Raw genomic sequence first — 55,965 nt, forward strand, 5'->3', positions numbered from 1 at the left:
GCACCTGGCGGCCGCCGTCGGGACACCGGTGGTGAGCCTTTTCTCCCCCGTCGTGTCGGAACGGTGCTGGCGTCCGTTCGGCGTGCCGACCGTCGTGTTCGGGCGAACGGATGTCGCGTGCGCGGGCACTCGAGCACGGACATGTCCGGTACCCGGACATCCGTGCCTCGCGGACGTGCTCCCGTCCTCGGTCGCGGCGGCGGTGCTGGCGCTCCGGCCTGCAGCGCCGGGCGCAGCATCCGACTCCTCGGCCCCGGTCGAGCGATCGGCGGAAGCGGTGCCGGCATGAGGATCCTGCTCTGGCACGTGCATGGCGGCTGGACCGACGCGTTCGTCCGTGGTCGGCACGACTACGTGCTGCCCGTCGACGAGCGCCGCGGTCCTTGGGGGCTCGGCCTCGCAGGTCGTCCGTGGCCGCATGCGGTGGAGGTTCCATTCTCCGACCTCCGCTACGAGGACATCGACCTCGTGCTGCTGCAGCGCACGGAGGATCTCGTGCTCGCAGAGGCGCTGCTCGGACGGGTCCCCGGCGTCGACGTGCCCGCGGTGTTCGTCGAGCACAACACGCCGAAGCCGTACGCGGCCACGACGCGGCATCCGCTCGCCGACCGTGACGACCTGCTCATCGTCCATGTCACCCACTTCAACCAGTTGATGTGGGACGTCGGCAGTACGAGGTCGACCGTCATCGAACACGGCCTGCCGGATCCGGGCCTACGGTATCGGGGCGACCTCGAGCGCATGGCGGTGGTGGTCAACGAACCCGTCCGCCGCGGCCGGATCACCGGCACGGACCTGCTTCCCCACTTCACCCGTGCGGGCCGCCTCGACCTGTTCGGCATGGGCGTCGACGCCGTCCCGTCAGCGCTCGGTGTCGACCCCGTCCTGATCCGTCCCTGCGGAGAGCTGCCGACGCCCCAGCTGCATGACGCCCTCGCGCATCGGCGCCTCTACCTCCACACGACCCGATGGACCTCCCTCGGCCTGTCCCTCATCGAGGCGATGCTCCTCGGGATGCCGGTCGTCGTGCTGCAGTCCACCGACGCCGCCAGAGCGGTGCCTCCCGGCGCCGGATTCGTCTCGGCCGACCTCGGCGAACTCGTGTCCGCCGCGCGGTGGCTGCTCGAGGATCCCGAGCAAGCTGCGGTCGTGGGCCGAACCGCCCGTGAGACCGCGCTCGAACGGTACCGGCTGTCGCGATTCCTGGCGGACTGGGATGCCCTCATCGGGGACGAGGTCGGTCGACCCGTGGGCCGCGGACGCGCCGTCGCGTTCGATGCGGCCGGGTTCGGGTCGACCGAATGGAAGGAGACATGATGCGCATCGCGATGATCTCGGAGCACGCCAGCCCTCTCGCGACCTTGGGCGGCGTGGATGCCGGCGGCCAGAACGTGCACGTCGCCGCGCTGTCCACCGCCCTCGCCCGCCGCGGGCACCAGGTTCGGGTGTACACGCGCCGCGACGACGCCACGCTGCCCCGCACGGTCACCTTCGCCCCGGGCGTCGACGTGGTGCACGTCGCAGCGGGAGCGCCAGAGCACATCCCCAAGGACGCGCTGCTCCCCCACATGGCGGCGCTCGCTGCCGGCATCGCCGAGGACTGGCGGGTCTGGCGGCCGGATGTCGCGCACGGGCACTTCTGGATGTCGGGGCTCGCGACCCTCGACGCGGCCGCAGCGATACCTGAGCCACCGGCGGTCCTGCAGACCTTCCATGCACTCGGCGTTGTCAAGCGACGCCACCAGGGTCCGGCCGACACCAGTCCTCGGGAACGCGAGTGGCTGGAGCCGGATGTCGGGCGTCGCGCCGACCGAGTCGTCGCGACCTGCTCCGACGAGGCGTTCGAGCTCAAGAAACTCGGCGTGCAGCAGGATCGCATCTCGGTGATCCCGTGCGGCGTCGATCTCGACCATTTCCGGCCGGAGGGTGATGGTGAGGCGAAACGGCGCCCGTACCGCGTGCTCATCGTCGGTCGTCTCGTGCCGCGGAAGGGCGTCGGCACGGTGATCGAGGCGATCTCGCAGCTCGCAGCCGACGGCATCGACGCCGAGCTCGTCATCGTCGGCGGCGGGGCTCCTGCCGGCGGGGGCGACCCGGAACTCACCCGGCTCGCGGAACTCGCCGACCGGTTCGGTGTGACGGATCGGGTCGAGCTCCGGGGTCAGGTCCCGCAGTCCGACCTGCCGCCCGTCTACCGGTCGGCGGATGTCGTGGTGTGCGCGCCCTGGTACGAGCCATTCGGTATCGTGCCGCTCGAGGCGATGGCGAGCGGCCGGGCCGTGGTGGCGTCGTCGGTCGGAGGGCTCATCGACACCGTGGTGCACGCCCGGACGGGACTCCACGTACCGCCACGTGACCCCACGGCCGTCGCGGGTGCCATCCGCGAACTGCTCGAAGACCCTGCGAGAGCCGACCGGCTCGGCTCAGCGGGTCGCCGCCGCGTCGAGTCGCGCTACTCCTGGGACCGTGTCGCGGCAGATACCGAACGCGCGTACCGCACGGCGCTTCGGCGGCCGCGGCTCGCGGCCGCGGGAGGCTCGGCAGCCCGGGGAGTGGGGCGATGAACGCCATCGGCATCTCCGGCGCGGCCTCGAGCGCCCGACTGGCCGGTGCCTCCCGTGCGGTCGCGACCGAGGCGTCACCCGTCGCGGCGCATCTCTCGGAGGCGGTCGCCGCGGTCGCCGCGCTGGCGGACGAGGCCGAGCACATCACGCGCTGGGGACGAGAGCTCGCAGGCCGACTCGCTGGCGGCGGCAGGCTGCTCGTCGCCGGCAACGGCGGATCCGCCGCGGAGGCCCAGCACCTCGCTGCCGAGCTCACGGGTCGCTTCCGCGAGGACCGGCCCCCGTTCTCGGCGATCGCCTTGAACACCGACACCTCGGCCATCACCGCGATCGGCAACGATTACGGGTTCTCCGAGGTCTTCGCACGTCAGGTCAGGGCGCACGGCCGCCGTGGTGACATCCTCCTGCTGCTCTCGACGAGTGGTGCCAGTGCGAACCTGCTGCGCGCCGCCGCTGCCGCCGCCGAACTCGACATGGTGCGGTGGAGCATGACGGGGTCCGCGCCCAATCCGCTGCGCGCTGCGTGCGACGACGGCATCTCCCTTTGCGGGCCGAGCGCCAACGTCCAGGAAGCCGAACTCGTGGCAGTGCACGCGTTGTGCGTGGCCTTCGAAGAGGCGTTGGAGGGGTCCCCGTGAACCCGCGCATCCTCGTGCTCGGCGACGTCCTGCTCGACGTCGACCTGGCCGGCGGCGCGAGCCGGCTCTCACCCGACGGGCCGGTGCCGGTTGTCGACGTCACCGAGCGAGTGGAGCGTGCGGGCGGCGCCGGGCTGGTCGCGACGTTCCTCGCCGCGGATGGCGCCGAGGTCACGCTCGCCACCGCGATCGCGGAAGACGCCCGTGGTCAGCGGATCCGAACGCTCCTGCATGGCGTGCGGCTCGCGGCAGCGGAGCTCGCGGCCCCCACGCCGACGAAGACCCGCGTGCACGCCGGGGCTCATCCGGTGGCCCGCATCGACGAGGGATGCGGGGCGCCCGGACGCATCCGGCGGATGAGCGTGGTCATCGAGGAGATCCGCACGGCGGACCTCGTCGTGGCCGCCGACTACGGCCGTGGACTCCTCGCCGGCGAGCAGGTGCGAACCGCACTCGCCCGGCGCGCCGAGGACATCCCCATCGTGTGGGATCCCCACCCGCGCGGAACCAGTCCGGTACCGGGGTGCCGTCTCGTCACCCCGAATCGCGCGGAGGCGGCCGGGATCGAGGGCATCGCCGTCGACGACGCCCGGCACGCGCTCGACGTGGCGGCGGACCTGAGGGTGCGATGGAACGCGCGCTGCGTCGCAGTGACCCTCGACGCGGACGGCGCCGCGGTCGCCCTCGACGACGGCAGCCACTCGTTGCTGCCCACGCGTCGCGTGCAGGTCACGGACTCCTGTGGGGCGGGCGATCGGCTCGCCTCCGCGGCGGCCCTGCAGCTCGCATCGGGCGCGCCCGTGCTCGACGCCGTGCGGTCCGGAGTGGCCCTTGCGACGGACTTCCTCGAAGCCGGTGGTGTCGCCGCGCTACCCAGGCACCGTGCCGGGCCGTTTGAACGCCGGCCTCCCCTCGCCGCGGTCGGCTGAACCCGCACCGCTCTCGAATCGAACACATCGCATCCGCGACGAAAGGAGCATCCATGTCCGACACCATGGTGAACGAGCAGACCCGCCGTTCGACGCGCCGGGCGGTCCGTGAGGACCGCAACCCGGGGCGCACGATCATCACCGGTGGAGCGGCGGGCCTCGGCGCGGCGATCGCCGACGCCGTGGCCTCAGCAGGCGGCATCCCGATCGTCTTCGATCTGGCCGAGTCGGCAGATCACGAGTCGCACGCGGTCGACGTGTCGGCGACACGTGAGCTCGAGGCTGTGGTCACCGAGGTCGCGGCCCTGCACGGCGGCCTCGACTCGGTGGTGACCGCGGCCGGAATCGACCGGTGCGGGCCGCTGGACGCGGTCGCCCCGAGCGAGTGGGAGCGAGTGATCGCGGTCAACCTGCTCGGCACGGCCGCGACCGTGCGCGCCGCATTGCCCCACTTGATGGAGTCGCGCGGCAGGGTGGTCACGGTCACCTCGACGCTCGCCCTGCGCGGCGCGGCCGACGCCACCGCCTACTGCGCCTCGAAGTTCGGCGTGCTCGGATTCACCCGCGCGCTCGCGGCGGAGACGGCCGGACGGGTGGGAGTCAGCGCGCTCATCCCCGGTGGCATGCGGACCGGGTTCTTCGACGACCGCGCCGAGCAGTACCGTCCGGGACCCGACGCCGACCTGAACGATCCGGCCGACGTGGCCGACGCGGTGGTGTTCGCGCTCACCCGGCCCGTCGGATTCGAGGTCCGCGAGCTGCTGGTGTGCCCGGCCGGCGAGACGTCGTGGCCATGAGCAGGCGGGCGTCGGCGAGTACGGCATCGGCCTCGACGTCGGCGACGAATGAGACGTCGTGCTCGCAGCGCTCGGCCGTCCATCCCACCTGCGTGATGTCCACCGCGCACACGGGGCAGTGCGTCGTGAAGGACAGGTGCACTCGATGACGTCCGCGGCCGAACGGCGCGGCGTTCACGACGTTGCCGAACCAGAACACGCCGACGGTGGGTGCCCCGACCGCTTGAGCCAGGTGGCGGGGGCCGCTGTCGTCCGCCACGACGAGATCGGCCCGTTCGAGCACTGCCGCCGTCTCACCCAGCTGCAGTCGGCCTGCCAGCCGCAGGATGCCGCGGCCAGCGGCTCCCGACTGCTGCACGATGTCGGCCTCGATGGCACGATCCGACTCGTCACCGACGATCGCGACCCGCGCGCCGTCGTCGAGGAGCCCTCGGACCACGTGCGCGAAGCGGTCGGACGGCCATCGACGCCGCGGATCCGTCGCGCCGGGGTGGACGACGACGAGGGGCTGCTCCCCGGTCGGGAGGAGCTCGGCGGCGCGTGCACGCTCACCGGGCAGCACCGCGAACGTGGGCTCGAGCTCGACGGGCGGCGCCCCGGCGAGCCCCGCCAGCTCGAGGCCGCGGACGACCTCGTGCTGGTAGTACGCGTACGGCAGGGTCCGCTCCAACGGTGGAGCGTCCTCCGTCGCCGACCCCACCGTGTGCCGGGCGCCGAGCGCGAGCACGAACGGGTTCGAGTTGCGGCCGCCACCGTGGAGCTGCACGGCGAGATCGAACCGCAGGCCGCGCATCCGCTCGAGGAACGCCTCCTCGTCCTCCCCCATCGTTCCCGCAGCGTCACGAATGCCGGGCGCGTGCGGCAGGACCTCGACGCGGTCCACCGGCCCCGGACGCCCGCTGAGCAGTCGGGCGTGCAGCGGCGTGCCAAGCAGCACGATCTCGGCGTCGGGGTACGCCGCCTCGAGGGCGGTCAGCGCCGGCATCGCGAACAGCAGGTCACCGATCCCGCCGCCGCGCAGCACGGCGATCCGCCGCACATCGTCGAACCGGTCCTCGAGCGGTGCCACGCCCTGCATTCGTCCTCCTGCCGTGTCGGTCGGAAAGCTGCCAGTCACCTTCCCCGGATCGGGCGTGCTGAAACCCGGCGCATGCGTGTTGCCGGCGATGGGTAGGGAGTCGCACATGGAGACGACCGCAGCCGCCGCAGAGCAGATTCGTCATCGCCGCCCACGCGTCGTCGTCGTCGGCGATGCGCTCCTCGATCGCTGGTGGAACGGCCGAAGCCGGCGCCTCAGCCGCGAAGCGCCCGCACCGGTCGTCGAGCTCGCCGACGTGCTCGAGGCACCCGGCGGCGCAGCGAACACGGCGGCGAATGTCGCCGCGCTCGGCGCGCGCTGCGAGCTGGTGGCGGGCATCGGGCGGGATGCGGCGGGTGAGGCCCTCATCGCAGCGCTGGATCGTGTCGGCGCATCGACCCGGTACGTGCGCCGTGACCCCGGACGCCGGACGGTCACCAAGACGCGGATCGTCGCCGACGACCAGGTTCTCGCACGCGTCGACGACGCCCGGCCGGTCGACCATCCGGGCCCGAGCCGTGACCCCGGCGAGCTCGCCGACCACCTCACCGCGGCGCTCCGGGGCGCGGACGCACTCATCGTGAGCGACTACGGATCGAGCACCCTCCCCGATGTGGTGCACGAAGCGCTCGAGAGGGTGGCGCATCCGCCGGTGGTTCTCGTCGATGCGCACGACCTCGCCCGCTGGCACCGACTCCACCCTGACGTGGTCGTGCCGAACGCCGACGAGGCGGGCCGACTGCTGGGAACGAGCCTGGGCGAATCGCGGGACCGGCGCCGGACTGCGACCCGCGCGTCGTCCGAGCTGCTCGATCGCTCCGGCGCGCGTGCGGTCATCGTCACACTCGACCGCGACGGAGCGGTGCTGCTGCGACGAGGCGCCGAGCCGGTCGTCACGTCGGCGCACCCGGTCTCCGAGCGATTCGCCGCAGGCGCCGGCGACACCTTCGCGGCCGCGATCGCCACGGCCCTGGCCTCGGATGTGCCGCTACCCATGGCGATGCGGCTCGCCCAGGGCGCCGCCGATGTCGCGCTCGCCCACGAGGGGACGACGGTGTGCACCGGAGACGAGCTGATGCGCCGCCTGGCGCACCCGCCCGCCGCGCTCCTGGATGCCGCGACGGTGCACGAGCAGATCGACCGTCATCGTGCGGACGGGCAGCGAGTCGTGTTCACGAACGGATGTTTCGACGTGCTGCACGTGGGCCACACGACGTACCTCAAGCAGGCCCGCGAGCTCGGCGATGTGCTGGTGGTCGGGGTGAACAGCGACGACTCCGTCCGGCGGTTGAAGGGGCCGGCGCGACCGGTCAATTCCGCAGAAGACCGTGCCGGGCTCCTCGCGGCGCTCGAGTGGGTGGACTACGTCACCGTCTTCGACGAGGACACCCCGATCGCGCTGATCGAGCGCCTGCGCCCCGACGTCTACGTCAAGGGCGGCGACTACAGCCCCGAGATGCTCGCCGAGACGCCGGTCGTCGAGGCGTACGGGGGCGAGGTCCGGTTGGTCGACTATGTGCCCGATCACTCCACGACGGCGCTCGTCGAGCGGATCAGGTCGACGACGCAGCCGGCCGAGGAACTGCGATGACGCGTTCCGCTCGGCGCTGGTCGGGTGAGTGGGGGCGGGTCCTCCCACCGGAGGAGGACGTCGAGGTCGACGTCCTGATCCCGACGGTGGGTCGCATCCCGGAACTGGCTGCAACCCTCGCGGGGCTCGCTGCCCAGGACGCGCCGCGGTTCGGCGTGATCATCGGCGATCAGTCCTCGGATGCCGCGACCGCGCGCCATCCGGTCATCGCCTCCCTGCTCCGGGTCCTCGAGGCGGAGGGGCATCCCGTGTCCGTGCTCCCCCACACCGAGCGCCGCGGACTGGCGGAGCATCGCCAGTTCCTCCTGGACCGGGCGTCGGCGCCGGCGGTGCTGTTCCTCGACGACGACGTCTGGCTCGAGCCGGGTGCCCTGGAGCGCATGCACGATGCGCTCCGGGAACTCGGGTGCGGGTTCGTGGGGCAGGCCGTCCAGGGACTGTCGTACCTGCCCGACCGTCGCGACCACGAGGCGCGCAGCTTCGAGCTCTGGGACGGGCCGGTGAACCCCGAGCGCATCCGCCCCGACTCGCCCGAGTTCGAGCGGTGGCGGTTGCACAACGCGGCGAACCTCGCGCACGTCGCGAGCCGCCTCGAGGTGCCCGACGGCGGTTGGCGCGCGTACCGCATCGCATGGGTCGGCGCGTGCGTCCTGTTCGACCGGCGAGCGCTCGTCGAGTGCGGCGGGTTCGGCTTCTGGCGTGATCTGCCGACGGACCACGCCGGCGAGGACGTCGTGGCGCAGTGGCGGGTGATGGAGCGCTACGGGGGCGCGGGGCTCGTCCCGAGCGGCGCCGTGCACCTGGAGTCGCCGACCACCGTGACCGACCGGCGCACGGAGGCGTCACGGGCGCTGCGCGTGTGACTGCTCCCGAACGACGAAACACCCCGGCCGCAGCCGGGGTGTTGTCGTGGTGGGCGATACTGGGTTCGAACCAGTGACCTCTTCCGTGTCAGGGAAGCGCGCTACCGCTGCGCCAATCGCCCAAGTCCGAGATGCTCTCGGCTTGAGAGGTGGATACGGGATTCGAACCCGTGTATACGGCTTTGCAGGCCGCTGCCTCGCCTCTCGGCCAATCCACCGTGTCTGGGTTCACCACCATGAGAACAGGAATCGGGCTCACGCCCGATCCTGATCAGAGCGGATGACGAGACTCGAACTCGCGACCCTCACCTTGGCAAGGTGATGCGCTACCAACTGCGCCACATCCGCGTTGCCCGCATTTCTGCGTGCAGAGAGACTCTAACGGATACCCCGATCGATTCACAAACCGAACGGACGCGTGACACGATCGCTCGCCGATGTGCAAACGCACGGCGCGGTCGGCTAGTATCGAGTCCGCGGTCGGAGCGATTCGGCCCATCCTTCGGGCGATTGGCGCAGCTGGTAGCGCGCTTCCTTCACACGGAAGAGGTCGTCGGTTCGAGCCCGGCATCGCCCACGAACGCCCCCACTCCACTGGGGGCGTTCGTCGTTCACCGGCGCACGCCGTTGTGGCATCCACAGCGCCCGCCTACCCTGACGCCCGTACCCGCACGAGTGTCGAGGAGGCAGCCAGCACCGGCGAGGTGTCGTTCATCGAGTTCGGCGGTCGGGACGCAACGGCGGCCCGCCGCTTCTACGGAGAGCTGTTCGGGTGGACGTTCGATGTCGGACCCGGCGGCGATGGGTGCGATCGACGGCGTCGGCGTACCGGCGGGTGTCCACGGCGGCGACGAGGGAGCGGCGCCCTCCGTGTTCTTCCGGGTGGACGACCTCGATGCCGCAGTGGTCGCCCTTCGGGCTGCATCGACCGCCACACCGCTGAACGCGATCGGCGAGCCGCTCCTGAGATCAGCGCCAGCCGTACCGGTCACGGAGTGCGCCGGTGATGCGCGCGTACCGGGCGGCGTCGAGCGACGCGGCTTCCCGTCGCATTCCGCCGCTGCGCACTCGGAACACGCGGTCGATTCGCGCCCAGCTGGGACGACCGGAGGCATCCCAGGCGCCGTGGCCCAATGCCACGTAGTCGCGATCGCCGTCGTGCGGCCTGCTCGTCAGCTGGACCGCGAGGAAGTCACCGTCTCGGGACGCCGCGACGATCGCCACGGGACGATCCTTGCCTCGTCCGTCCCGCTCCTCGTACGGCACCCAGGTCCACACGATCTCACCGGGGTCGGGATCGCCGTCTCGCGACGGGGCGTACGCCAGGCGCACGCGCTGGAGTCGTGAGGGATCCACCTCGATGGTCGCGTCGGGCCCTGCCTGCCCGGGCGACAGGAGCCCCGTGCCGGTCGACGTCCCCGTCGATGTCGCCGACGCGGCATCGGACCCGGGCTGTGAACGTGCGGCCGATCTGCGACTGCCCGACAGCGAGCGGATGACACGACCGAGGGCGGTGAGGAAGCGACTGGTGTCCGACACACCCGCACACTATCCCACCGCCCTCTCCGCGCTCCGAGGCGGACGGACCGGTCACACGCTCTCGAGCTGATAGCCCTCGTGCCCGTGCACCACCGTGTCGATGCCGGCGATCTCGTCCTCGTTCTTCACGCGGAATCCGATCGACTTCTCGATCGCGAAGCCGAGGATCCAGGCGACGACGAACGAGAAGGCCATGACCGCGACCGCTGCGATGGCCTGCACCGCGAGCTGTCCGAGGCCGCCACCCGTGAACAGGCCGGTGTCGATCGCGAAGAAGCCGAGGTACAGCGTGCCGATGAGGCCGCCGACGAGGTGGATGCCCACCACGTCGAGCGAGTCGTCGAAGCCGAACTTGAACTTCAGCTCGATCGCGAAGGCGCACAGGGCTCCCGCGACGACACCCAGCAGGAGCGCCCAACCGGGCTCGAGGTTGGCGCACGCCGGCGTGATCGCCACCAGGCCGGCGACCGCGCCGGAGGCGGCACCGACCGCGGTCGGCTTGCCGTCCTTGAACTTCTCGACGACGAGCCATCCGAGGATCGCTGCGGCGGTCGCGCCGAGGGTGTTGATGACGATGAGGCCCGAGTTGGCGAGACCGTTCAGCCATTCGGCCCCGGCGTTGAACCCGAACCAGCCGAACCACAGCACCGCGGCGCCGAGGAGCGTCAGGGGCACGTTGTGCGGCTTGTCCATGCCCTTCTGGAATCCGACGCGCTTGCCGAGGACGAGCGCCAACGCGAGTGCCGCCGCACCGGCGTTGATGTGCACCGCCGTACCGCCCGCATAGTCGATGACCGCGGGCAATCCGAGCGACTCCCCGAGGTTCAGGATCCACCCGCCACCCCAGACCCAGGCCGCAACCGGGAAGTAGACCACCGTCGCCCAGATCCCGGCGAAGATCATCCACGAACCGAACTTCGCTCGGTCGGCGATCGCACCCGAGATCAGTGCGACCGTGATGATCGCGAAGGTCGCGCCGAACGCGACGCCGATGAGGTCGGTGTTCGCCGACTCACCCGTCGCGAGCCCGCCGAGTGCGAAGTCCGAGAAGGGGTTGCCCGCGAAATCCCACACGCTTCCGACGGCGCTCATGTTGAAGCCGTAGAGCACCCAGAGCACGCTCACGAGCCCAAGTGCCCCGAAGCTCATCATCATCATGCTGACGACGCTCTTGGCCTTGACGAGACCTCCGTAGAAGAAGGCGACGCCCGGTGTCATGAACAGCACGAGTGCGGTGGCCGTGATCGCCCACGCGATGCTTCCGGTATCCATCTGAAATCCTCACACCTCTTGAACCTGCAGGGGACGTACCGCGAGGCGATCGAGCCAGCGTCGGCCCCGGGTACGGGTTCAGGATGGTGCGGGCACGTTTCGGCGGAGCTCCCGCAATCGTTTCGTGTCCGTTACGAACACGGGCCGCAGGTAACGAGCATGTTTCGGATGCCGCGCAGTGATCAGTCGTGCGGTGGGAGCTCACCGGTCGTCAAGGCGATCATGCGGCTCATCGACCGCAGGTACTTCTTGCGGTAACCGCCCGCCATCATGTCGTCGGCGAAGGACTGGTCGAGCGGAAGCCCGCTCGCGATGATCGGGATCTCGGCGTCGTAGACCCGGTCGATGAACGCGACGAGGCGCAGCGCGGCGTTCTGGTCGTCGAGCTCTCCGACGCCGGCGAGTGCGATGAAGTCGATGCCCTCGATGAGCTTGATGTACTTCGACGGATGCACCGTCGCGAGGTGCGCGATGAGCTCGTCGAACGTATCGAGGGAGACGCGATGACCGCGCTCGGCGAGCGCCGTCGCGGCGCGCTCGACATCGGCGTCGTCGGGGAGCGTCTCGGCGTGTCCCTCGGTGTCGCGTCGCCGGTAGTCGAGCCCGTCGATCCGCAGCGTCTCGAAGTTCGATGCCAGGCCGTGGATCTCGCGGAGGAAGTCGGCGGCAGCGAACCGCCCCTCGCCGAGCGCGTTCGGCGGCGTGTTCGAGGTGGCCGCCACGCGGGTTCCGCCGGCCATGAGTTCGCTGAGGAATCGCGTCATGAGCATCGTGTCGCCCGGATCGTCGAGCTCGAACTCGTCGATGCAGATCAGCCGGGCCCCGGAGAGGAGCTTCACGGCATTCGCGTAGCCGAGCGCGCCGACGAGGGCGGTGTACTCGATGAAGGTGCCGAAGTACTTCGGCCCGTGGGCGACGTGCCAGAGTGCGGCGAGCAGGTGGGTCTTGCCCACGCCGAACCCGCCGTCGAGGTAGACGCCCGGAAGCTCGATGCGTGCCGGACGCTTGCGCGAGAAGAATCCGCCGGGCCGCTGCGCCGCGCGCCACGCGCCGGCGAACGTCTTGAGTCGGTCGAGGGCCGCCTGCTGCGAGGGATACTCGGGATCGGGCCGGTACGACTCGAACGACGCGTGCTCGAACTGCGGCGGCGGCACGAGCTCGGAGGCGATCTCCTCACCGGTGATCGACGGATTCCGCTCGACGAGTCGAAGGAGGGCATGAGTCGATACCGTGGTCATGCTGGAGAGGCTCCCGTGTTGCAACGGATGTCGGACATGCTGACTTCCACCTGCACGCCGCGTAGATTCGTTGGTGGACTGCTCACCAGCCTAGTCCGCTCCCCGCCCAGCCGTCCGACCGGACGATCCCAGGAGGTCTGCCGATGCCCGCCGAGTTCGATCCTGCTGCCAAGTTCGCCGAGTACGCGCATCCCGAGCGCCTCGTCTCAACCGATTGGCTCGCGGAGCACCTCGGAGAGCCGGGCCTCGTCGTCGTGGAATCCGACGAGGACGTGCTGCTCTACGAGACCGGACACATCCCGGGCGCCGTGAAGATCGACTGGCACACGGAGCTCAACGACCCGGTCGTCCGCGACTACGTGAACGGCGAGCAGTTCGCGGCACTCGTCGGCTCGAAGGGAATCGCGCGCGACACCACGGTCGTCATCTACGGCGACAAGAACAACTGGTGGGCTGCGTACGCCCTGTGGGTGTTCACCCTGTTCGGGCATGAAGACGTGCGGCTCCTCGACGGCGGACGCGACCTGTGGATCGCCGAGGGGCGCCCCATCACGACCGAGCCACCGCAGGTCACGCCGGTCGAGTACCCGGTCGTCGAGCGCGACGATTCGGTGGTCCGGGCCTTCAAGGAGGACGTGCTCGAGCACCTCGGCAAGCCGCTCATCGACGTCCGCTCCCCCGAGGAGTACACCGGTGAGCGCACGAGCGCCCCCGCGTACCCCGAGGAGGGCGCGCTCCGGGCGGGGCACATTCCCACCGCGGCATCCGTGCCCTGGGCCCGTGCGGCGGCCGGCGACGGCACGTTCAAGACCCGCGCCGAGCTCGACTCCATCTACCGCGACGAGGTCGGGCTGTCCGACGGCGACGAGGTCATCGCGTACTGCCGCATCGGTGAGCGCTCGAGCCACACGTGGTTCGTGCTGCAGTACCTGCTCGGGTTCGAGAACGTGCGGAACTACGACGGCTCCTGGACCGAGTGGGGTAGCGCAGTACGCGTGCCCATCGTCACCGGTGCCGACCGCGGAGAGCCGCCCGCCGGCTGATTTCCGGGGCGATCGGCGGGCCGGTGGGCCCGGAGTGGGACAATGGTCGTGATGGATGCCACGACACTTCCCGCCGCGCTCGCCGAGACGCGCGACGATTTCCTCGCACTCGATGTGCGCGACCGCCTGCAGCTGCTGCTCGAGTTCGCCAACGAGCTGCCCGATCTCCCCGAGCGCTACGCCGACCACCCCGAGCTGCTGGAGCGGGTCGTGGAGTGCCAGTCGCCCGTGTACATGTTCGTCGAGGTCGTCGACGGCCTCGTGCACCTGCACGCGACCGCGCCCGCCGAGTCGCCGACCACCCGGGGCTTCGCTTCGATCCTCGCCCAGGGCGTCGAGGGCCTCACCGTCGACGAGGTGCTCGACATCCCCGACGACTACCCCCAGTCACTCGGACTCAACGAGGCCGTCTCGCCGCTGCGTGTTCGCGGCATGACCGGCATGCTCGCGCGGGCGAAGCGGCAGCTCCGCGACCACGTCGCCGCCTGATCGGCGATCAGCCCGCGATCTCGGCCTCCTCGTCGAGTCGTGGCACGTCCTCCATGCTGCGCTCGAGCCATCCTCGAACAAGCTCCGTCCACCGTTCGGGGTCGTGGTTCCACAGCTTCGTGTGGCGGGCGCCCTCGAAGACCTCGAACTGGATGAGGTCGGGCCGTGCCGCCGCGAATCGCCTCGACCCGTCGATGGGCACGAACCCGTCGTCGACGCTGTGCATGATGAGGATCGGCACCGAGAACTCGTCGGCCCGGGCGACCGGATCGAGCTCCTCCACGGAGATCGGCGCCGCGACGCCCGTGAGCCCGCCGCTCCACGGGCCGCCGAGCAGCCGCGCGACCACGTCGCCCAGTCGTTCGGGCAGGTTCAGCAGCGCGCCCTGGAACCGGAGGATGTCCGTCCAGTCGATGGCCGGCGAGTCGAGGATCACACCGACGAGTCGCTCGCGCACCGTTTCCGATCGCAGGACCGCCTGCAGCGCGATCGCGCCGCCCATCGACCACCCCATGAGCATGATCCGCTCGGCGCCGTGCTCTTCCGCGTAGCGGACGGCCGCGACGACGTCGGCCCATTCGGTGCCGCCGAGTCCGTATCGGCGATCTTCGCTCTCGGGTGCCTCGCCGTCGTTGCGGTACGAGATCAGCAGCGTGTTCCAGCCCGCCGCTCGCGCCGGTTCGACCGCCCGCAGCCCTTCCTGCCGCTTGGCACCACGGCCGTGCACCTGGATGACCCAGTCGGTCGACGCCTCGGCAGCCGGCACGAACCACGCGGGTGCCGGGCCGAGCGGCGTCTCGACGAGCACGTTCTCGTAGGGGTGGCCGAGCTCCCACGGTCCGAGGTGGTACCAGCCGCTCATCCGGCCGCGCTCAGCGCGCTCGAGCCGGCCGAAGTCGACGACGTCCAGGCGCCGGCGTACCACCCGGCCGTCGTCCGCGATCACGTCGCCGAGCCGCGCGTGGCCCGAGTCCCGCTCGAACCAGAACCCGTAGCGTCCCCGCATCCGGGTCTCGTCGGATGCCGCGAGCACGACCTCCTCGCTGGCCAGGTCGACGGAGACGACCCGCTCGTCCTCGGGGCGCGTGATCGGCGGGGTCACCACGCGTCGGGCCATCGTGACCGTGATCACCGCGGCAGTCGCTCCGACGGCGGCAGCGAGCAATCCGACCGCCGCGGCGGCGATCCCGATCGGGCCTGCGCCTCTGCGACTTCCCATTCGTATGCCCCTCCTCGCGAAGCGTTCCTCCGTGTGGGGTGCGGCGCGGCGTGCCGCCGACATCCGCTCCATCCGAGACTCTAGTCTGCACACGTGCCCGACTCAGCGATGCTTCAGCCACCCGAGTTCGCGGCCGCACTCGATGCGCTGCGTGCGGCCTCGCCGCGATCGGAGTTGCGCATCACCGAGATCCCCGCACCCGGGTCGCTGGCCCCGTTCGCGGCCGCGCTCGCAGCCGACGTGGCGCCCGGGCGGCACGGCGAGGACTCCGAGCTCGGAACCGGGCGCTTCGTGCTGCTCTACGACCCCGATGAGCCCGAGGCGTGGGGCGGGCGGTTCCGAATCGTCTGCTTCGCCCAGGCGCCGCTCGAGACGGACATCGGGCTCGACCCGTTCCTCGCGGATGTCGCATGGTCGTGGCTCGTCGATGCGCTCGACGCGCGGGGTGCCCGATACATCGCGGCATCCGGGACCGCGACCAAGATCCTCTCCACCGGCTTCGGAGAATTGGCGAGGCAGGGTGACGGCGCGCAGATCGAGGTCCGAGCCTCTTGGACGCCGCTCGATGCCGATGTCGGGCCGCATGTGGAAGGCTGGGGCGAGTTGTTGTGCATGCTCGCAGGGCTGCCACCCCGTTCCGAGGGGGTGACGGCGCTGCCCCGACGGAGGAAGAACCGTGGATGAGTTCCGGGTGATCGAGTCACCCGCCGAGTTCCGTGACGCGGTTCGACGCCTCGCGGACGGCGACGGCCCCGTCGCCGTCGACGCGGAGCGCGCCAGTGGATTCCGCTACTCGCAGCGTGCGTATCTCATCCAGATGTATCGCCGCGAAGCCGGCACCTTCCTCTTCGACCCGCCGCAGATTCCCGACTTCGGGGAGCTCCAGCAGGCCGTCGCCTCCGAAGAGTGGGTCCTGCACGCGGCGAGCCAGGATCTCGCCTGCCTGCGCGAGGTCGGCCTCGACCCCGACCACATCTTCGACACCGAGCTCGCCGCCCGGCTGCTCGGGATGCCGCGGGTCGGCCTCGCGTCGGTCGTCGAGGAACTGCTGGACATCAAGCTGGCCAAGGAGCACTCGGCCGCCGACTGGTCCACGCGACCGCTCCCGCAGGCCTGGCTCACGTACGCGGCCCTCGATGTCGAGTTGCTCGTCGACGTCCGCGACCGGCTCGCCGAGCGGCTTGCCGAGACCGAGAAGCTCGAACTCGCCAGGCAGGAGTTCGACGCGGTGCTCCATCGCGAGGCGAAGGCGCCCTCCGCTGAACCGTGGCGCCGGCTCTCGGGCATCCACGCCGTTCGCAATCCCCGCAATCTCGCGGTCGCCAGAGAGCTCTGGCTCGCTCGTGACGCGCGCGCCGCCGAACTCGACGTCGCTCCCGGGCGCATGATTCCGGATGCCGCGATCCTCGCCGTCGCGAAGTCGCTGCCGCGCAGCCGTCGTGCGCTCGCAGACCTCCGGGAGTTCACCGGTCGCGCGAGTCGAACGGAGCTCGACCGGTGGTGGACGGCGGTGGAGCGCGGACTCGCATCCGAGGAGCTGCCCGCGCTGCGCGTGCCGACCGACTCGCCTCCCCCGCCCCGTGTCTGGGCGATGCGCAATCCCGAGGCCGATGCCAGGCTTCGGCTCGCGAAGACCGCGCTCGCCGAGATCGCGGAGCAGCTCGAGATGCCCGTCGAGAACCTGTTGACCCCCGACCACCTTCGCCGTGTGGCGTGGACCCCGCCCCCGACGCCCGATGCCTCCTCCATCGGCGCCGCCCTGTCCGACCTCGGGTCACGCCCGTGGCAGGTTGAGGCGACCGCACAGACGATCGCGGATGCCTTTGTCGAGGCATCACAAACCGTGCAAGACGCCGTGACGGACGCTTCGTAGGTTCCAGCAACCGATTCAGCACGCCTCGAAGGCGTTCGTAGGATCGAGGGACCGTGACCGAAGACAGGGAGCTGCAGCGTGGCTGAACGAGCTGAAGTCGTGTTCGTCGACGGGGTCCGCACCCCGTTCGGGCGAGCCGGCGAAAAGGGCATGTACTGGAACACAAGGGCCGATGATCTCGTCGTGAAGGCGATCGTCGGGCTCCTCGAGCGCAACCCCAACGTGCCGAAAGACCGCATCGACGACGTCGCGATCGCGGCCACCACGCAGACCGGCGACCAGGGCCTGACCATCGGGCGATCGGCCGCGATCCTCGCGGGCATCCCGAAGACCGTGCCGGGCTTCGCGATCGATCGCATGTGCGCCGGGGCGATGACCTCGGCCGCGATGATGGCCGGCTCCATCGGCTTCGGCATGTACGACCTCGCCATCGCGGGCGGCGTGGAGCACATGGGGCACCACCCGATGGGCTCGGGGGTCGACCCCAACCCACGATTCCTGAGCGAGAAGCTGGTCGGAGAGGACGCGCTCGTGATGGGCGCCACGGCTGAGCGGATCCACGACCGGTTCCCGCAGCTCACCAAGGAGCGCAGCGACCGCTACGCGCTCGCCAGCCAGCAGAAGACGGCCGCCGCCTACGAGGCCGGCAAGATCCAGCAGGACCTCGTGCAGGTCGCCATCCGCACCGAGGAGGGCTGGGGACTGGCGACGCGCGACGAGGCCATGCGACCCGAAACCACCCTCGAGGGCCTCGCCACGCTGAAGACCCCGTTCCGCCCGCACGGGCGCATCACGGCCGGCAACGCCTCGGGCCTGAACGATGGTGCGACGGCCGCGATCCTCGCCTCCGGCGCCGCGGCGAAGGAGCTCGGCCTCACTCCCAAGATGAAGCTCGTCAGCTACGCGTTCGCCGGAGTGGACCCCGAGATCATGGGGATCGGGCCGATCCCGTCGACCGAGAAGGCCCTCCGCAAAGCCGGCCTCACGATCGACGACATCGACCTCTTCGAGATCAACGAGGCGTTCGCGGTCCAGGTGCTCTCGTTCCTCGACCTCTACGGCATCGCCGACGACGACCCGCGGGTGAACCCGTGGGGCGGCGCGATCGCCGTCGGCCACCCGCTCGCCTCGTCCGGGGTGCGCCTCATGAACCAGCTCGCGAGCCAGTTCACCGAGCGCCCCGATGTGCGCTACGGCATCACGACCATGTGCGTCGGCCTCGGGCAGGGCGGCACGATGATCTGGGAGAACCCGAACTTCGACAAGAAGGCAGCGAAGAAGGCACGCCGATGACGGACTACACGACCATCGACTTCGACGCCCTGGTGGCGCTCGCCGGTGACGACGAGGTCGTGACCCACTCGTATGTGCGAGACGTGCCACTCTCGTCGGGCAGGACGCTCGCCCTCGTCACGCTCGACAACGGCCGCGACCACACCCGGCCCAACACGTTGGGCGCCGCCACGCTGCTCGAGTACGCGAGAACGCTCGACGACCTGAAGTCGCGTGCCGCGGCCGATGAGATTCACGCGGTCGCCGTCACGGGCAAGCCGTTCATCCTCGCCGCCGGCGCCGACCTCTCGAAGGTCGCCGACATCCCCGACAAGGAGACGGCGAAGAAGTTCGTGCAGCTCGGCCACTACGCACTCGCCAAGCTCGGCGAGGTCGGCGTGCCGTCCTTCACGTTCTACAACGGTCTGGCGCTCGGCGGCGGCCTCGAGATCGGCCTGCACGCCGACTACCGCACGGTCGATGCCTCCGCGCCGGCGCTCGCGCTGCCCGAGGTGTTCCTCGGCCTCATCCCCGGCTGGGGCGGGGCAACGATCCTGCCGAACCTCATCGGCATCGAGAACGCCCTCAAGGTGATCATCGAGAACCCCCTCAAGCAGAACCGCACCCTCAAGGGCCAGGACGCCTTCGACCTCGGAATCGCCGACGCGATCTTCCCCTCGGTGAACTTCCTCGAGGACTCCATCCGGTGGGCCGACGACGTGATCTCGGGCCGCATCAAGGTGAAGCGGCCCAACGAACCGGGCAAGGTGGAGCGCCTCGTGAAGTGGGACGCGGCCATCGGCATCGCCACCAAGATGCTGAAGGCCCGCATCGGGTCGGTTCCGCAGTCCCCGTACGCGGCGCTCGACCTCATGAAGGCGGCGAAGAGCGGCACCCGCGCCGAGGGGTTCCGGCGGGAAGACGAAATGCTCGCCGACCTCATCGCCGGAGACCAGCTCCAGGCATCCGTCTACGCATTCAACCTCGTGCAGAAGCGCACGAAGCGCCCGGCCGGGGCACCCGACAAGGAGCTGGCCAAGAAGGTCACCAAGGTCGGCGTGCTCGGCGCGGGATACATGGCGGGCCAGCTCGCACTGCTCTTCGTTCGGCGCCTGCGCGTGCCGGTGGTGATCACCGACATCGACCAGGAGCGCGTCGACAAGGGCGTCGGGTACATCACGAGCGAGATCGACGCGCTGCTCGGCAAGGGCCGCATCTCGCCCGACGAAGCCAGCCGCCTGAGGGCGCTCGTCACCGGAACGACCGACAAGGCCGACTTCGCCGACTGCGACTGGGTCATCGAGGCCGTCTTCGAGGAGCTCCAGATCAAGCAGGACGTGTTCGCGGAGATCGAGAAGGTGGTCTCGCCCGAGGCCGTGCTCGCGACGAACACCTCGTCGCTCTCGGTGGAGCAGATCGGCGCGAAGCTCGAGCACCCTGAGCGCCTCGTCGGGTTCCACTTCTTCACGCCGGTGGCAGTCATGCCGTTGATCGAGGTCGTGAAGACGCCGCAGACCGATGACGCCACGCTGGCGACGGCGATGGTCACCGCGAAGAACCTGAAGAAGAACGCCGTCATCACCGCAGACACCCCGGGTTTCGTCGTCAACCGGCTGCTCGCGGTGCTCCTCGGAGAGGCGATGCGGGCGGTCGACGAGGGCACGTCCTTCGAGACCGTCGACCAGGCGATCGCACCGCTCGGACTGCCGATGGCGCCGTCGACGCTGCTCGACCTCGTCGGCCTGAAGGTGGGCGCCCACGTGCTCGACACGCACCACGCGGCATTCCCCGACCGGTTCTATCGCAGCGAGAACCTGCACAAGCTCGCCGAATACGGCACCCTGCTCGACAAGGACGACAAGGGCAAGGTCAAGGGCTTCGACAGGGGCGCCCTGAAGATCGTGTCGGGTGGCAGGAATCCGCGGAGCGCCGACGACATCCTGATCGCCCTCCAAGACGGCCTGGCGCGTGAAGCACGGCTCATGCTCGACGACGGCGTGGTTGCGGCCCCCGAGGACATCGACCTCTGCATGATCCTCGGCGCAGGGTTCCCGTTGCAGATGGGCGGCCTCACCCCCTATCTCGATCGGGTCGGTGCGTCCGAGCGGGTCTTCGGCGACACGTTCCACCACCCACCCGTGAAGGGCGTGGGCGCGTAGGAGCGCGATCGACGAAACGGCCTCCGGGTTCCGACATGGATCCGGAGGCCGTTTCCGTTCGTGTCGGGATGCCTCAGACGCGCGGTTGCGGGCGTGTATCCGTCGAGACGTGCTCGAGACCGGCGCCCCGTGCGTGCGGAAGCTTGGAGCCCAGCACCATCCCAGTCACGTCCCGAGCGATCTGCTGCGGAGTGAGACCGACTCGCTCGAGGATGTCGTTGCGCGAGCCGTGCTCGAGGAACTCGTCGGGTAGGCCGATCTCGGTGACGGCGGTGTCGACGTCTGCTTCCCGCAGGTCCTGACGGATGCGCGTGCCGATGCCGCCCACGCGGACACCGTCCTCGATGCTCACCACGATCCGATGGTCGCGGGCCAGGCCGATGACGCTCGTCGGAACCGGCACCACCCAGCGCGGGTCGACGACGGTCGCGCCGATGCCCTGAGCACCCAGTCGCTCGGCGACCTGGAGGCCGATGCCGGCCATCGGTCCGACCGTGACGAGCAGCACGTCCTTGCGGTCGGACTCGGCGAGCACATCCACGCCATCGTCGGTGCGGCGAAGTGCCGGATACTCGACGCCGACCGTGCCCTTCGGGAACCGCAGGACGGTCGGACCGTCGTCGACGGCGACCGCCTCACCGAGCTCCTCGGCCAATCGCACGGAATCGCGCGGAGCCGCGAGCCGGATGCCCGGCACGACCTGCAGGATCGAGAGGTCCCAGACGCCGTGGTGGCTCGGACCGTCGGGGCCGGTGACGCCCGCGCGGTCGAGCACGAACGTGACCCCGGCCTTGTGCAACGCGACATCCATCAGCACTTGATCGAACGCGCGATTGATGAACGTGGCGTAGACGGCGACCACGGGGTGCAGCCCGCCGAACGCGAGGCCGGCGGCCGAAGTCGCGGCGTGCTGCTCTGCGATTCCGACGTCGAAGACCCGGTTGGGGAAGCGTTCGGCCATGCGGTGCAGACCCGTCGGGCGCAACATCGCCGCGGTGATCCCGACGAGGCGCTCATCGTTCTCGGCGAGACGCACGAGTTCATCGGCGAACACGCTCGTCCAGGATGGAGCGGAGCTCGACTCCAGCGATTCCCCCGTCTCGGGGTCGATCTGACCCACCGCGTGGAACTGGTCGGCGACGTCGCGCCGCGCCGGCTCGTAGCCGCGACCCTTGTCGGTGATGGCGTGCACGATCACCGGGGCGCCGTAGTCCTTGGCCTGTCGCAGCGCCTCCTCCATCGCCCGCTCGTCGTGGCCGTCGATGGGGCCCACGTACTTGATATCGAGGTTGGAGTAGAGCGCCTCGTTGTCGGTGAATCGGCTGAGGAAGCCGTGGAGGCCGCCGCGCACGCCCCGATAGAAGGCACGGCCGGGGGCGCCGAGCCGGTCGAAGGCCCGTCGGCTCGACAGGTGCAGGTTGCGGTAGCCCTGCTTGGTGCGCACGGAATTGAGGAACCGCGCCATGCCGCCGATGGTGGGGGCGTACGAACGACCGTTGTCGTTGACGACGACGATGAGCTTTCGCGTGTTGTCGTCGGAGATGTTGTTGAGGGCCTCCCACGTCATGCCGCCCGTGAGTGCACCGTCGCCGACGACCGCGATGACGTGGCGGTCGTGTTGACCGGTCATCTCGAACGCCTTCGAGATTCCGTCGGCCCACGACAGGGAGCTCGACGCGTGGGAGCTCTCCACGATGTCGTGCTCCGACTCCGCCCGCTGCGGATAACCGGCCAGTCCACCCGTCTGGCGCAGCGTGGAGAGATCGCGGCGACCGGTCAGCAGCTTGTGGACGTACGACTGGTGCCCGGTGTCGAAGACGATGGCGTCACGTGGCGAGTCGAAGACGCGGTGGATGGCGATCGTCATCTCGACGACACCGAGGTTCGGCCCGAGGTGTCCGCCCGTCTTCGAGACCGACGCGACGAGGTACTCGCGAATCTCGCGCGCGAGTCGGTCGAGTTCGTCGGGACGCAGCGCGTCGAGATCGCGCGGTCCTGAGATGTTCTCGAGCAGCGTCATGCGGTAGGGCCTTCGTGGTCGGGCGGCGATCGCCGCGATCGGGGTCGAGTCTACGCCGCACAGACTGGGAGGCAGAGAAGAGTCCGGGGCGGCGACATCACGGTGTCGCCGCCCCGGACTCGAGACCCACTCGGACGTGGGACTGGAGGACGCGCGTTCTCGCTCTCAGACGAGGGAGCGCAGCACGTACTGCAGGATTCCGCCGTTGCGGTAGTAGTCGGCCTCACCCGGCGTGTCGATCCGCACGACCGCGTCGAACTCGACGGGCTGCTTGCCCTCGGCCGAGTGCTCACTGGGGGCAGCGACGACGTGCACGGTGCGCGGCGTCGTGCCCTCGTTGAGCTGCTCGAGACCCGTGATCGAGACGACCTCGGTTCCATCCAGGCCGAGCGAATCGGCAGTCTCACCCGCAGGGAACTGGAGCGGCACGACACCCATGCCGATGAGGTTCGAGCGGTGGATGCGCTCGAAGCTCTCGGTGATGACCGCCTTCACGCCGAGGAGGTTGGTGCCCTTCGCCGCCCAGTCGCGCGAGGAGCCCGAACCGTACTCCTTGCCACCGAAGATCACGAGCGGGATGCCCTGATCCTGGTAGTTCATGGCCGCGTCGTAGATGAACGACTGCGGGCCGCCCTCCTGCGTGAAATCGCGGGTGTACCCGCCCTCCACGCCGTCGAGCAGCTGGTTCTTCAGGCGGATGTTCGCGAAGGTTCCGCGGATCATCACCTCGTGGTTGCCGCGACGGGAGCCGTAGGAGTTGAAGTCCTTCCGATCGACGCCATGCTCGGTGAGGTAGAGGCCCGCGGGACTGTCGGCCTTGATCGAACCCGCAGGGCTGATGTGATCGGTGGTGACCGAGTCGCCGAGCTTCGCGAGCACGCGCGCACCGACGATGTCGGTGACCGGGTTGATCTCCATCGTCATGCCCTCGAAGTACGGGGGCTTGCGGACGTACGTCGACGTCTCGTCCCACTCGAAGACCGCACCCGTCGGAGTGGGCAGCGTCTTCCACCGCTCGTCGCCCTCGAACACGCTCGCGTACTGCGAGTCGAACATCTCCGTCGAGATCGACGAGTCGATGGTCGCCTGGACCTCCTCGGCGCTGGGCCAGATGTCCTTGAGGAACACGTCGTTCCCGTCGTGGTCCTTGCCCAGGGTGTCGGTCTCGAAGTCGAAGTTCATCGACCCCGCCAGGGCATAGGCGATCACGAGCGGCGGCGACGCGAGGTAGTTCATCTTCACGTCGGGGTTGATGCGGCCCTCGAAGTTGCGGTTGCCCGAGAGCACCGCCGTCACTGCGAGGTCGTGCTCGTTGACCGCGGCCGAGACCTCTTCGATCAGCGGGCCCGAGTTGCCGATGCAGGTCGTGCAGCCGTAGCCGACGGTGTGGAACCCGAGCGCCTCGAGGTCGTCGTTGAGACCCGCCTCGCGGTAGTACTCGGTGACGACCTTGGACCCCGGAGCCATGGTGGTCTTGACCCATGGCTTGCTCTTCAGGCCCTTCCTCGCCGCGTTGCGGGCGAGCAGGCCTGCCGCGAGCATCACCGACGGGTTGGACGTGTTGGTGCAGGAGGTGATCGCCGCGATGGTGACGGCACCGTTGTCGATGATGTACGGGTCGCCGTCGGCGCGCTCGATCTTCACGGGGTGCGAGACCTCGCTCGGTCCGCCGCTGTTGATGTGCACGGGACGGGTCTCGTTGTCCTCTTCGCCGGGCACGGCACCGGGGTCGGATGCCGGGAACGAGTGCTTCGACTCGAGGTCGACGATGTCGCAGGTGGTGCTCGGCTTGGCGTAGTCGACGATGTCCTTCTCGAACTGCGACTTCGCCTCGGCGAGGAGGATACGGTCCTGGGGACGCTTCGGACCGGCGATCGAGGGCACCACCGTCGACAGGTCGAGTTCGAGGTACTCGCTGAACGACGGCTCGTTCGCCGGCTCGTGCCACAGGCCCTGAGCCTTCGAGTAGGCCTCGACGAGGGCGACCTGCTCGTCACTCCGGCCGGTGAGGCGCAGGTAGTCGAGGGTGACGTCGTCGATGGGGAAGATCGCCGCGGTCGAGCCGAACTCGGGACTCATGTTGCCGATGGTCGCGCGGTTCGCGAGGGGCACCGAGGCGACGCCGGCGCCGTAGAACTCCACGAACTTGCCCACCACCCCGTGCTGGCGGAGCATGTCGGTGATCGTCAGCACGACATCGGTCGCGGTGACCCCGGTCGGGATCTGACCCGTGAGCTTGAAGCCCACCACACGCGGAATGAGCATCGAGACCGGCTGGCCCAGCATGGCCGCCTCAGCTTCGATACCGCCGACGCCCCATCCGAGAACCCCGAGGCCGTTGACCATGGTGGTGTGCGAGTCGGTGCCGACGCAGGTGTCGGGGTAGGCACGAAGCACGCCGCCGACCTCGCGGGTGTAGGTCACCTTGGCCAGGTGCTCGATATTCACCTGGTGCACGATGCCGGTGCCCGGCGGGACGACCTTGAAGTCGTCGAACGCCGTCTGGCCCCAGCGCAGGAACTGGTAGCGCTCGCCGTTGCGCTGGTACTCGATCTCGACGTTGCGCTCGAAGGCGTCGGCTCGGCCGAACAGGTCGGCGATCACGGAGTGGTCGATGACGAGCTCGGCCGGCGAGAGCGGGTTGATCTTGGTCGGGTCGCCGCCGAGCTCGGCGACGGCCTCGCGCATGGTCGCGAGGTCGACGATGCAGGGCACCCCCGTGAAGTCCTGCATGATGACGCGTGCCGGCGTGAACTGGATCTCGGTGTCGGGCTCGGCGTCGGGATTCCAGGACCCGAGGGCCTCGATCTGCTCCTTGGTGACGTTCGCACCGTCTTCGGTGCGCAACAGGTTCTCGAGCAGGACCTTCAGGCTGAACGGCAGCCTGTCGTGACCGGGCACGGTGTCGAGCCGGAAGATCTCGTAGGACTTGTCACCGACGTGGAGCGTGTCCCTCGCCCCGAAACTGTTCACTGCAGACACGATGTCCTCTCCTTCGCGGATGCCACGCGAACACGCCGCCGGCACTCCATCCTTGCGCCAGCCAACGGGGGCGGTCCAGCAAGGGTCACCTAAGCGCCTGCCCCGCCATCAGTCCACGCAGTTCGCGGATTTATCTTGATATCGAGATAACTGTATCACTCGCTCGCGTGGGTGCGCGACGGGTAGACGGCGCGCACGACGAGCCACGTGAAGACGAGCAGAAGGGCATAGAGCGGCACACCCATGAGCAGGCGGGTGACGCCGAGCGCCTCGACGTTGTCGGCGAGGTAGAGCGGCACCTGCACGACGAGGCGGGCGATGAAGAACCCGATCCAGACGAGCGTGAGGAACTGGGCGGCGCGGTACCGGCGCCGGTCGGCACGCCACGCCGTCCCGTCTCCCATGAGGAACCCGACGACCAGCCCGACCGCGGGCCAGCGTACGAGGATCGAGATGAACAGGGCGACCGCGTACGCCGCGTTCGTGAAGAACCCCAGCACGTAGTTGTCGCGGGCGTCGCCGGTCCAGAGCGCGAGGCCGGCCGAGGCGATCACCCCGATGAGGCCGGCGATCGCCTGGGTCGGCTGGCCCTTCGTCGCGATGCGCACGACGGTGAAGACGACGGCGAGGCCGACGGATGCCGCGAGCGCCGGCACGAGCGCGGCCTGCGGATCCTGCCCGACGACGCTCGTGAGCACGCTGTAGGTCACGAGGAACACGAGGCCGGGCAGCAGCGCCTCGAGGATGCCGCGCACTCCCCCGACCGCCGCGACCAGGTCGCGGGCATCCAGCTTCTCCTCACGCGCGAGCGCCCCGAGGCCGCTCTTCTCGGCGGCGGCCGCGAACTGGCTTGCGAAGTCCGCGGAGTCGGGGCGACCGGCGGCACCGGCGTCGTCGCCGCCGGCGTTCGCGTCGGCCGAGAGGTCGTGCGTCGGCTGACCGGCCGGGCCGTCGTCGGCGCGACCGGGTGTCGCTCGCGCCGGCGGCGGCGCCGCGGCATCCGCCCTCTCGTCGTGACCGGGGTCGTCGGCGGCCTGGGGTCTCTGCATCACTGGGCCGGGGGTGCGCCGGTCGAGGCGGCCGGCATGCGCAGCGGGATGAGGTCGCGGGGCGGCATCGGGGTCGAACCGCGGACGACCACGATGGAACGGAAGAGCTCCTCGACCTGGGCGGCGGCGGCGGGGTCGACGGCGGCCTCGCCCGCGATGACGCCACGGAGGAACCAGCGGGGGCCGTCGACGCCGATGAAGCGCGCCAGCCGCATGTGCCCGGCCTGGCCCTCGGCGGCGGCCACCGGGATCTGGGCGAGCAGTTCGGGGCCGAACGCTCCCTCGCGCACGGTGGTGGTACCGCCCTGACGGGCGATCTGGTCGGCGATCTGCGCTCTGATCTCATGCCAGAGTCCGCTGCTTCGCGGGGCGGCGAACGGCTGCACCTGCAGCGTCGAGTTGGCATAGTCGAGCCCGATCGCGACGACGCGCTTGGTGCCCTCCTCCACTTCGAGGCGCAGGTGAAGCCCCTCGCGGGGCAGCACCTTCACACCGCCGAGATCGACGTACGGGCGAACCGGATTCGCCTCGGACTCGTCGAAGGGCCCCGCGACCGCACGGTCGTCGGGTGCCGACTTGGGCTGATCGACCGGGGTGTCGTCGACGTTCTCGATGTCGCTCATTGTGCTCCTCCTGTCACGCCGCAGCTCCCGCGGCGCGACGTTCGCATGCGCCGTATCCAGGGCCGGATGCTCACACGTTCACTCCTGACCTGTGCTCCCCGAAGCCCGTGGACCCGAATCCCCCTTCGCCGCGTGTGCTTCCCGGCAGCCGCTCGACCTGCACGAATCGGGCGCGGCTCACCGGCATGACGACGAGTTGCGCGATCCGATCGCCGGCCGCGATCTCGTACGACTCGTGCGCGTCGGTGTTCAACAGGGCGACCCGGATCTCACCACGGTATCCCGCGTCGACCGTGCCCGGCGCGTTCACGATCGTGATGCCGTGCTTGAAGGCGAGGCCCGATCGCGGCACGACGAAGGCGACGTAGCCGTCGGGCAGGGCGATCGCGACACCGGTTCCGACGGTGGCGCGACTTCCGGGGGCGAGGACGACGCCCTCTGCCGCATGGAGATCCGCTCCGGCGTCGCCCGGGTGGGCGTACGTGGGGACGCGGTCGGCCGTGATCAGCACATCGACGGAATCGGTCACTGTTCGAGGCTAGTCCAGAAGTCTGATCGAATAGGCCCATGCCCGATTACCGCGAGAAGCTGTGGCCGACGCCATGGATCTACATCGCCTGCCTGCTGCTCGTGCCGGCGAGCATTCTCGTGCTCGCTCCCGTGTCGTTGCCCGCCGGCATCGTGACGGGCGTCATCCTCTACCTCGCGGTGGTGGGCTCGCTCACCATGACGGCACCGGTCATCGAGGTGGCCGATGGGGTGCTTCGCGCCGGTCGCGCCGAGATCCCGTTGGCCCAGACGGGCGAGGCGGTGGCGGCGGATGCCGTCGCAGCGCGTCTCGAGCGGGGAACCGGGCTCGACGCCCGGGCCTTCCTGGTGATCCGCGGCTGGATCGCGCCGGTGGTTCGCGTACCCATCACCGATCCGGGGGACCCTGCCCCGTACTGGTTGCTGTCCAGTCGGCGGCCGGAAGAACTGGCCGCCGCGATCAATCGATCGCGACGGCCTGAGCGTACGGAGGACGGCCTCTAAGAGGCGCATTCCAGGCAGATCGGCCCGACTTTCGTCTCGTGGTCGATCTGCGAACGGTGCTTCACGAGGAAGCAGTTCACGCAGGTGAACTCGTCTGCCTGTGGCGGGAGCACGACTACGTCGAGCTCGACGTCGGAGAGATCCGCACCGGGGAGGTCGAAGCCTCCGGGGTTGTCGGCATCGTCGACGTCCACCACTCCCGACATCTTGTCGGGCACGCGCTCCTTGAGGGCCTCGATCGACTCGGAGTCGTCCTCGGTCTTCCGCGGTGCGTCGTAATCCGTTGCCATTCCCATCCATTTCTTCATCGCCGGAGATTCGGCGGGCATAGTCTGCATCAAATCAGTTGCGTAAGCAAACCACCTTGACTCACGTCCAACTGCTCACTCGTCAACATCCGGCGCGCCCGCGCTATTCCCCGTCGCGCCTTCGCGTGCGTGGCATTCTTGGGCGGAGACGAAGGCACGGAAGGGCTTGTCGCGATGCAGGAACTCAAGGTAATCGGGGTCGAGAACGGCGCGCTGCTCGCCGCCTCCGACGACGGCGCACGCTTCCGGATCGAGATCGACGAGGTCCTGCAGTCGCGGCTCCGCCAGGCGCAGCCCGAACCGCACACCGGCCCGAAGCCCTCGCCTCGCGAGGTGCAGGCGCTCATCCGCTCCGGCCTCTCCGCTGAGGACGTGGCGCAGGTCACGGGCGCTTCGGTCGAGTACGTGCGGCGCTTCGAGGGGCCGGTGCTCGCCGAACGCGAACACGTCGTGACCTCGGCCCTCGCGGTGCCCGTCCACGTGACGACCGACATCGATCCCGCCGAGGAGCTGGCCACGTTCGGCAGCGTCATCCGCGACCGCCTGGCGAAGCTCAACGCTCACGGGGAGCGCTGGGCGAGCTGGAAGGACGAGGAACGCGGATGGATGGTCAAGCTCGAGTTCACCGCCGACTCGATCGACCACGACGCGCGGTGGGGATTCGAGCCGCGCACGCAGTCGCTGCATCCGCTCAATTCCGAGGCGACAACACTGTCGCAGCAGGGTGAGCTGAAGGGCGGACTGATCCCGCGGCTGCGGGCGGTCGGCCCCGAGGTCGACCCCTCGTCGCGGTTCGACAGCGGCGCGTTCACGTTCGAGGAGCCCGAGCACGGCGAGCACGACACCGCGCCGCACCTCGAACCGCTGCCCTATGCGCGGAGCACTCCCCCGGCGTCGAGCCCGGCGGTCGCTCGGGCGGCCATCAAGCGGGCGGACGAGCCGAAGCAGTCCCTCGGCGAGACCGCCGATCTCCTCGAGGCCCTGCGCCGGCGCCGCGGCGAACGGGAGGCCGCCGTCGTTGGTCCCGAGCATCCCGAGCTTCCGATTCCACCGGATCCCGGCACCGACGATCCTGACGACCTCGCGCCGCCCGCAGAGGAGAAGCCCGGAGCCGCTGCCCGGAGCCTCTGGGGTGGCAAGGCCGCGGGCACCGCGACCGGCCCGGCTCGCGGAGCGAAGAAGGGCCGGGCATCGATGCCGAGCTGGGACGAGATCGTCTTCGGCGCCCGGAGCGACGACGACCTCGCCTGATCCCTGCTCCGGGCTCGCCTTCCGGTGCTAGCATTCGAACAGAGTTTCGAATCATCGGGGAGGTCGTCATGGCGGCGCTGCGCGAGTCCGTCGAGGTCTGGACCGGCGATGCGGGCGAGCCCGAACGCCTCGTCTGGCGTGCCCGTCGTTTCCGGGTCACCGACATGCCGACCTCGCTCGTCGGGCCGAGCGAGTGGTGGGCGCCGTTCGCGGGGCACGACATCTCGCCGGGCCGTGTGCCCCTCACGATCGCGGGTTGGCGCTTCCAGGCGAGCACCGACGACGGCGAGACGCACGTGTTCGACGTCGCACACGACGGTCGGCACTGGTGTGTGCTGCGCGTCTTCGACTGAGCTGCTGGCCCGACCTACGCCGACTTCTCGGCCCGGCGCGGCTTGTGCGGAACGATCGTCGGCGCGGCATTGTCGAGCACGGCCGCCTTGGTGACGACGACGCGTGCGACGCCTGTCGACGACGGGACCTCGAACATGATCGGGCCCAGCACTTCTTCGAGGATCGCGCGAAGGCCGCGAGCACCGGTCTGCCGCAGCACCGCCAGGTCGGCGATCGCCTCGAGTGCCGAGGGCTCGAAATCGAGCTCGACCCCGTCGAGTTCGAACATGCGCTGGTACTGCCGCACGAGCGCGTTCTTCGGCTCGGTGAGGATCTCGATGAGCGCGTCGCGATCGAGCGGCGTGACCGTCGCCACGACGGGCAGGCGCCCGATGAACTCGGGGATGAGGCCGAACTTGTGCAGGTCTTCGGGAAGCACCTCGCTGAAGATGTCGGCCTCGGCCTCTTTGCTGTGCAGCGGAGCCCCGAACCCGATGCCGCGCTTTCCGGCGCGAGAGGAGATGATGTCTTCCAGTCCGGCGAAGGCACCCGCCACGATGAACAGGACGTTCGTGGTGTCGATCTGGATGAACTCCTGATGCGGATGCTTCCGCCCGCCCTGCGGCGGCACGGATGCGACGGTGCCCTCGAGGATCTTCAGCAGCGCCTGCTGGACTCCCTCGCCCGAGACATCGCGGGTGATCGACGGGTTCTCGGCCTTGCGGGCGATCTTGTCGACCTCGTCGATGTAGATGATGCCGGTCTCGGCACGCTTCACGTCGTAATCGGCAGCCTGGATGAGCTTCAGGAGGATGTTCTCGACGTCTTCGCCGACGTACCCGGCCTCGGTCAGCGCGGTCGCGTCTGCGACCGCGAACGGAACGTTCAGCTGCTTCGCCAGCGTCTGCGCGAGGTAGGTCTTGCCGCAGCCGGTCGGCCCGATGAGCAGGATGTTCGACTTCGCGATCTCGACGTCGTCACGCGCGTGGTCGGCCGACGTCAACGTCGTGCGAGCTCGCACGCGCTTGTAGTGGTTGTACACGGCGACAGCCAGCGCGCGCTTCGCGGCGTCTTGCCCGATGACGTATTCCTCGAGGAAGGCGAAGATCTCTTTCGGCTTCGGCAGCACGAACTCGCCCGCATCGGTTTCGCCGGCCTCGGCGAGTCGCTCCTCGATGATCTCGTTGCACAGTTCGACGCACTCGTCGCAGATGTAGACGCCCGGCCCCGCGATGAGCTGCTGGACCTGCTTCTGGCTCTTTCCGCAGAACGAGCACTTGAGCAGGTCGGCACTCTCCCCGATGCGTGCCATCGAACCTCCCTGTCGACGAGTCTGTTCCGAGCCTAGCCCGAGATTCGGGCGGCGGGTCATGGCGCGCCCGGATTGTGAACGGTGATGTTCCGCGCACAGCGAATCGGCCTCGACCCGAGGTGCGCGCGCCGCGCGAACGGCCCGGACGCAGGGGCATCCGGGCCGTTCGCTCGATCGGGGGATCTTACGCGGTCAGTGCGGGGACGCTCTTGCGGGAGCTGAGCACCTGGTCGATGAGGCCGTACTCGAGCGCCTCCTCGGCCGACAGGATCTTGTCGCGGTCGATGTCGAGGTTGACCTGCTCCTGCGTGCGGTTCGAGTGGCGCGCCAGCGTCTCCTCGAGCCAGGAGCGCATGCGCATGATCTCGGCGGCCTGGATCTCGATGTCGGACGCCTGGCCGTGACCCGCCTCGCCCATGGCCGGCTGGTGGATGAGCACCCGGGCGTTCGGCAACGCGAGCCGCTTGCCGGGCGTTCCGGCCGCCGCGATCACTGCCGCGGCCGACGCGGCCTGGCCGAGCACGACGGTCTGGATCTGCGGTCGGATGTACTGCATCGTGTCGTAGATCGCGGTCATCGCCGTGAACGAGCCGCCGGGCGAGTTGATGTAGAGGATGATGTCGCGGTCGGGGTCCATGGACTCGAGCACCAGCAGCTGCGCCATGATGTCGTCGGCCGAGGCGTCGTCGACCTGCACGCCGAGGAAGATGATGCGGTCCTCGAAGAGCTTCGCGTAGGGGTCTTGGCGCTTGTAGCCGTAGGCGGTGCGCTCCTCGAAGCTCGGCAGGATGTAGCGCGAGCCGGGGGCCTGGACGCCGTCGAAGGCGGTGCCGCCGAAAGCAGGGATGTTCATTCGCTCGTTCTCTCTTCTCTCGGTGCCTATGCCTGGTCGGTTCCGCCGCCGCCGGACACGTCGAGTGCCGACTCGCGGATGTGGTCGACGAAGCCGTACTCGAGGGCCTCTTGGGCGTTGAACCAACGGTCGCGGTCGCCGTCGGCGTTGATCTGCTCGACCGACTTGCCGGTCTGCGCCGCGGTGATCTCGGCGAGGCGCTTCTTCATGTCGAGGATGAGCTGCGCCTGCGTCTGGATGTCGCTCGCCGTGCCGCCGAAGCCGCCGTGCGGCTGGTGCAGCAGGACCCGGGCATTGGGGGTGATGTACCGCTTCCCCTTGGTGCCGGCGGTCAGGAGCAGCTGACCCATCGAGGCCGCCATGCCGATGCCGACCGTGACGATGTCGTTCGGAACGAACTGCATCGTGTCGTAGATGGCCATGCCCGCCGTGATGGAGCCACCCGGCGAGTTGATGTAGAGGTAGATGTCCTTCTTCGAGTCCTCTGCAGCGAGGAGCAGGAGCTTCGCCGCGATCTCATTGGCGTTCTCATCACGAACCTCTGAACCCAGCCAGATGATGCGGTCCTTCAGCAGTTGATCGAAAACACCGGGGCTGGGTGTCACTTCGGCCATGTGTCGCTCCGTTTCCGTTATCGCGTTCACTCGAATCTATCCGTTGCAACACACGCGAACCGGGCTGTTCGCCCTAGGCGGATGACGTGGTGCTGCGAGCCTCCGCCGTGGCCTCCGCGACCGGGTCGGCGTCTCCGGCACGGTCGCCGGAGACCAGCTCCGCGGCGTACGCCGTCATCGACCGCGTGTAGCGCCGGAGGTGCGGAGCGAGGGCCGTCAGTGCGATGGATGCTCCTCGGCGAGCGTCACCCGCGCTCACGAGGGCGAGCGCGAGGAACGCGGCGACCTCGTCGCGATACGGCGCATCGGGGTGGTCGCGATGCTCGTGCTCGATGAGCCTGAGGGCCTCGGCGACGTCGCCCAGGTTGCGGACGCTGCTCGCGAGCTGCACGACCGCCTGCGGGCGATGCTCGTCGTCGAGGCCCAGCTCGAGGGCCCGGCGGTACAGGGGCACGGCCTGATCGGGGCGACCCGCCGAATCACGGGCACCCGCCCGCTCGAAGACGGCGCGCGCGTCGCTGTCGCCCCGCTCGGCGGCGATCTCGTCGATCCGGGTGATCAGCTCGTCGTCGACGGGCGACCCCGCGGCCTCCTCCCAGACCTCGGCGATGCGCCGCTCCCAGTCGTCGGTCATGCGCTTCCTCCTCGAATGCGGAAGGGCCGGATGCCACGCGGCATCCGGCCCTCGCGGCGGGGCTGTTACTCGGTCTCAGCGTTCTTCCGGCTCGCGCGCTTCTTCTTCGCGGCGGGCTTCTCCTCGACGACCTCGGCATCGTCGGCGGCCTCAGCCTCGACGATCTCCTCGGCCTGCTCGCCGACCTCGGGCCCGCCCTCGGTCTGCTCATCGGCGACGGCGGTGAACTCGGAGAGGTCGACGGCATTGCCGGCGGCATCCGTCACGGTGACCTTGCCGAGGGCGATCGCGAGTGCCTTGTTGCGCGCGACCTCGCCGACCATGGCGGGGATCTGGCCGTTCTGGCTGAGGATCTGCACGAACTCGTTCGGGTCCATGCCGTACTGGGCGGCGCCCTGCACCAGGTACTGGGTCAGCTCGTCCTGGCTGACCTGCACCTTCTCCTTCTCGGCGATCGCGTCGAGCACGATCTGGGTCTTGAAGGCCTTCGTGCTGGACTCGGTGACCTCGGCGCGGTGCTCGTCGTCTTCGAGCCGGCCCTCGGACTCGAGGTGGCGATGCACCTCGTCTTCGATGACGCTGTCGGCGACCGGCACGTCGACGAGTTCGAGGAGCTTGTCGACCAGGAGGTCGCGCGCCTGGGTGCCCTGCCCGAACGACTTGTTGCGGGCGACCTGCTCCCTGAGGCTCTCGGTGAGCTCCTCGAGCGTGTCGAACTCGCTGGCGATCTGCGCGAAGTCGTCGTCGGCCTCGGGAAGCTCACGCTCCTTGACCGCGGTGACGGTCACGGTGATCTCGGCGGTCTCGCCCTCGTGGTCGCCGCCGAGCAGCTTCGACTCGAAGGTCGTGGTCTCGTCGGCGGTCAGCGAGTCGAGGGCCTCGTCGATGCCCTCGAGGAGCTCGCCGGAGCCCAGCTCGTACGAGATGCCGCTCGCCGTGTCGACTTCGGTGCCGTCGATCGTGGCGACGAGGTCGAGCGTGACGAAGTCGCCGGTCTTCGCGGGGCGGTCGACGGTGATGAGCGTGCCGAACCGGCTGCGGAGGCGCTCGAGTTCTTCGTTCACCTCTTCATCGCCGATCTCGACGGAGTCGACGGTCAGCTCGAGGCCTTCGTAGTCGGGCAGCTCGACCTCGGGGCGCACGTCGACCTCGATGGCGAGCAGGAGGTCGCCCGAGAAGTCCTTCTCGTTGGGCCACTCGACGATGTCGGCCTCGGGTCGGCCGAGGGGACGCAGCTCGTGCTCGGTGACCGCCGCGCGGTAGAAGCCGTCGAGGCCCTCGTTCACCGCGTGCTCGAGCACGGCGGCCTTGCCGACCCGCTGGTCGATGATGGGCGGCGGAACCTTTCCCTTGCGGAAGCCCGGCACATTGATCTGCTCGGCGATGTGCTCGTAGGCGTGGGTGATGCTGGGCTTCAGCTCCTCGGGCGTCACCGAGATGGTGAGCTTGGCGCGCGTCGGGCTCAGCTTCTCAACCGAAGTGGTCGGCATGTGGAAGATCTCCTGTTGTGTGGAAGTTCGTGTCGAGACTCGGGCGACCCGTCGGGGCGACAGGATTTGAACCTGCGACCTCCCGCTCCCAAAGCGGGCGCTCTACCAAGCTGAGCTACGCCCCGAGTCGCTGACTCAACTCGTCGGTTCACCCTCACGGGCACGCCGAAACATGCGGCAGCGCGGATGAACCCACGAAAGTCTACTGCACGGGCGCCCGTGGCTGCTGTGCGCGACGGGCACCGTCTCGGCCCGGCGCACCCATGGCGCTGTGGATCATGCGCTGCCCGTGTGACCGGGCGTGGCAGAGTGTGCCCATGACCGACCGTTCCCGCGCCCTCGCGCCCGGCCTACGTCGCTGGCCGTCCGATCCGGCGCAGTTCGTCGACACGACTCGTTGCCCGGCGTGCTTCAGCATGCTCCGCTCGCCGCGCTGCACCGAGTGCGGCCTCGACCTGCGGGCCCCCGAGGCGGCGCGGCTATTCCAGGTGTCGGCCCGCGTCTACGAGGGCGAGCTCGAGCGTCAGTCGCTGATCGATCGGATGTGGCGGGCACAGGATGCCGCGGCGCGCCCGGCCCCGAGGCCCGAACCGATCCCCGTGCCCGTGCCGGTGCCGGTCGCCGCTGCCGCACTGGCACCTGTCGCGACGACGTCGGCGCCGCCTACCGCGACCTTCGATCCTCCGATCGCCGCTCCGGATGCTGCGGCGCCGCGTCGCTCCGGCGTGCAGGTGCTGCTCCTGACGCTCGGAGTCGTGCTGATCTCGGTCACCGCGATCGTGTTCCTCTTCGTCGCCTATCTCGTGGCGAGCCAGGAGGTGCGCTCGATCATCATCGCCGGAGCGAGCGTGCTCGTGCTCGCACTCGCGTGGCTGCTTCGAGCACGTCGGCTCCCCGGCACCGCCGAGGGCGTGGCATCCGTCGCCGTCGTGCTGGGGCTGCTCGACGTGTGGATCGTGCGGGCGAACGACCTGTTCGGCACGGCGGCGCTCGGGGTGTCGGTGTACACCGGAATCGCGTTCGCCGTCGTCGCCATGGTGCTCGCGGCCACACGCGCAGTGAGCGGCATCCGGATCGTCGGGTTCGCCGCCGCGGCGCTGACGCCGATCGCCGCCTTCCTGCTCGGCTTCGCCATCGACCCCGGTACCGCGACGGGCGCATGGCTCGGTGGGCTGGTCGCGCTCCTGGCCGGCGTCGGCGTCGGCGCGGGGCTGCGAGCCGGGCTTCCCGAGCGGTCCATCCTCATCTCCGCGGGCTTCGCCGGCGGAGTCGCTGCGCTCGCAGGTGCGGGGTGGGCGCTGCACAGCGTGCCGTGGGGCGTGCTGTGGGCGTTCCTCGGCGTCGCCGCATCGCTGGTCGTCGTGATCGTCGTACTTCGGCTTCGCGGATCGCCCGCCGAGCGCGGGTTCGGCATCGCCGCAGCGATCGGCGTCGGCCTCGCTGCCGCCCTCGGCCTCGCGATCGGCGTCGCCGTCGAGCTCGAGCGCTCGATCGCGATCTGGTCGGCTCCGGCACTCGCCGCCGTGGTGGCCTGCGTCTGCGCGGCGCTCGTCCGGGTCGGCGGGCGCACTGCTCAGGAGGCCCGAGCATCGCTCATCGCGGCAGCCGCCGTCGCGCTGGCAGCGGCTGCGCCCGGCGCGCTCGTGGCATTCGCCGGGATCGGGGGCTGGCTGCTCGCCGCCATTCCTCCGTGGGGCGGCGACACCGCCAACGTGATCGTCGTCGACCAGCCCGACATCGTTCCCGGCGTGGCACTCGTCCCGTTCATGGTCGCGGGGGGCGCGTTCGTCGTGGCCCTGCTGCTCGGTCAGCTCCGGCGAGCCGCAACCGTTCCGATCGGTGCTGCGGTCGCCGGAGGCGTCGTCCTTGCGACGCTGGCCCCCGATGCCGCGCTTGCCGCGGTCGGCTACGGTGCGGTCGGCGCGGTCGGCCTCGGCGTCGCCGCGGTCGCGCAGCGGCACCGAGTCCCGGGTCTCGTGCCGACGCTGGCCCTGCTCGGAATGAGCTCGGCAGCCCTCGGCGCATGGACGGCCTACGCGAGCGTCCCCGCGTGGCCGTGGGTCACGGCGCTCGTGATCGTGACTGCGGTCGCCGGTCGCGTGGTAGCGGGTCGGGTGTGGTCCGATTCCGTCGCCCCCGCCGCCGGCGCGACGCATGTCGTGATCGCCAGCCTGCTCGGCGCCATCGCCGTCGTGTCGATCCCATCGTGGTCGGATGCCGCGGGCTCGCCGCTCACGTCGCCATGGGACTCACCGTGGATGTGGCTCGGCGTGGTCGGCGCCGCCATGTCGGCGGCCGCCCTCGCGTCCCCGAGGCTCACCGCCGCAGACCGCACGAGCATCGCGGTTCCCTGGCTCGGCGCCGCCACGACCGGGGCATTCGCCGTCGCGTTCGACGGGGGCGTCGATCCGGGCTGGATTCCCGCCGCACTCGTCGCGGTCGTCTCCATCGCCGCCCTCCGATTCACCACGGTGCGGCCGGTCTGCGTCCTGCTCGCCGTCGTGGGCCCGCTCCTGCTCGCCGTCGCGCTCGGGCGACTGCTCGTCGACATCCCAGGCGGTGCTCCCGCGGGCATCGGCGTGGCGGCCGGCGTGCTCCTCTCCGCCGGCTTGGCTCACATCGTGCTGCCCAGACGCGACACCGCGACGAAGGTCGCCTGGAACGCCGCACTCGGCGTTGCCGGCCTCGGCGCGCTCGCCTCGGTGACCGCGGCAGGAGATCAGCAGTGGCTGCTGTTGCTGGTACTCGCTCCAGTGCCAGTGCTCGTGGCCGCCCTCGACGGCGATCCCATCGGCGGCGAGGCGCAGAGCAGGCTCCTGTCCTGGCTCAGCATCCCGCCCGCGGTCGGCGCGGTCTGGTCGTGGCTCGCGGGCGACGGAGTCGACGACATCGAGGCGTACACCCTGCCGCTCGCGGCCTTCCTCCTCGCCGCGGGGGCCCTGATCGCGTGGCGGCGCGACGCGCACTCGTCGTACGCGGCTGGCCGCACGACGCTCGTCGCCACCGCCGCGGCCATCGCCGTGCTGCCGAGCGTCGCATCAAGTGCGGACTCCGAGCTGCGCACGCTCATCCTCGTCAGCGCGGGCGCGGTCGTCGCGCTCGCAGCGGCCTTCCTTCCCGAGACCGCCCGAGCGATCCCGCTGCGCCTCATCGCCGCGCTCACCGGATGGACGGCGGTCACCGGAACGGCGGTCGTGCGAGGAAGCGCCGTGGCCCTCGGCGAATCGAGCGATCTCGTCGTCGAGTTCTGGCCGCTGCTCGCGCTGGTCACGGGCGCGATGGTCGCCGTCGGGTGGGCCCGCACGTCGTCGCGGCCCGCGTGGATCGCGGAAGCGCTGCTCGCGGCATCCGTCATCGCCTTCTCGGTTCCGACGATGCTCGCGATCATCGATGGAAACCAGGCGACGACGCGCACCGTGGTGCTGTTCCCGCTGCTCGCGATCCTCCATGTCGCGGCCGTGGCGACGACCGCGCGGCCGGTGGGCGGGCCGATGCTCAGCTGGGCCAGCCTGGCACTGCTCGTGCTCGGCGGCACCGCCGTGCTCGGCGTCGCGAGAGTCGATCCATTCGACCTCGTGACCGCATCGATCGCCGCGGCGCTCCTCGGCGCCGGTGTGTTCCGGATGCGCCGCTCCCCTGCACTCGGCAGCTGGCCGGCGCTCGGTCCGGGCCTCGCGGTCCTCCTGATCCCGGCGCTCATCGCCGACTTCACGGATCCCGAGCTGTGGCGACTCATCGCCCTCGGCGTCGTTGCCGCGGCGGCGGTCGTCGTCGGCGCCCTGCGTCGGCTCCAGGCACCGTTGATCCTCGGCGGCGGCGTGCTCCTCGTACATGCCGTCGCACAGCTCTGGCCCTGGATCACGTGGCTCTACGAGGCGGTGTGGTGGTGGCTGTGGCTCGGCATCGCCGGCGTCGTGCTCGTGGCCCTCGCGGCGACCTACGAGCGACAGCTCCGACTCGCGCGAGGCGTCGTGCAGACGGTCGCCGAGCTCAGGTAGGCGGCAGGATCACATCCGCTCGACCCATTCGCTTCGCCAGTCGGGCGCCTCGAACGGCAGCGACCAGTAGGCCGTCTCGCGCGCGATCTTCTCGCCCCGCAGCTCGAAGATGAAGGTCGCGAGGTACTCCGCCTCATCGCCGTAGTCGAGCGTGGCCTCCACGACCCACAGGTCGCCCTCGCCGACGATGCGACGCGGCGTGATCGTCGGCAGCTGGGGGAACGCGTTGTACACGCTCCGCCGGTTGTCGCCGCCGACGATGCGCTCACCCGATTGCGGCCACTCCATGACCGCGTCTTCGTGGAACACGTCGTCCATCCCGCCGACGTCACCGGCATTCAGCGTCGCGATCAACGCCTCGACGGTCTCTCTCCCACTCATACGCGTGCTCCCTCGAACGGATGCCGCGCGCACGCCGTGCACGGAGTGGACTGTGCCGTGTACTACGATGATCCAGTGCCCGAACGCGGGCGCTCGCGGATGTAGCTCAATGGTAGAGCCTCAGTCTTCCAAACTGATGGTGCGGGTTCGATTCCCGTCATCCGCTCCACTGGCGTTCGATTGGGGGCCGCATTCGCGCGCTGCTCATGGCTCGAGGTATGCCGCGAGGTTCGCCAGCGACGACATGATCCCTTCGGCGTGGTCGCGCGCGCGAATACCCGCCGGGACGTTGGTCGCCAGGACCTCGACGACGGTCCCCTCGTCTGCGGCGTGCAGCAGCCACTCCATCCGCATGGTCCCCTGAAGCGCGGGGTCGTCGGACTCGAAGTCGATGTCCTGCACGATTCGATGGCCAGGGATGATCCGGGAGATACGGACGTCCGACACGTCGGAGTCAGCAGAGGTCTTGCCTGGAGCGTCGGATGCATCCTCGTAGGTCAGCACCAGGCGGAACGAGCCGCCGTCGCGAAGGTCGAATCGCTCGAACCTGCCCAGCATGCCCTTCGGGGGCAGCCACTTGAGCAGCGCTTCACGATCGGTCAAGGCGGCGTACACGACGTCGGGGTCGACGTGGATGAGAAGACTCGCCCGATCCGTCCTGCCCATCACCCGACGGTACCGCCGGCGAGGCGCCGCATGGACCGGAGCGAACGAATTGCAAGGTCTGGCGACCGATCCGGCGGCCTGCCTACGGTGGAGTGTCCGAGACGGATGCGGGACGCGTCACCGCCGGTGCGATCCACGCGCCGGGCCGTCACGCCCGAATCGGGCGGAAGGAGCACGCGATGTCCACCTTCAAGATCGGGTACTTCGTCGGAAGCCTCTCGTCGACGTCCATCAACAGAACCCTCTCCAAGGCGCTCATCAAGCTCGCGCCGCCGGAACTCGAGTTCACCGAGATCCCGATCGGGAACCTTCCCCTCTACAGTCAGGACTACGACGCGGCCTACCCACCTGAAGCTCAAGCGCTGAAGCAGGCGATCGAGGCATCCGATGGCATCCTCTTCGTCTCCCCCGAATACAACCGATCGATCCCCGGCGCACTGAAGAACGCGATCGACTGGGGCTCCCGGCCTTGGGGTACCAACTCCTTCGCCCGGAAGCCGACCGGCATCGTCGGTGCATCCGGCGGCAACATCGGCACCGCCGTGATGCAGTCGTCGATGCGGAGTGTCCTGAGCTTCCTGGATGCCCCGCAGTTGAACTCCCCCGAGGTCTACATCAAGTTCGAGCCCGACGTCTACGGGGCCGACGGCGACGTGAGCAATGAGGACTCCGCGGCCTTCCTGCGCCACTACATGGAGGAGTACGCCGCCTTCGTGGAGCGTGTGCTCGCGGCGACCGCACCCGGGCACATCGGCGATCAGCAGGCGGGCAAGTGGAAGTGACCGCGTAGCGTGGAGAACAGACGCACGCCAAAGGGAAAGGTGGACGCACGATGACCGATACCAAGTCCGACACCAAGGCCGCAGCCAGGAGTCCGAAGGCGCCGAAGGGCACCGAAGCCGACGTCGCCTCAGGCGTCGCCCAGTTTCTCACGCCCGTCGTGCAGGAGCTCATCGCACTCGCGGTCAACGGCAAGCAGGCGCACTGGCATGTGCGCGGCGTGAACTTCATCGCCGTGCACGAACTCCTCGACGAGGTCGTCGCGCACGCCCAGGAGTGGGCCGACCTCGCGGCCGAGAGGGTCGTGGCGCTGGGGCTCCCGGTCGACGGCCGCCTGAAGTCCGTCTCCGACAAGAGCGGGGCCGTGAACCCGCAGCTGGGCTTCCAGCCGTACGACGAGGCGATCGCCGACGTCGTGGCGCAGATCGACCGCGCGACCGAGCGGGTCAACGAGGCCATCGAGGGACTCGAGGAGCTCGATCCGCCGAGCCAGGACGTCGTCATCGAGATCCGGCGCGGTCTCGACAAGGACCGTTGGTTCCTGTTCTCGCACATCGCGAAGAAGTAGGCGCCGTAGCGGGCTGACGGGCCCGGGTGCAGAATGCCGCTATGACGGCGGATGCATCCGGGCCCGACTCGTCCCGCGAGGATGACGGCGCAGGCCTCACCGACGCCCAGAAGTCGCTCCGCGCCCAGATGCTCGCGACCGAGCACTGGAGCCTGCTCGCGTCGCGATCGACGACGCAGAGCGAGGTGCTCACGCGGATCGCCATCTTCCTGACCCTCGTCTCGGCGGGCCTGGTGACGCTCGGCGTGCTCGGCAATGCGACGCAATTCCGCGGCTGGTTCGGCGTGGCCGCGCTCGGAGTGCTGCTCCTGCTCATGCTGCTCGGACTGGTGACCCAGCTCCGCGTGTACAACACGGCCACGGAGGACCTGATGTACGTCGTGGCGATGAACCGCCTTCGAGGCGCGTACCTCGACCTGGATCCGGGGCTCGCCCCGTACCTGCTCATGTCGCCGAACGACGACCGTGCCGGCGCCGAGCGCACCTACCACTACTTCTTCCCGCGCGGTCAGAGCCAGGTGCTCGCGAGCTCGATGATGGTCATCACCGTCGTCACCGCCGTGGTTGCTGGTCTGTTCGCCGGCAGCCTCGCCCTTGCACTCGGGGTGTTCGCGTGGGTGGCCGTCGCCATCGGGGCCGTCGTCGCGCTCGCCCTGTTCGCAGGCAGCCTCGCCCGCGGCTACCGGCTCTACCTGCGTTCATGGGCTGAGCACGAACCGCTTCGGCGAACGTCGGCCGACTGAAGCCTGACGACTAGCGCTGCAGCCAGGTGAGCACGGCGAGCACTCGGCGGTGGTCGGTGCCCGAGTCCTCGAGGCCGAGCTTCTGGAAGATCGAGGTCACGTTCTTCTCCACGGCACCGACGCCGATGTACAGCTGCTTCGCGATGCCGGCGTTGGTGCGGCCCTCGGCCATGAGCTCCATGACCTCGCGCTCGCGGGGCGTCAGCGTGGCGAGCGGGTCGCTGCGCCGGGACAGCAGCTCACGGACCACCTGCGGGTCGAGCACGGTCCCGCCCTCGCTCACTCGCTCGACCGCATCCTCGAGATCATCGAGCGACGCGACCCGGTCCTTCAGCAGGTAGCCCATTCCGCCCTCGCCCGACGAGAGCAGTTCGTGCGCGTAGGTGCCCTCGACGTACTGGCTCAACAGCAGGACGCCGAGCTGCGGCATCCGCCGACGCAGCTCGATCGCCGCACGCACGCCCTCGTCGCGGAAGGTGGGCGGCATGCGCACGTCGAGCACCGCCAGATCGGGCCGGGTCTGCTCGATCTCGGCGAGCAGTGCATCGGCGTCACCATAGGCGGCCACCGTCTCGAACCCCGCCTCGTCGAACAACCGCACGAGCCCCTCGCGCAGCAGCACCGAATCCTCGGCGAGCACGATTCGCAGGGGGCCGCGGGGGGCATCGGTCATGCCCCCACCCTAGCGGCGGGCCCGTCAGGCGCCGGATGCCGCGAGCGGAACGTACGGCAGGTGCGCACCGATCACCGTCGGCCCGCCGACGGGACTGTCGATGACGAGGATGCCCCGAAGTCCCTGCACGCGCTCGTCGGGACCGGCGAGGCCGTGGCCGGGGGTGCGCGTCGCGCCGCCGCGGCCGTTGTCGGTGACCCAGACGTCGATCCAGTGGCCGGTCTCCGCCGTTCCGCGGGTGCCGACGCGGAGACGGATCCCGGTGGCTCCGGAGTGCTTCGCCGCGTTCGTGAGGAGCTCGGCGGCGATGAAGTACGCGTTCCGCTCGATCGGTGCCGGCAACGGGCCATCCGTCAGCTCGACCTCGACGATCACGGGTACCGGGCTCCGCGACGCAAGCGACTCGAGGGCGACCGCGAGGCCGCGGTCCTGCAGGATCGGGGGTGCGAATCCGCGTGACAGGGCCCGCAGCTCGTCGAGTGTCTCTCGCGCCTGATCTCGGGCCTCGACGAGGAGGGTGCGCGCCGAGTCGGGGTCGTGCTCGAGCCGGCGCTCGATGGTCGCCAGGTCCATCTGCAGACGCACGAGGCGCTGCTGCGGACCGTCGTGGATGTCTCGCTCGAGGCGCCGCAACGAGGCATCCTCGGCCTGCACCGCGGCGCCGCGCGACGCGGACAGCTGGGCGACCTCGACGGCCAGCGCCTCGGAGCGCCATGCGCCCAGCACGCCGCGGGCGATGACGTCATGCAGCATGGTCAGCCCGCGGAACACGAGCGGGAGCGTCAGGAGGAAGATCACGCCGACGATGAAATGGAAGATCGGCTCCGAAACCGACACGTCGAGATCGACTCCCTCGCCCGGGAGCAGCCAGTCGAGCACGACCTCGCTCAACCACACCTGGCGACCCTCGTTCGGGATGTACCGCTCCCAGATCCACCCGGTGACCCCGCCGAGCGCGACCGAGGTCCACGCGACGGTGATCGACCACGTGATGATGCTCACGATCGGGTTGATGATGAGCCCGTGCAGCAGGTACAGCCAGTAGTGGCCGTCGATGAACGGCGCGAACATCGTGCGCCAGAAGCCCTGGTTGCGATCGGCATGGTCCCACGCCGGTCGGCGAACGGGCGGCCGTCCGGCCCATTCCAGACGCACGAGCTCGAGCGTGCCGAACCCGCGAGCGATGAACATCGCGGCCACCACGATGAAGATGCCGAACACGATCAAGATCAGGCCGAGTCCCGTGAAGAACACACTCGCGAGCAGGGCCAGGCCGACGATCGCGATCGGCATGGTCAGGATGAGGAACGCGAACTCGCGCGGGACGCTCGCCCAGAGGGCGCCGTACCCGCGGCGCGGGCGCGGGGCATCCGTCGTGCTCGTCGTGGTCTCGTTCGTCATCGGTGGGCTCACGTTCGGAGTGGGGGCGTCGGTCGGCACGGTGTCAGTGCTCATGGTGGGTTCCTCCTGTCATGGTGGCAGACCGGCCCGGTTCGACGACGGCGAACTGGCCCATCATGCCCTGGTCTTCGTGCCACAGCAGGTGGCAGTGGTACATGTACGGGGTGTCGGGATCGGCGTAGTCCTCGAAGCGCAGGATCAGTTCGAACTCGGTCTCGGGGGCCGCGAAGATGGTGTCCTTCCATCCGGCGAGCTCCGGCGGGGGCGGCGTGCCGTCGATCGATGCGATCCGGAACTGCACGTCGTGCACGTGGAAGCTGTGGGGCATCTGGCTCGTGTTCTCGACGACCCAGCGCTCGGTCGTGTCGACCGTGACCGTCTCGTCGATGCGCCTCATGTCCATGTGGGTGTCGTTGATCTCGAACCCGTCCAGCCGGAATGTGCGCGTCGTCGCGACCTCGGAGACCTCGACCGGCGGCACCTCGGCGAGTTGTTCCGGCACGTCGGGCGAGGGGTCGAGGGCGTCGGCGGCACGCAGCTCGAGCACGTCGAAGGCGTCGGCGCCCCCGTTCATCGCGGCGATGGCGTCGATCATCCCGGCCGCCTCCGCCGACGCCTCGGAGCGGAGCACGAGCCGCTCCCCCGGCGTCATGCGAACCACGACCTCGGCCCGCTCACCGGGCGACAGCATGACGTGATCCAGTTCGACGGATGCCGCGAGCAGCCCTCCGTCGGTGGCGATGAGCTCCATCCCTCGGCCGTCGCTCCAGGTGAACGCGTAGGTCCGGGCCGTCGAGGCGTTGAGCAGCCGCAGCCGCACCGCCGCTGTTCGCACCTCGAGGTACGGACTCCGGGTGCCGTTCACCAGCAGCTCATCGCCCAGCGCGCCGGCGAACCCGCGTGGCGGCGCCTCTCGAACGCCGTCGGCAGAGAACCCGGTGTCCTGCACGATGACTGGAATGTCGTCGACGCCGTACTCGCGAGGAAGGGCGAGCTGCGCCTCGGCATCGTCCTGCAGGAGGAACATTCCGGCGAGGCCGCGCCGCACGTGCTCCTCGGTCTCGCCATGCGGATGCGGGTGGTACCAGAGGGTCGCGGCGGGTTGGTCGATCGCCCACCCGGGCGACCACGTGGCGTCCGGCTCGACCATCTGGTGGGGGCCGCCGTCCATCTCGGCGGGGGGGTGCATGCCGTGCCAGTGCACGGTGGTCGCCTCGTCGAGCGAGTTCGTGACGTCGACCCTGACGCGTTCGCCACGCGAGGCCACGAGGGTCGGACCGAGGTATGAGCCGTTGAATCCCCACGTCTCGCTCGGCGCACCGGGCTCGAACTCGGTCGCCCCCGCCCGGGCCTCGAGGGCGAAGACCCGAGTGCCGTCGGCGTCGACCGTGGATGCGGCGAGCGGCGGGATCGCGAGCGCTCGGTCGAACTCCACCTTGCCGACCGTCGAAACGGGGGCCGGACCCGCGATTCCGCATCCGGCGAAGGAGACCGCGACGAGCGCGCCCGCGGCGATCGCGGCGAATGCGCCCGCGGTCGCACGGGGTCGGCGGAGGCGAGTCGGGAATCGCGAGATCGAGGGCATGGTTCCAGCGTCACGAATCGCGCACGGTCGCCACAGCCGGTGCACGCCCGGATGGGCGCGGGGGTTTACCCCCGGACTCGGGATCCCGATGCGCGACCGGTTTCGTCAGGCCGCTACTCGAGCAGGGAGTGAGTGAAGCGCCCGCCCAGCAGCGTCGCGGCAACGGGCATCGCACGGAGGTCGTCGACGGATGCCGCGAGCGGGTCGAGCTCGACGACCGCGATGTCGGCGGGGCCACCCACAGCCACCTCGGCGCCGCATCCGCCGGTCGACGCGGCCAGCGCCGTGCGCGCGTCGATCGCCTGCTCGGGATGCCACGGCTCGCGCCCGTCGCGAGTCCGGCCGACTGCAGCGGAGATCGCGACCCACGGGTCGAGTGGCGCGACCGGGGCGTCGGATCCGAGCGCGAGTTCGACGCCGGCGCCGGCGAGCGCGGCGAGCATGAACGCCCGATCGGTACGGCCCGCCCAGTACCGGTCGGCCACATCACGGTCGTCCATCGCGTGCTCGGGCTGGACGCTCGCGATGATGCCGAGCGCGGCGAACCGCGCGACATCCTGATGACGAAGCAGCTGGGCGTGTTCGATGGTCGCACCCCGGCCGTGCCACCCCGAGGGTCGGACCTGTTCGAACGCCTCGAGCACCGCCGCGTTCGCGCGGTCGCCGATGGCATGCACGGCCGGCGTGATGCCCGCGGCATCCGCACGACGCATGAGTGGCACCAGCTCGTCGAGCGGGACGTTGGGGGCGCCGCACGGATTTGCATGGCCCTCGAGGCCCGGGTAGGGGTCGAAGCACCACGCGGTGCGCGTGTTCAGCGATCCGTCTGTGATGACCTTGTACCCGCCGACGGTGACGAGGCTTTCGGTGTCGGGCACGGCGTCGCCGGTGCGGAGGCCATGCTCGATCGCCCGTTCGAGGTGCTGGGTGTAGACCCCGAAGGCGACGCGAAGCGAACGGATGTCGCGGGCGGCGCGCCGCGCCCAGTCGTCGCGGTTCCACCGCATCTCGAAGTCGGTGATGCCCACGACGCCTCGTGCGGCGGCCCGTGCGGCGGCATCGGCGACCCAGCCGTCGAGCACCTCGTCGGCGACGTCGTCGAGCATGGCGGTGAGCCGGAAGCAGTCGTCTTCGCGGAGGATGCCGCTGGGGCCGGCGATCCCGTCGAAACCGTACCGGCGCGCGGCGGCGGAGTTCACCCAGCCCGAGTGCAGGTCGCCCGAGACGAGCACGACCGGCACGTCGCCGGAAACGGCGTCGAGCGCGGCCCGGGACTGGGAGTCGGGCCAGAGTCCGTCACGGTAGCCCATGCCGATGACCTCGGCGGCGCCCCGAGCCACGAGCCCGGCGACGAGGGCGACGGCCGCGGCAGCGGACTCGATGCCCGAGAGGTCGTGGCGGCGCACCACCATCGACCACTGGGACATGTGCACGTGCCGGTCGTAGAGTCCGGGTACGACGTACCGGCCGTCGAGCTCGATGCGGCGGACCGCGGCATCGCCGTCGCCCCGCCGAGCGTCCGCGCCGGCGCGCACGATGGCGGCCACGGCGCCGTCGGCGAGATGCACGTCGACGGGCGAGGTGGCGCTGGGCAGCAGCGCACCCGCGAGGATCAGCGGCTCAGGGGCATCCGTCGGCCGTCGACGCCTGCCGTTCACGCCCGGGCTGCCCGAAGCGCCTCGTGCGTGCGGCGCATCTCGGCGGCGAGCGACGGGTTGGAATACGGCCCGGTTGCTTCCAGCTCGTCGATGATGCGATCGACGGTCGCAGCCGGCTTGTTCTGGCTCATCTTGTTCTTCGCGACGAATCGGGTGATCGGGATGCGCACACCGACCGTGCCGGGGGCGATGCGGTCGGCGTACGCCGAATTCTCGGGCGTTCCGCGCATGCGTCTCGGCTCGGGCATCGGGCTCTCGAAGTGATCGACGAGCGCCTCGAGCACGCGGAGGTTCTCGGCCGGGTCGAGCAGCTCGGGGGTTCCGTAGAGGTGCGCGGTGACGAAGTTCCACGTCGGCACGGCGGGATCCGCGTCGTACCATCCGGGCGAGATGTAGCCGTGGGGCCCCTGCACGATGACCATGACCTCATGCCGCCCGAGTTCGTGCGCCTCGTCGTCGGGTCGGCCCACATGCGAGAGCAGCACGATGCCGTCGGCGTGCTCGTCGAGCAGCACCGGGTAGTGGGAGGCCACGAGGCCCGCGGCATCCGTGCGGCTCACGATCGTCATCCAGGGATGCTCACGGATGATGCGCTTCACGCCCTCCTCGCTGTCGAGGGTGAAGCTGGGGTTGTGCCGCATCGAGGTCCTTCCGATCGGATGCCTCCACGGTACCGTCCGGGGCCGCCTCCCGCCGCGGATAGGCTGGCCGGAATGGTCGGGCGCAGCAGGGACGAACGGGAGCGTCTCAGCCGTACGCCGAAGACCTGGCCGATCGTCGCCGTGCTCGCCTTCGCAGGCGCGTGCTCCTCGTTCATGTTCACGATCGTCGTGCCGATCCAGGCGGACCTGCCCGAACTGCTCGACGAGAGCCGGGTGGCATCGGCGTGGGTCGTGACGGTCACGTTGCTGACGGCCGCGGTGACGACGCCCATCGCCGGACGGCTCGGCGACCTCTACGGCAAGCGCCGCATCGTGCTGGCGCTGATCGCGGTGCTCATCGTCGGCAGCGTGATCGCCGGCGCGTCCACGTCGCTCCCCGTGCTGCTCGTCGGTCGCGCGCTCCAGGGCGCGGTGACGGGAGTGGTTCCCCTCGGCATCGCGATCCTCCGCGACCACCTGCATGAGGATCGGATCGGCGGTGCGGTCGCCCTGGTGAGCGCGACCCTCGGCTTCGGCGGAGCGCTCGGCCTGCCCGTGAGTGCGCTCATCGCCGAGAACGCCGACTGGCACCTGCTCTTCTGGGCGTCCGCGGTGCTCGGCCTGGTGCTGTTCGTGCTCATCGCCTCGGTCGTGCCGGTCAGCACGTTGCGTGCACCCGGCCGATTGGATGTGCCGGGCGTGATCGGGCTCTCCATCGGGCTCTCGGGCGTCCTCCTCGCCATCGCGCAGGGCAATGCCTGGGGCTGGACCTCTCCGGCCACGCTGGGGTTCGGGCTCGGCGGCATGGCCGTGCTGGTCGTCTGGGGCTGGTACGAGCTCCGCGTCGCGGATCCGCTGGTCGATCTTCGCGTGGCGGCACGCCCGCCGGTGCTCATCACGAACCTCGCGTCCATCGCCATGGGGTTCGCGTTCTTCTCGTCGAACGTCAACCTGCCGCAACTGCTCGAGCTCCCGGTCGCCAGCGGCGTGGGACTCGGTCTCTCGCTGCTCGCGGCCAGCATCGTGCTCATGCCCGCCGGACTCGTGATGATGGGGATGTCGCCGGTCGCCGCCCGACTGAATCGTCGATTCGGCGGGAAGTCCCTCCTGGTCTCCGGCGCGGGTGCCATCATCGTGGCGTACTCGCTGGCGCTGGTCGCTTCGACGCAGGTCTGGCAGATCATGCTGGTGAACGCCGTCATCGGCGTTGGGATCGGGCTCGGCTATGCGGCGATGCCGATCCTCATCATGCACGCGGTGCCGGCGACGGAGACGGGGGCCGCGAACGGCCTCAACGCGCTCATGCGCTCACTCGGAACGAGCGGGGCCGCCGCGGTGATGGGGGCCGTACTCGCGGCGACCGCGGTCGAGTTCGAGGGACTGCAGGTGCCCACGCGCGCCGGATTCGACCTCACGTTCACGATCGGCCTCATCGCGGCCGTCGTGGCGGCGGTGCTCGGGCTCCTCATTCCGAAGCCACGCCGCGTGCCCGGCGAGCACCGGTCGCTGCCCGACGACGTCGCCTGACCATCAGGCCTGGCAGTACGGACACCAGTAGAGCTTGCGTGCGCCGAGCTCCTCCATGACGATGTTCGTGCCGCACACCCGGCAGGGCAGCCCCTCGCGCTTGTAGACCCAGTGCCGGTCGGCGCGGTTGGCCATGGCCGCTCGCCACGCCTCGTCGTCGAGGTCGTCCATCGTCATCATCTGGCCGGTCTCGACGCCGATGCGCAGGAGCTTCGCCCAGTCGCGCCACAGGTGGCGCACGTGCTCCTCGGGCACCCGCTTCCCGGGGGTGTGGGGGTTCTGTCGGGCGCGGAACAGGAGCTCGGCGCGGTAGACGTTGCCGATGCCGGCGACCACCGACTGGTCCATGAGGAGCAGCCCGATGGGCGTCGCCGTCTTCAGCACCGCCTGCGCGAAGCGATCCTCCGCCTCGGGCCCGTCGTCGATCAGCGGGTCGGGGCCGAGCCTGGCCACGACCTGCTCGACCTGCGCCGGGTCGAGCACCTCGCAGGCGGTCGGACCGCGCAGGTCGGCGACCACCCTCTCGGTGAGCAGGCGCACCCGAACCTGCCCGATCGGCTCGGGCGGGAACGACTCGAGGGCGTTGCCCTCGGTCTCGGCCTCCGACATACGCAGCCGGGTTCGCCTGGGAGCACCGATCGAGGCGAGCGAATTCTCGCCCGCGCTGTCGAACACGACTGCATCGGGATTCGGCCCGGTGAGGAACGTCCCCCTCTGGTTCGTCTGGCCCATCCGCCCGTTCGCGGATGCGATGGTCGCGTCCATCCGGATGTCGCCGGCGAAGTCCCACGCACCGTACATGCCGAGGTGCACCCGCAGCCAGCGGTCGCCCTCGAAGCCGAGGAACATCTGCTTGCCCACGGCGCGGGCGTCCGTCATCCGACGACCGTCGAGTTGCGCCGCCCCCTCGGCGAATCGGCCCTGCGGGCTGGAGGCCCGCACGACCTGCCCGACGAAGTTCCGGTCGAACTGGCGGGTGATGCGGTGGACGGAATGTCCCTCGGGCATCGGACGCCTTACGCCTCGGCCGCGGCCGGGCCGACCGCTCGCTGCGATGGCGGGAGGGCGGAGGTGTCGACGCCCTTGCCGACGATGTCGCCGGTCGCCTCGAACTCGGCGATTTGCGCGATGCGCCGCACGTGCCGCTCGTCGCCCGAGAAGGGTTCGGTGATAAAGGCGTCGATGTACCGGATGGCTTCTTCGACAGTGTGCTGCCGCGCGCCGATGGAGATGACGTTCGCGTCGTTGTGCTGGCGGGCGAGGATCGCGGTGTCCATGCTCCAGACGAGGGCTGCCCGGATGCCGTGCACCTTGTTCGCAGCGATCTGCTCGCCGTTGCCCGACCCGCCGAAGACGATGCCGAGGGTGTGGATGCCCGCGGCCTGATCACGCGCGACTCCGAGCGCGGCGTTGATGCAGAAGGCCGGGTAGTCGTCGACCGGGTCGTACTCGGCCGGGCCGTGATCGACGACCTCGTGCCCGCCGTTGGTCAGGTGGTCGACGAGCGTGCGGCTGAACTCGAGGCCGGCGTGATCGGTCGCGATGTGGATGCGCATGGGCCAAGTCTAGGGATCGGGCACCCAGCGGATGCCGCGGCCGTGCGGCTGCGCCCAAGCGAGTTGCACGCCGTCGAGGGCGAGCACGAGATCGGAGCTCTCGTTGGGCACGTCGTCGCGTACACGGATGCCGGGGCTCACGGTGCGGGACTCGACCGAGAGCCAGTGCCCGGGGAGGCGGCGCACGTGTTCGGCGAATCGAGCACGGTGGGCCTCGTCGAGGTACATGAGGACCGCCGTGTGGAACACGACGAGGGTCGAGTCGGAGGGCGCCTCCGCTGCGACGGCGTCGAGCTGCTCGTCGAGGTCGCCGGCGACGACAAGCGGCGGGTCGGCGGCGGCGATCGCTGCAGCGGCCTGCAGGCGAGCGCGGCGGTCGTCGTGTTCGGGCCAGATGAGGGCCTCCAGCCACGCCACGTCGTCGGGATGCCGCACATCGAGCGGGTTCAGGTCGATGCCGGCCCGCCACACGACCTCGGGAAGGCGGTCGGGTACGGGCACCGGTCCGGTGACGGCGCAATCGAGGACGACCGGGCTGGGGCCGCTCGCGGGGTCGAGCCGAGGATGCCCCGTGTACCGATAGCTGTAGCGATCGGGATACAGGCACAGCCCTGCCGACGCGCCCACCTCGAGCAGGGCGAGCGGGCCCACGAGCCCCGCGAGCGCCGGCACGTGCAGGGCGCACCGCGCGGCCTCGTTCGTCTGGGTCGCATGCGTGAGCGCCGTGGCCCGCACCTCGAGCCAGTGGTCGTGGAGCCAATCCCGGAAGAGATGGTACGGACCGGCGGGCGCCCCCTGGAACCTCGCCGCCGAGAACACGAGGTTCGGCTGGCGCTTCGGCGAGGGCAGCTGATCGATCAGCCCGATCGTCTCGGGGTCGTCGGCGACGCCGAGAGCCCATCCCTCGTAGACCCCAGACATTCCACGCGCCTCGACCTCGCCGAACACCCGGTATCGCTCAGCGGTCGGGGCCGCGGAATCCGTGGACCTCATGGTGGCCACGGTAGGACCGCGCCCCGACCCGGTCAAACGCGGTCTGCGGTGTGACCGCGCATCCGCTCGCGGCATCCGTCCGACCCCGCGAATCGGCCCGACGGCGGGTCTAGGCTGGAACCCGTTGCCTGCGGCCACGAGCCGCATCGATGACCGCGAAGGAGCGCACGTGCCAGGAGAGAACCTCACCCGCATCGAAGCCGAGGAGCGCGCTGCGCTCGTGACGGTGCACGACTACGACGTCGTGCTCGACGTCACGACCGGTCCCGAGGTCTTCCGGTCGACGACCACCGTGCGGTTCGCTGCGCAGGAGGGCGCCTCGACCTTCATCGACGCGATCACCGCAGCGGTGCACTCGGTGACCCTCAACGGCCGTTCCCTCGACCCGGCCCAGGTGAGCGACGGCGTGCGGATCCAGCTCGACGGGCTCGCCGACGAGAATGAACTCGTCGTCGTCGCCGACGGAAGGTACATGCACACGGGCGAAGGCCTGCACCGTTTCGTCGACCCGGTCGACGACGAGGTGTACCTCTACACCCAGTTCGAGGTTCCCGACTCGCGCCGCATGTTCGCCGTCTTCGAGCAGCCCGACCTGAAGGCGTCGTTCCGCTTCACGGTCACCGCTCCCGCGCACTGGGAGGTCGTGTCGAACTCCCCGACCCCCGATCCGGTCGACGCTCACGACGGCGCAAAGACCTGGGCGTTCGCGCCGACCCCGCGCATCTCGAGCTACATCACCGCGCTCGTGGCCGGGCCCTATCACGTGGTCCGCGACGAACTGACGAGCTCCGACGGCCGCACGATCCCGCTCGGGGTGTTCAGCCGGAAGAGCCTCGCCGAGTACCTCGACGCCGACTACATCTTCGAGAAGACCAAGCAGGGGTTCGAGTACTTCGAGTCGAAGTTCGGCATCCCGTACCCGTTCGAGAAGTACGACCAGATGTTCGTGCCCGAGTACAACGCGGGCGCCATGGAGAACGCCGGCGCAGTCACGTTCACCGAGTTCTACGTGTTCCGGTCGAAGGTGACGGATGCCGTGCGCGAACGCCGCGTCGTCACGATCCTGCACGAGCTCGCCCACATGTGGTTCGGCGACCTCGTGACCATGAAGTGGTGGAACGACCTCTGGCTGAACGAGTCCTTCGCCGAGTGGGCGTCGACCATCGCCACCGCCGAGGCGACCGAGTGGACCAACGCCTGGACCACCTTCAACGCCATGGAGAAGAGCTGGGCCTACCGTCAGGACCAACTGCCCTCGACGCATCCGATCGTCGCCACGATCAACGACCTGGAAGACGTACTGGTCAACTTCGACGGCATCACGTACGCCAAGGGCGGGTCGGTGCTGAAGCAGCTCGTGGCATGGGTGGGAATCGACGCGTTCTTCACCGGGGTCTCGGCGTACTTCAGGAAGCACCAGTGGGGCAACACCACGCTCGCCGACCTGCTCGCCGAGCTCGAGGTCTCGAGCGGTCGCGACCTCTCGGACTGGTCGGGGCTCTGGCTCGAGACGGCCGGCGTCAACACGCTCCGTCCTGAGATCGCCGTCTCGACGGAGCTCGACGAGCAGGAGGCGGCGACGATCACCTCGTTCGCCGTGCTGCAGTCGGCAACCGACGAGCATCCGACGATCCGTCCGCACCGCCTGGCGATCGGGTTCTACAACCTCCGCGACGGCAAGCTCGTGCGCGACCACCGGGTCGAGCTCGACGTGGACGGCGAGCGCACCGAGGTCCCCGAGCTCGTCGGCCTGCCGCGCCCCGACCTCGTCCTGCTCAACGACGACGACCTCGCCTACGCGAAGATCCGCCTCGACGAGGCGTCGCACGGGGTCGCCCTCGCGAACCTCTCCGACATCGAGGACCCGCTGGCGCGCGCGCTCGTGTGGAGTTCGGTGTGGGATGCCACGCGTGATGCCGAGACCCGCGCCAGCGACTACCTCGCCCTCGTGCTCGGGAACATCGCGAGCGAGACCGAGTCGACCACGCTGCGGATCGTGCTCGCCAACGCCGTCATGGCTGCGAGCGCCTACGTCGCTCCCGAGCGCCGCGCCGAGGCGCGCCGGGAACTGGCCGATGGGTTCTGGCAGCTCGCGCGGGAGGCGGCACCCGGCAGCGACGCGCAGTTCCAGTTCGTCACGAACTTCGCCGCCATCGCCGAGGCAGGATCGCACGTCGACGAGCTCGCCGCCCTCTACGACGGCTCGCTCGCACTCGAGGGTCTCGCCATCGACACCGACCTCGGGTGGGAGCTGCTCATCGCCCTGGTCGCGGCCGGACGCGCTGGTGACCCCGAGATCGACGAACGCCTCGCCAGCGACAACACGGCGACCGGCCAGCAGTCGGCCGCGCACGCCCGCGCCGCCATCCAGACGCCCGAGGGCAAGGAGCGCGCGTGGGCGTCGCTCATCGACGTCGACACGGCGACGAACACCGTCGTGCGCGAGACCGCCGAGGGGTTCCTCCGGGCGAACGACCCGGCACTGCTCGAGCCGTTCGTCGACCGCTACTTCGACATGCTGGAGCGCGTCTGGGAGGAGCGCAGCTACGCGATCGCCGAGAAGCTCGTCGACGGCCTCTACCCGTCGCCGCTCGCCAACCGGGCACTCGCCGACGCCAGCCGCGCCTGGCTCGACACGCATCCCGACGTGCCCGCGCTGCGACGCCTGGTGATCGAGCGACTCGCCGGGATCGACCGCGCCCTCGCTGCGCAGGAGCGCGACGCGCAGGAGGCGTAGCCGACCGTCGTCCCACGGGGCGGCGGGCGTGGTACCCCGGTACCACTGCCCGCCGCCCCGAGACCGTTCTGCGGGCCGATGTGGCGGCTTCGCGGCATCCGTAGCTTCGAAGCCATGATCACTGCAGAAGGACTCACCAAGCGGTTCGGCGAGAAGACCGCCGTCGACCACCTCGACTTCACCGTGCAGCCCGGCCGGGTCACGGGCTTCCTCGGCCCGAACGGTGCCGGCAAGTCCACCACGATGCGCATGATCGTGGGGCTCGACCGGCCGACCGCCGGGCGCGCCATGGTCAACGGTCGGCGGTACGCCGAGCACCGGGCCCCGCTCCACGAGGTCGGTGCGCTGCTCGATGCCAAGGCCGTGCACACCGGACGGACCGCCGAGAACCATCTCCTCGCCATGGCCGCCACGCACGGCATCGCCCGGCAGCGGGTGCGCGAGGTCATCGAGCTCACCGGGCTGGAATCCGTTGCGCGCAAGCGCGTGGGCGGATTCTCGCTCGGCATGGGCCAGCGCCTCGGCATCGCCGCCGCGCTGCTCGGCGACCCGGCCACGCTCATCCTCGACGAACCCGTCAACGGGCTCGATCCCGAGGGAGTGCTGTGGGTGCGCCGGCTCGTCCGCAACCTGGCTGCCGAGGGGCGCACGATCTTCCTGTCGTCGCACCTCATGAGCGAGATGGCGCTCACTGCCGACCACCTCATCGTGCTCGGCAAGGGACGCCTCATCACGGATGCCCCGGTCGCCGAGGTCATCGCCGGTGGCACCCGTTCCCGCGTCCGGGTGCGCTCGCCGCACGCGTCGCAGCTCGCCGACCTGCTCGCCGGCCCGGACGTGACGGTCATGCGCGCCGAGTCGGGCGTCCTCGAGGTCACGGGCCTCGAGGCATCCGGCATCGGGGACCTGGCCGCCCGGCACTCCCTGGCCATCCATGAACTCACCCCCATGAACGCGTCGCTCGAGGAGGCCTACATGGCCCTCACGGCCGAC

Annotated in this window: 50 protein-coding genes and 6 tRNA genes (2 of these 56 cut by a window edge); 26 read left to right on the forward strand and 30 right to left on the reverse strand. The window is 69.8% G+C overall.

What is annotated here, in order from left to right; translation table 11 throughout:
* The 6 genes from HUS56_RS14770 to HUS56_RS14795 all read left to right on the forward strand — a co-directional run.
* Window positions 1-289, forward strand: partial view of a glycosyltransferase family 9 protein gene (locus HUS56_RS14770; RefSeq protein WP_173924176.1) — the end only. Its footprint begins 803 nt before the window's first position; 289 of the gene's 1,092 nt are visible here — the last part of the coding sequence; its start codon lies beyond the left edge, outside the window; it ends in the stop codon at window positions 287-289.
* The gene (locus HUS56_RS14775; protein ID WP_173924177.1) at window positions 286-1,317 is read left to right on the forward strand and encodes a glycosyltransferase; all 1,032 of its coding nucleotides are present in this window, start codon (window positions 286-288) and stop codon (window positions 1,315-1,317) included. The genes HUS56_RS14770 and HUS56_RS14775 overlap by 4 nt, the downstream gene beginning before the upstream one ends.
* On the forward strand, window positions 1,317-2,564 hold the full coding sequence (locus tag HUS56_RS14780) for a glycosyltransferase (protein ID WP_173924178.1): 1,248 nt from the start codon (window positions 1,317-1,319) through the stop codon (window positions 2,562-2,564). Before HUS56_RS14775 ends, HUS56_RS14780 begins: the two co-directional genes overlap by 1 nt.
* Window positions 2,561-3,202 carry an SIS domain-containing protein gene (locus tag HUS56_RS14785; protein WP_173924179.1) on the forward strand — a complete coding sequence of 214 codons (642 nt, stop codon included), beginning with the start codon at window positions 2,561-2,563 and terminating at the stop codon, window positions 3,200-3,202. The genes HUS56_RS14780 and HUS56_RS14785 overlap by 4 nt, the downstream gene beginning before the upstream one ends.
* Window positions 3,199-4,131, forward strand: coding sequence for a bifunctional heptose 7-phosphate kinase/heptose 1-phosphate adenyltransferase (locus HUS56_RS14790; protein WP_173924180.1), 933 nt, complete (start codon window positions 3,199-3,201; stop codon window positions 4,129-4,131). The genes HUS56_RS14785 and HUS56_RS14790 overlap by 4 nt, the downstream gene beginning before the upstream one ends.
* 65 nt (window positions 4,132-4,196) lie before the next feature.
* Complete coding sequence (locus tag HUS56_RS14795; protein WP_173924617.1) at window positions 4,197-4,928, forward strand: SDR family oxidoreductase; 732 nt, start codon at window positions 4,197-4,199, stop codon at window positions 4,926-4,928.
* Here HUS56_RS14795 and HUS56_RS14800 read toward each other — a convergent pair.
* Entirely contained in the window at window positions 4,858-6,006 is a 1,149-nt protein-coding gene (locus tag HUS56_RS14800) for a glycosyltransferase family 9 protein (RefSeq protein ID WP_173924181.1), read from the reverse strand. The two genes, HUS56_RS14795 and HUS56_RS14800, sit on opposite strands and share 71 nt — an antisense overlap.
* Before the next feature lie 106 nt (window positions 6,007-6,112).
* On the opposite strand from HUS56_RS14800, the gene rfaE2 reads away from it, so the two are divergent.
* Complete coding sequence (gene rfaE2, locus HUS56_RS14805) at window positions 6,113-7,597, forward strand: D-glycero-beta-D-manno-heptose 1-phosphate adenylyltransferase (protein WP_173924182.1); 1,485 nt, start codon at window positions 6,113-6,115, stop codon at window positions 7,595-7,597.
* Window positions 7,594-8,460 carry a glycosyltransferase family A protein gene (locus HUS56_RS14810; protein WP_173924183.1) on the forward strand — a complete coding sequence of 289 codons (867 nt, stop codon included), beginning with the start codon at window positions 7,594-7,596 and terminating at the stop codon, window positions 8,458-8,460. Before rfaE2 ends, HUS56_RS14810 begins: the two co-directional genes overlap by 4 nt.
* 47 nt (window positions 8,461-8,507) lie before the next feature.
* Here HUS56_RS14810 and HUS56_RS14815 read toward each other — a convergent pair.
* From HUS56_RS14815 to HUS56_RS14825, 3 genes are all read right to left on the reverse strand, one after another.
* A tRNA-Val gene (locus tag HUS56_RS14815) sits at window positions 8,508-8,582 on the reverse strand.
* Between the two features lie 25 nt (window positions 8,583-8,607).
* Window positions 8,608-8,678: transfer RNA gene (locus tag HUS56_RS14820), tRNA-Cys, on the reverse strand.
* 57 nt (window positions 8,679-8,735) lie between these two features.
* Window positions 8,736-8,808 (reverse strand) — tRNA-Gly (locus tag HUS56_RS14825).
* Window positions 8,809-8,964: 156 nt separating this feature from the next.
* Between HUS56_RS14825 and HUS56_RS14830 the strand changes: the two genes are divergently transcribed.
* Window positions 8,965-9,037, forward strand: a tRNA-Val gene (locus tag HUS56_RS14830).
* Window positions 9,038-9,429: 392 nt separating this feature from the next.
* Here HUS56_RS14830 and HUS56_RS14835 read toward each other — a convergent pair.
* The 3 genes from HUS56_RS14835 to zapE all read right to left on the reverse strand — a co-directional run bounded on the left by HUS56_RS14835 (window position 9,430) and on the right by zapE (window position 12,509).
* Entirely contained in the window at window positions 9,430-9,999 is a 570-nt protein-coding gene (locus HUS56_RS14835; RefSeq protein ID WP_217424032.1) for a type II toxin-antitoxin system PemK/MazF family toxin, read from the reverse strand.
* A gap of 51 nt (window positions 10,000-10,050) precedes the next feature.
* Complete coding sequence (locus HUS56_RS14840; protein WP_173924184.1) at window positions 10,051-11,271, reverse strand: ammonium transporter; 1,221 nt, start codon at window positions 11,269-11,271, stop codon at window positions 10,051-10,053.
* Window positions 11,272-11,453: 182 nt separating this feature from the next.
* Window positions 11,454-12,509: a cell division protein ZapE gene (gene zapE, locus HUS56_RS14845; protein WP_173924185.1), complete on the reverse strand. Its 1,056-nt coding sequence runs from the start codon at window positions 12,507-12,509 to the stop codon at window positions 11,454-11,456.
* Window positions 12,510-12,652: 143 nt separating this feature from the next.
* Here zapE and HUS56_RS14850 point away from each other — a divergent pair, with 143 nt between their 5' ends.
* Window positions 12,653-13,552, forward strand: a complete 900-nt coding sequence (locus tag HUS56_RS14850) for a sulfurtransferase (protein WP_173924186.1) — start codon at window positions 12,653-12,655, stop codon at window positions 13,550-13,552.
* Window positions 13,553-13,603: 51 nt separating this feature from the next.
* Window positions 13,604-14,041, forward strand: coding sequence for a SufE family protein (locus tag HUS56_RS14855; RefSeq protein WP_173924187.1), 438 nt, complete (start codon window positions 13,604-13,606; stop codon window positions 14,039-14,041).
* 7 nt (window positions 14,042-14,048) lie between these two features.
* On the opposite strand, the gene HUS56_RS14860 is transcribed toward HUS56_RS14855, so the two are convergent.
* Window positions 14,049-15,260, reverse strand: a complete 1,212-nt coding sequence (locus HUS56_RS14860) for a S9 family peptidase (protein WP_173924188.1) — start codon at window positions 15,258-15,260, stop codon at window positions 14,049-14,051.
* Between the two features lie 108 nt (window positions 15,261-15,368).
* Here HUS56_RS14860 and HUS56_RS14865 point away from each other — a divergent pair, with 108 nt between their 5' ends.
* The 4 genes from HUS56_RS14865 (at window position 15,369) to HUS56_RS14880 (ending at window position 20,564) form a co-directional block, all read left to right on the forward strand.
* The gene (locus HUS56_RS14865) at window positions 15,369-15,944 is read left to right on the forward strand and encodes a DUF3000 domain-containing protein (protein ID WP_173924619.1); all 576 of its coding nucleotides are present in this window, start codon (window positions 15,369-15,371) and stop codon (window positions 15,942-15,944) included.
* Window positions 15,937-17,133: an HRDC domain-containing protein gene (locus tag HUS56_RS14870; protein ID WP_173924189.1), complete on the forward strand. Its 1,197-nt coding sequence runs from the start codon at window positions 15,937-15,939 to the stop codon at window positions 17,131-17,133. The genes HUS56_RS14865 and HUS56_RS14870 overlap by 8 nt, the downstream gene beginning before the upstream one ends.
* 78 nt (window positions 17,134-17,211) lie before the next feature.
* Window positions 17,212-18,426: a thiolase family protein gene (locus tag HUS56_RS14875; RefSeq protein WP_173924190.1), complete on the forward strand. Its 1,215-nt coding sequence runs from the start codon at window positions 17,212-17,214 to the stop codon at window positions 18,424-18,426.
* On the forward strand, window positions 18,423-20,564 hold the full coding sequence (locus HUS56_RS14880) for a 3-hydroxyacyl-CoA dehydrogenase NAD-binding domain-containing protein (protein ID WP_173924191.1): 2,142 nt from the start codon (window positions 18,423-18,425) through the stop codon (window positions 20,562-20,564). The genes HUS56_RS14875 and HUS56_RS14880 overlap by 4 nt, the downstream gene beginning before the upstream one ends.
* Window positions 20,565-20,637: 73 nt before the next feature.
* Here HUS56_RS14880 and dxs read toward each other — a convergent pair whose 3' ends face one another.
* The 5 genes from dxs to dut form a co-directional block, all read right to left on the reverse strand.
* A complete protein-coding gene (gene dxs, locus HUS56_RS14885; protein ID WP_173924192.1) occupies window positions 20,638-22,584 on the reverse strand; it encodes a 1-deoxy-D-xylulose-5-phosphate synthase in 1,947 nt (648 codons plus the stop codon).
* Window positions 22,585-22,749: 165 nt separating this feature from the next.
* Window positions 22,750-25,566, reverse strand: coding sequence for an aconitate hydratase (locus tag HUS56_RS14890; protein ID WP_173924193.1), 2,817 nt, complete (start codon window positions 25,564-25,566; stop codon window positions 22,750-22,752).
* Window positions 25,567-25,721: 155 nt separating this feature from the next.
* The gene (locus HUS56_RS14895) at window positions 25,722-26,615 is read right to left on the reverse strand and encodes a DUF3159 domain-containing protein (protein ID WP_173924194.1); all 894 of its coding nucleotides are present in this window, start codon (window positions 26,613-26,615) and stop codon (window positions 25,722-25,724) included.
* Window positions 26,615-27,238, reverse strand: a complete 624-nt coding sequence (locus HUS56_RS14900; protein ID WP_173924195.1) for a DUF3710 domain-containing protein — start codon at window positions 27,236-27,238, stop codon at window positions 26,615-26,617. The genes HUS56_RS14895 and HUS56_RS14900 overlap by 1 nt, the downstream gene beginning before the upstream one ends.
* A gap of 70 nt (window positions 27,239-27,308) precedes the next feature.
* Window positions 27,309-27,767 (reverse strand): dUTP diphosphatase, encoded by a 459-nt coding sequence (gene dut, locus HUS56_RS14905; protein ID WP_173924196.1) that lies wholly within the window; start codon window positions 27,765-27,767, stop codon window positions 27,309-27,311.
* Window positions 27,768-27,805: 38 nt separating this feature from the next.
* Here dut and HUS56_RS14910 point away from each other — a divergent pair, with 38 nt between their 5' ends.
* Window positions 27,806-28,270: a DUF3093 domain-containing protein gene (locus tag HUS56_RS14910; protein ID WP_173924197.1), complete on the forward strand. Its 465-nt coding sequence runs from the start codon at window positions 27,806-27,808 to the stop codon at window positions 28,268-28,270.
* Here the strand turns inward: HUS56_RS14910 and HUS56_RS14915 are convergent.
* Window positions 28,267-28,560, reverse strand: coding sequence for a DUF4193 domain-containing protein (locus HUS56_RS14915; RefSeq protein ID WP_173924198.1), 294 nt, complete (start codon window positions 28,558-28,560; stop codon window positions 28,267-28,269). The two genes, HUS56_RS14910 and HUS56_RS14915, sit on opposite strands and share 4 nt — an antisense overlap.
* A 192-nt stretch (window positions 28,561-28,752) precedes the next feature.
* Between HUS56_RS14915 and sepH the strand changes: the two genes are divergently transcribed.
* Window positions 28,753-29,829 (forward strand): septation protein SepH, encoded by a 1,077-nt coding sequence (sepH, locus tag HUS56_RS14920; protein WP_173924199.1) that lies wholly within the window; start codon window positions 28,753-28,755, stop codon window positions 29,827-29,829.
* Between the two features lie 68 nt (window positions 29,830-29,897).
* Window positions 29,898-30,182 carry a hypothetical protein gene (locus HUS56_RS14925; protein ID WP_173924200.1) on the forward strand — a complete coding sequence of 95 codons (285 nt, stop codon included), beginning with the start codon at window positions 29,898-29,900 and terminating at the stop codon, window positions 30,180-30,182.
* Between the two features lie 14 nt (window positions 30,183-30,196).
* Here the strand turns inward: HUS56_RS14925 and clpX are convergent, their stop codons facing one another.
* The 6 genes from clpX to HUS56_RS14955 form a co-directional block, all read right to left on the reverse strand.
* Window positions 30,197-31,474 carry an ATP-dependent Clp protease ATP-binding subunit ClpX gene (clpX, locus tag HUS56_RS14930; RefSeq protein ID WP_173924201.1) on the reverse strand — a complete coding sequence of 426 codons (1,278 nt, stop codon included), beginning with the start codon at window positions 31,472-31,474 and terminating at the stop codon, window positions 30,197-30,199.
* A 184-nt stretch (window positions 31,475-31,658) separates the two neighbouring features.
* Window positions 31,659-32,327, reverse strand: a complete 669-nt coding sequence (locus HUS56_RS14935; RefSeq protein ID WP_173924202.1) for an ATP-dependent Clp protease proteolytic subunit — start codon at window positions 32,325-32,327, stop codon at window positions 31,659-31,661.
* A gap of 26 nt (window positions 32,328-32,353) precedes the next feature.
* A complete protein-coding gene (locus HUS56_RS14940; protein WP_173924203.1) occupies window positions 32,354-32,941 on the reverse strand; it encodes an ATP-dependent Clp protease proteolytic subunit in 588 nt (195 codons plus the stop codon).
* Between the two features lie 73 nt (window positions 32,942-33,014).
* Window positions 33,015-33,575 carry a tetratricopeptide repeat protein gene (locus HUS56_RS14945; RefSeq protein ID WP_173924204.1) on the reverse strand — a complete coding sequence of 187 codons (561 nt, stop codon included), beginning with the start codon at window positions 33,573-33,575 and terminating at the stop codon, window positions 33,015-33,017.
* A gap of 65 nt (window positions 33,576-33,640) precedes the next feature.
* On the reverse strand, window positions 33,641-35,065 hold the full coding sequence (gene tig / locus HUS56_RS14950) for a trigger factor (protein ID WP_173924205.1): 1,425 nt from the start codon (window positions 35,063-35,065) through the stop codon (window positions 33,641-33,643).
* A 51-nt stretch (window positions 35,066-35,116) separates the two neighbouring features.
* Window positions 35,117-35,190, reverse strand: a tRNA-Pro gene (locus tag HUS56_RS14955).
* A 192-nt stretch (window positions 35,191-35,382) separates the two neighbouring features.
* Here HUS56_RS14955 and HUS56_RS14960 point away from each other — a divergent pair.
* Window positions 35,383-39,063, forward strand: a complete 3,681-nt coding sequence (locus HUS56_RS14960) for an SCO7613 C-terminal domain-containing membrane protein (RefSeq protein WP_173924206.1) — start codon at window positions 35,383-35,385, stop codon at window positions 39,061-39,063.
* A 9-nt stretch (window positions 39,064-39,072) separates the two neighbouring features.
* Here the strand turns inward: HUS56_RS14960 and HUS56_RS14965 are convergent, their stop codons facing one another.
* Entirely contained in the window at window positions 39,073-39,444 is a 372-nt protein-coding gene (locus HUS56_RS14965; RefSeq protein ID WP_173924207.1) for a nuclear transport factor 2 family protein, read from the reverse strand.
* Window positions 39,445-39,539: 95 nt separating this feature from the next.
* On the opposite strand from HUS56_RS14965, the gene HUS56_RS14970 reads away from it, so the two are divergent.
* Window positions 39,540-39,613: transfer RNA gene (locus HUS56_RS14970), tRNA-Gly, on the forward strand.
* A gap of 35 nt (window positions 39,614-39,648) precedes the next feature.
* On the opposite strand, the gene HUS56_RS14975 is transcribed toward HUS56_RS14970, so the two are convergent.
* Complete coding sequence (locus HUS56_RS14975) at window positions 39,649-40,110, reverse strand: SRPBCC domain-containing protein (RefSeq protein ID WP_173924208.1); 462 nt, start codon at window positions 40,108-40,110, stop codon at window positions 39,649-39,651.
* A gap of 179 nt (window positions 40,111-40,289) precedes the next feature.
* On the opposite strand from HUS56_RS14975, the gene HUS56_RS14980 reads away from it, so the two are divergent.
* Genes HUS56_RS14980 through HUS56_RS14990 form a run of 3 tightly spaced genes read left to right on the forward strand, consistent with a single transcriptional unit; the run spans window position 40,290 to window position 42,201 of the window.
* On the forward strand, window positions 40,290-40,892 hold the full coding sequence (locus tag HUS56_RS14980; protein ID WP_173924209.1) for an NADPH-dependent FMN reductase: 603 nt from the start codon (window positions 40,290-40,292) through the stop codon (window positions 40,890-40,892).
* A gap of 50 nt (window positions 40,893-40,942) precedes the next feature.
* On the forward strand, window positions 40,943-41,458 hold the full coding sequence (locus HUS56_RS14985; protein ID WP_173924210.1) for a Dps family protein: 516 nt from the start codon (window positions 40,943-40,945) through the stop codon (window positions 41,456-41,458).
* A gap of 41 nt (window positions 41,459-41,499) precedes the next feature.
* The gene (locus tag HUS56_RS14990) at window positions 41,500-42,201 is read left to right on the forward strand and encodes a hypothetical protein (RefSeq protein WP_173924211.1); all 702 of its coding nucleotides are present in this window, start codon (window positions 41,500-41,502) and stop codon (window positions 42,199-42,201) included.
* Between the two features lie 10 nt (window positions 42,202-42,211).
* Here HUS56_RS14990 and HUS56_RS14995 read toward each other — a convergent pair whose 3' ends face one another.
* From HUS56_RS14995 to HUS56_RS15015, 5 genes are all read right to left on the reverse strand, one after another.
* Window positions 42,212-42,874, reverse strand: a complete 663-nt coding sequence (locus HUS56_RS14995; protein ID WP_173924212.1) for a response regulator transcription factor — start codon at window positions 42,872-42,874, stop codon at window positions 42,212-42,214.
* A 24-nt stretch (window positions 42,875-42,898) separates the two neighbouring features.
* The gene (locus HUS56_RS15000) at window positions 42,899-44,329 is read right to left on the reverse strand and encodes a sensor domain-containing protein (RefSeq protein WP_254431478.1); all 1,431 of its coding nucleotides are present in this window, start codon (window positions 44,327-44,329) and stop codon (window positions 42,899-42,901) included.
* Complete coding sequence (locus HUS56_RS15005) at window positions 44,319-45,860, reverse strand: multicopper oxidase family protein (RefSeq protein WP_173924213.1); 1,542 nt, start codon at window positions 45,858-45,860, stop codon at window positions 44,319-44,321. The genes HUS56_RS15000 and HUS56_RS15005 overlap by 11 nt, the downstream gene beginning before the upstream one ends.
* A gap of 113 nt (window positions 45,861-45,973) precedes the next feature.
* On the reverse strand, window positions 45,974-47,518 hold the full coding sequence (locus tag HUS56_RS15010) for an amidohydrolase (protein ID WP_254431479.1): 1,545 nt from the start codon (window positions 47,516-47,518) through the stop codon (window positions 45,974-45,976).
* Window positions 47,515-48,159, reverse strand: coding sequence for an FMN-binding negative transcriptional regulator (locus HUS56_RS15015; protein WP_173924214.1), 645 nt, complete (start codon window positions 48,157-48,159; stop codon window positions 47,515-47,517). Before HUS56_RS15015 ends, HUS56_RS15010 begins: the two co-directional genes overlap by 4 nt.
* Window positions 48,160-48,231: 72 nt before the next feature.
* Between HUS56_RS15015 and HUS56_RS15020 the strand changes: the two genes are divergently transcribed.
* A complete protein-coding gene (locus HUS56_RS15020; RefSeq protein ID WP_173924215.1) occupies window positions 48,232-49,686 on the forward strand; it encodes an MFS transporter in 1,455 nt (484 codons plus the stop codon).
* 3 nt (window positions 49,687-49,689) lie between these two features.
* Here the strand turns inward: HUS56_RS15020 and HUS56_RS15025 are convergent, their stop codons facing one another.
* The 3 genes from HUS56_RS15025 to HUS56_RS15035 are packed head-to-tail and all read right to left on the reverse strand — an operon-like array spanning window position 49,690 to window position 52,235.
* A complete protein-coding gene (locus HUS56_RS15025; protein ID WP_173924216.1) occupies window positions 49,690-50,694 on the reverse strand; it encodes an Fpg/Nei family DNA glycosylase in 1,005 nt (334 codons plus the stop codon).
* A gap of 8 nt (window positions 50,695-50,702) precedes the next feature.
* The gene (locus HUS56_RS15030; RefSeq protein WP_173924217.1) at window positions 50,703-51,242 is read right to left on the reverse strand and encodes a ribose-5-phosphate isomerase; all 540 of its coding nucleotides are present in this window, start codon (window positions 51,240-51,242) and stop codon (window positions 50,703-50,705) included.
* Window positions 51,243-51,251: 9 nt separating this feature from the next.
* Complete coding sequence (locus tag HUS56_RS15035) at window positions 51,252-52,235, reverse strand: DUF2332 domain-containing protein (RefSeq protein ID WP_173924218.1); 984 nt, start codon at window positions 52,233-52,235, stop codon at window positions 51,252-51,254.
* Window positions 52,236-52,404: 169 nt separating this feature from the next.
* On the opposite strand from HUS56_RS15035, the gene pepN reads away from it, so the two are divergent.
* Entirely contained in the window at window positions 52,405-54,972 is a 2,568-nt protein-coding gene (gene pepN / locus HUS56_RS15040; protein WP_173924219.1) for an aminopeptidase N, read from the forward strand.
* Between the two features lie 114 nt (window positions 54,973-55,086).
* Window positions 55,087-55,965, forward strand: partial view of an ABC transporter ATP-binding protein gene (locus HUS56_RS15045; RefSeq protein ID WP_173924220.1) — the 5' portion only. Its footprint extends 33 nt past the window's final position; the window shows 879 of its 912 coding nt (coding positions 1-879); its start codon is at window positions 55,087-55,089; its stop codon lies beyond the right edge, outside the window.

This window comes from Agromyces sp. Marseille-P2726, assembly GCF_902809835.1.
In the GTDB taxonomy this organism is placed as follows: domain Bacteria; phylum Actinomycetota; class Actinomycetes; order Actinomycetales; family Microbacteriaceae; genus Agromyces.

Excerpts from the sequence above, each read along its gene's own strand:
- HUS56_RS14775 (WP_173924177.1), top strand. The coding sequence starts at position 286 with ATGAGGATCCTGCTCTGGCACGTGCATGGCGGCTGGACCGACGCGTTC.
- HUS56_RS14780 (WP_173924178.1), top strand. The coding sequence starts at position 1,317 with ATGCGCATCGCGATGATCTCGGAGCACGCCAGCCCTCTCGCGACCTTG.
- HUS56_RS14785 (WP_173924179.1), top strand. The coding sequence starts at position 2,561 with ATGAACGCCATCGGCATCTCCGGCGCGGCCTCGAGCGCCCGACTGGCC.
- HUS56_RS14795 (WP_173924617.1), top strand. The coding sequence starts at position 4,197 with ATGGTGAACGAGCAGACCCGCCGTTCGACGCGCCGGGCGGTCCGTGAG.
- HUS56_RS14800 (WP_173924181.1), bottom strand. The coding sequence starts at position 6,006 with ATGCAGGGCGTGGCACCGCTCGAGGACCGGTTCGACGATGTGCGGCGG.
- rfaE2 (WP_173924182.1), top strand. The coding sequence starts at position 6,113 with ATGGAGACGACCGCAGCCGCCGCAGAGCAGATTCGTCATCGCCGCCCA.
- HUS56_RS14810 (WP_173924183.1), top strand. The coding sequence starts at position 7,594 with ATGACGCGTTCCGCTCGGCGCTGGTCGGGTGAGTGGGGGCGGGTCCTC.
- HUS56_RS14840 (WP_173924184.1), bottom strand. The coding sequence starts at position 11,271 with ATGGATACCGGAAGCATCGCGTGGGCGATCACGGCCACCGCACTCGTG.
- zapE (WP_173924185.1), bottom strand. The coding sequence starts at position 12,509 with ATGACCACGGTATCGACTCATGCCCTCCTTCGACTCGTCGAGCGGAAT.
- HUS56_RS14850 (WP_173924186.1), top strand. The coding sequence starts at position 12,653 with ATGCCCGCCGAGTTCGATCCTGCTGCCAAGTTCGCCGAGTACGCGCAT.
- HUS56_RS14855 (WP_173924187.1), top strand. The coding sequence starts at position 13,604 with ATGGATGCCACGACACTTCCCGCCGCGCTCGCCGAGACGCGCGACGAT.
- HUS56_RS14860 (WP_173924188.1), bottom strand. The coding sequence starts at position 15,260 with ATGGGAAGTCGCAGAGGCGCAGGCCCGATCGGGATCGCCGCCGCGGCG.
- HUS56_RS14865 (WP_173924619.1), top strand. The coding sequence starts at position 15,369 with ATGCTTCAGCCACCCGAGTTCGCGGCCGCACTCGATGCGCTGCGTGCG.
- HUS56_RS14880 (WP_173924191.1), top strand. The coding sequence starts at position 18,423 with ATGACGGACTACACGACCATCGACTTCGACGCCCTGGTGGCGCTCGCC.
- dxs (WP_173924192.1), bottom strand. The coding sequence starts at position 22,584 with ATGACGCTGCTCGAGAACATCTCAGGACCGCGCGATCTCGACGCGCTG.
- HUS56_RS14895 (WP_173924194.1), bottom strand. The coding sequence starts at position 26,615 with ATGCAGAGACCCCAGGCCGCCGACGACCCCGGTCACGACGAGAGGGCG.
- HUS56_RS14900 (WP_173924195.1), bottom strand. The coding sequence starts at position 27,238 with ATGAGCGACATCGAGAACGTCGACGACACCCCGGTCGATCAGCCCAAG.
- HUS56_RS14910 (WP_173924197.1), top strand. The coding sequence starts at position 27,806 with ATGCCCGATTACCGCGAGAAGCTGTGGCCGACGCCATGGATCTACATC.
- HUS56_RS14915 (WP_173924198.1), bottom strand. The coding sequence starts at position 28,560 with ATGGCAACGGATTACGACGCACCGCGGAAGACCGAGGACGACTCCGAG.
- sepH (WP_173924199.1), top strand. The coding sequence starts at position 28,753 with ATGCAGGAACTCAAGGTAATCGGGGTCGAGAACGGCGCGCTGCTCGCC.
- HUS56_RS14925 (WP_173924200.1), top strand. The coding sequence starts at position 29,898 with ATGGCGGCGCTGCGCGAGTCCGTCGAGGTCTGGACCGGCGATGCGGGC.
- clpX (WP_173924201.1), bottom strand. The coding sequence starts at position 31,474 with ATGGCACGCATCGGGGAGAGTGCCGACCTGCTCAAGTGCTCGTTCTGC.
- HUS56_RS14935 (WP_173924202.1), bottom strand. The coding sequence starts at position 32,327 with ATGAACATCCCTGCTTTCGGCGGCACCGCCTTCGACGGCGTCCAGGCC.
- HUS56_RS14940 (WP_173924203.1), bottom strand. The coding sequence starts at position 32,941 with ATGGCCGAAGTGACACCCAGCCCCGGTGTTTTCGATCAACTGCTGAAG.
- HUS56_RS14945 (WP_173924204.1), bottom strand. The coding sequence starts at position 33,575 with ATGACCGACGACTGGGAGCGGCGCATCGCCGAGGTCTGGGAGGAGGCC.
- tig (WP_173924205.1), bottom strand. The coding sequence starts at position 35,065 with ATGCCGACCACTTCGGTTGAGAAGCTGAGCCCGACGCGCGCCAAGCTC.
- HUS56_RS14960 (WP_173924206.1), top strand. The coding sequence starts at position 35,383 with ATGACCGACCGTTCCCGCGCCCTCGCGCCCGGCCTACGTCGCTGGCCG.
- HUS56_RS14965 (WP_173924207.1), bottom strand. The coding sequence starts at position 39,444 with ATGAGTGGGAGAGAGACCGTCGAGGCGTTGATCGCGACGCTGAATGCC.
- HUS56_RS14975 (WP_173924208.1), bottom strand. The coding sequence starts at position 40,110 with ATGGGCAGGACGGATCGGGCGAGTCTTCTCATCCACGTCGACCCCGAC.
- HUS56_RS14980 (WP_173924209.1), top strand. The coding sequence starts at position 40,290 with ATGTCCACCTTCAAGATCGGGTACTTCGTCGGAAGCCTCTCGTCGACG.
- HUS56_RS14985 (WP_173924210.1), top strand. The coding sequence starts at position 40,943 with ATGACCGATACCAAGTCCGACACCAAGGCCGCAGCCAGGAGTCCGAAG.
- HUS56_RS14990 (WP_173924211.1), top strand. The coding sequence starts at position 41,500 with ATGACGGCGGATGCATCCGGGCCCGACTCGTCCCGCGAGGATGACGGC.
- HUS56_RS14995 (WP_173924212.1), bottom strand. The coding sequence starts at position 42,874 with ATGACCGATGCCCCCCGCGGCCCCCTGCGAATCGTGCTCGCCGAGGAT.
- HUS56_RS15000 (WP_254431478.1), bottom strand. The coding sequence starts at position 44,329 with ATGAGCACTGACACCGTGCCGACCGACGCCCCCACTCCGAACGTGAGC.
- HUS56_RS15005 (WP_173924213.1), bottom strand. The coding sequence starts at position 45,860 with ATGCCCTCGATCTCGCGATTCCCGACTCGCCTCCGCCGACCCCGTGCG.
- HUS56_RS15015 (WP_173924214.1), bottom strand. The coding sequence starts at position 48,159 with ATGCGGCACAACCCCAGCTTCACCCTCGACAGCGAGGAGGGCGTGAAG.
- HUS56_RS15020 (WP_173924215.1), top strand. The coding sequence starts at position 48,232 with ATGGTCGGGCGCAGCAGGGACGAACGGGAGCGTCTCAGCCGTACGCCG.
- HUS56_RS15025 (WP_173924216.1), bottom strand. The coding sequence starts at position 50,694 with ATGCCCGAGGGACATTCCGTCCACCGCATCACCCGCCAGTTCGACCGG.
- HUS56_RS15030 (WP_173924217.1), bottom strand. The coding sequence starts at position 51,242 with ATGCGCATCCACATCGCGACCGATCACGCCGGCCTCGAGTTCAGCCGC.
- HUS56_RS15035 (WP_173924218.1), bottom strand. The coding sequence starts at position 52,235 with ATGAGGTCCACGGATTCCGCGGCCCCGACCGCTGAGCGATACCGGGTG.